The sequence below is a fragment of the Undibacterium sp. genome (assembly GCF_030683615.1).
Taxonomy (GTDB): Bacteria; Pseudomonadota; Gammaproteobacteria; order Burkholderiales; family Burkholderiaceae_D; genus Undibacterium; species Undibacterium umbellatum.
Map to the genome: position 1 here is coordinate 1 of NZ_JAUXQE010000025.1, position 41,728 is coordinate 41,728.

A 41,728-nucleotide genomic window follows, 5' to 3' on the forward strand; every position below is an offset into this window, starting at 1 on the left:
CGCCTGGTCGCCAATCAGGCGTATCGGTTTTTCATCGAGCTTGGCGGTATGGATGTAATCAAAAATGATTTCAGTATTAAAACGTTCTGCGTGTTGCAAAAACCGCTGCATCAGTTCAGGGCCTTGTACGCCCATAGGGTCGGCGGGCCAGTTTTCGACGTCAGTCGTGGTCATCAACTGGCCGCCTTGTTCTACACCCGTGATCAGCACAGGGTTCAAATTGGCGCGGGCAGCATACACAGCAGCAGAATAGCCTGCAGGGCCAGAGCCAAGAATTAAGACGCGAGCATGTTTGGGTGTGGACATAGCAGACCTGATAAAAAGTTGAAGGAGTAGCTGAGTTGCTGGCAATAGATGGCGTTTTTCATGCAAATTTCAAGTTTTTTGCTGATTTTGCATCGTTATCCTGAGATAAGCCTAAATTATAGACTATCCTCACAGTGGTCGTCTTCCCGCCGTGGGCGCCAGGCTGGCATATCTGTTTCAACTGTTACAGCGCACATGTTTGGCGCATGCACGGCTTCATGCTATCTTGTCAGCTTTTGAAGGCTGTCCGAATGAGGTTGCTCTCTGTTTTATGACTACTGGTAACGAAGCTTATACTCGAAGCAAAAAAGCTGCTGCACCTGCAGCGCCGCCAAATCGCTTTTTGGTACTTTTGATGGAAGCGAAATGGATAGCGCTGGCCGCATTTTGCATTTGCCTGATACTGATCATGGCAAGTTACTCGACCCAAGACCCTGGCTGGTCAAGGTCGGTGGATATTCCGCGCATACAAAATGTAGCTGGCAAATTTGGTGCCTGGCTGTCCGATGTGCTGTTTTATGTATTTGGTATGTCTGCCTGGTGGTGGTGTGTATTTGCTTGCCGCCAGGTATGGATATCCTATAGCAATCTGTCGCAGAGGGTGAAGCTCAACCCTGAACCTGAAGAGGATGTAGGCTTCCCTGAAATTCTGGTCCGTAATGTCGGCTTTGGTTTGTTATTGGCAGGCAGCATGGGGCTGGAATATTTGCGCATGCATAGTCTCAAAGTGGCCTTGCCGCTGGGGCCAGGTGGGGTGCTGGGCGAGCTGATTGGCAATGCCGGTTTTGCCGCGCTGGGATTTACTGGTGCGACGCTGGCCTTGTTGTTGATGATAGCTCTGGGTATTAGCCTCTACTTCCACGTATCCTGGCTAACTATCGTTGAACGTATAGGGACAGGCATCGAATTGCTGTTTGTCTTTGTACAAAACAAGCATGAAGATGCCGAAGACAGGCGCGCGGGCCAGACCGCAGCCGTCAAGCGTGAAGAAGTCGTGGTACAGGAAAGAGCCAAGATAGTAGAGGCCGCACCTATCCGCATAGAACCGCAAGTAGTCGCCGTTCAGCGCTCTGAGCGCGTCGAAAAAGAAAAACAAGTATCTTTATTCAATGAGCTGCCAGATACCAATTTGCCGCCTTTGTCTTTGCTGGATGAGTCACCACCAGTCCAAGAAACTGTCAGCGTGCAAACCCTGGAATTCACCAGCCGCCTGATCGAGAAGAAACTCTCAGACTTTGGTGTCGATGCCAAGGTGGTGGCGGCCTATCCTGGTCCTGTCGTTACTCGTTATGAAATTGAGCCGGCTACCGGCGTCAAGGGTAGTCAGATCGTCAATCTGGCACGTGACCTGGCGCGTTCTTTGTCATTAACATCGATACGTGTGGTCGAGACCATACCCGGCAAGAATTTCATGGGCCTGGAATTGCCCAACCCCAAACGCCAGATCGTGCGCCTGACCGAGATTTTGGGGTCCAAGGTCTATAACGACAGCGCATCGAGCCTGACTGTGGCATTGGGCAAGGATATTGGCGGTCTTCCTATCTGTGCAGATTTGGCCAAGATGCCGCATTTGCTGGTGGCAGGTACGACAGGTTCCGGTAAATCTGTGGGTATCAATGCCACTATCTTGTCGCTACTGTATAAGTCAGATCCGAATGATGTGCGCATGATACTCATCGATCCAAAAATGCTGGAAATGTCAGTCTATGAAGGCATACCGCATTTGCTGGCACCAGTAGTCACTGACATGCGCCAGGCAGGCCACGCCCTGAACTGGGCGGTGGCAGAGATGGAGCGTCGTTACAAGCTGATGTCCAAGCTGGGTGTGCGTAATCTGGCTGGCTATAACACCAAGATTGCCGAGGCAACCCGCAAGGAAGTGCATATCCCCAATCCATTCAGTCTGACACCAGATGCGCCAGAGCCACTTGAAAAATTGCCAACCATCGTCATTATTATTGATGAGTTGGCTGATCTGATGATGGTAGTCGGTAAAAAGGTAGAGGAACTAATCGCCCGTATCGCGCAAAAAGCCCGTGCCGCAGGCTTGCATCTGATACTGGCGACGCAAAGACCATCAGTAGATGTGATCACCGGTCTGATCAAGGCGAATATCCCTACCCGTATCGCTTTCCAGGTTAGCAGCAAGATAGACTCGCGCACCATTCTTGATCAGATGGGGGCTGAAGCCTTGCTGGGTATGGGCGATATGCTCTACATGCCACCAGGCACAGGCTTGCCTATCCGCGTCCATGGTGCTTTTGTATCTGACGAAGAAGTGCATCGCGTGGTTGAATATTTGAAATCTCAAGGTGAACCAAATTACATAGAAGGCATACTGGAGGGTGGCACTTTGGAAGAAGGTGGTGAAGCGAGTGGAGAGAATGCAGGCGCAGGGGGTGGTGAAGCAGATGCGCTCTACGATCAGGCAGTTGCCATCGTACTCAAGAACCGCCGCGCCTCGATCTCGCTGGTTCAACGACATTTACGTATCGGTTACAATCGCGCCGCCCGTTTGCTGGAACAAATGGAACAAAGCGGTGTCGTATCTACCATGCAGTCTAATGGTAACCGCGAAATCCTGGTCCCAGCCGGGAACACAGCAACAGAGTAGCAATAGAACAGGACAATCAGTGAAGAAACAAACTACCATGATGGCAAAGATAGCAGCTGGCGTCATCGCGCTGGCCCTGATGCCAGCGCTGGCATCAGCATCTGCAGTTGATCAATTCAAGTCTTTTGTCACTAATAATAAAAGTGCTAGGGGGGAATTTACTCAGCAACAAGTAAAAATGGTCGATGGCAATCCCAAGATCAGCAAAACTACCAGTGGCAATTTTATCTTCTCCCGGCCAGGCAAGTTTATCTGGGCGTATACCAAGCCTTATGAGCAAATCTTGCAAGCCGATGGTGATAAATTGTACATCTACGACAAAGACTTAAACCAGGTCACCGTCAAGGCGCTGGGCAATGCGCTTGGCTCAAGTCCGGCGGCTATCTTGTTTGGTAGTGCTGGCACGGCAGATCTGGATAAAAATTTCAGCTTCAAGGAAGTCGGTGCCAAACAAGGCATGGAATGGCTGGAAGCCACTCCCAAAGCCAAAGATACGCAGTTTGAACGCATCGGTATAGGCATGAAAGATGGTGTGCCTGTGGCGCTGGAATTGCGTGATAATTTTGGTCAATTTTCCATATTGACGTTGAAAAATCTGGAAAAAAACCCCAGTCTGAAACCAGATGAATTCAAGTTTATTGTACCCGCTGGTGCTGATGTATTTCGCCAATAGATGAGTATGTTGCACAATAATACGCGCAAAAAGCCTGCACCACTGGCAGAGCGCATGCGCCCGGCCACGCTGGATGATGTCATAGGCCAGCAGCATATCCTGGGCGAGGGCAAGCCTTTGCGCGTGGCATTTCAATCAGGTGAACCACACTCCATGATATTGTGGGGGCCGCCAGGCGTGGGCAAGACTACGCTGGCGCGTCTGATGGCTGATGCTTTTCTATGTGAATTCATCGCCTTGTCGGCAGTTTTGTCTGGTATCAAGGACATACGCGAAGCAGTAGAGCGCGCGCAGATATTGCAGGCAACTTCGCATCGCAGAACCATCCTGTTCGTTGATGAAGTCCATCGTTTCAACAAGAGCCAGCAAGATGCCTTCTTGCCGCATGTGGAAAGTGGCTTGTTCACCTTCATCGGTGCAACGACGGAAAATCCATCGTTTGAAGTCAATAGCGCCTTGCTTTCGCGTGCTTCAGTATATGTCTTGAAGTCACTGACCGATGAAGATCTGACGGCCATGGTGGTACGCGCCTGCGAGTGTGAACTGGATGGCTTGAAATTGACGGCCGAAGCAATGGCCAGCCTGGTGTCCAGTGCCGACGGTGATGGTCGCAAATTGCTGAATAATCTCGATATCGTTGCCCATGCGGCGGTCGCCAAGCATCTTGATACTGTAGACCAGGGTTTGCTCGGTGAATGCCTGGGCGATGCCTTGCGTCGCTTCGATAAAGGCGGCGATGCCTTCTATGACCAGATTTCTGCCCTGCATAAATCAGTGCGCGGCTCCAATCCTGATGCAGCCCTGTACTGGCTGGTGCGTATGCTGGATGGCGGTGCCGACCCACGCTATATGGCCAGACGCATCGTGCGCATGGCCTCGGAAGACATCGGCCTGGCTGATCCACGCGCTTTGCGTATTTGCCTCGATGCGGCAGAAACCTACGAAAGACTGGGTTCACCCGAAGGCGAACTGGCCCTGGCAGAAGCGGTAATCTATCTGGCTTGTGCTGCCAAATCGAATGCAGTCTATAAAGCCTACAATGCCGTGCGCGCCATGGTTGCCAAAGACAAGTCACGTGTCGTGCCAGAACATTTACGCAATGCCCCGACCAAGCTCATGAAGGAACTGGGCTATGGCAAATTGTACCGCTATGCCCATGATGAGCCAGATGCCTATGCAGCAGGTGAGACCTATCTGCCAGAAGGATTGGAAAACGAATCCTGGTATCACCCTGTACCACGTGGGCTGGAAATCAAGATAGCAGAAAAACTCGCCTATTTACGTAGTCTGGATGATCAAGCTAATAAGTAGTGCCTCAGCAAACCAAATATCTTATCAAGGATAATCATGCATAAACCCTTTACCGCAAGCATATTGCTATTGTCCCTGGTTGGCAGTGCCTATGCCCAGTCAGAAGAGCAGCGCAGTACCCTGGCTGACCAGAAAGAAGTCGCGGTCACGATCTACAATGAAAACCTTGCACTGATCAAGGATCAGCGCAAGCTGCCTTTGAAGCGCGGAACAAGCGCGCTGGCTTTCCGTGATGTCAGTGCCAAAATGCGTGCTGAAACTGCTTTGCTGCGCAGCCTGTCAGCCCCAGGCAGTTTGTCAGTTGTGGAGCAAAATTTTAATTTTGATTTGCTGACTCCGCAAAAACTGCTGGAAAAATATGTAGGCCGCAATGTCAGCATCGTCCGCACCAACCCGGCAACTGGTGTAGAGACCACAGAATCTGCACAAGTCTTGTCAGCCAACAATGGCGTGGTGTTGAAGATAGGCGACCGCATAGAAACCGGTATGCCAGGCCGCATCATTTATCCAGATGTACCAGCAAATTTGCGTGATCGCCCGACTCTGGTCATGGCACTCGATAACAACGGTGCACAGCAACAGGATGTAGAACTCAGCTACCTGACTGGCGGTTTGTCCTGGAAGGCAGATTATGTCGTCGAACTGAATGCTGCTGATGACAAGCTTGATATTTCAGGCTGGGTCACGCTGGGCAATACTAGTGGCACGACATACCGCAATGCCAAGTTGCAACTGGTGGCGGGTGACGTCAATCAGGTGACGCAAAGAATAGAAGTTGCTGGAAGTGCTATCAAAATGGATGCCCCTAAAGCCATGATGGCCAAAAGAGCCATGGCAGAAGAATCTTTGTTTGAGTACCATCTCTACACGCTGGACAGACCAACCACTATTGCAGAGAATCAGACCAAACAAGTAGCCTTGCTGAGTGCTTCTGGCGTACCCGCCCGCAAGGAGTTGCTGCTGGCAGGTAGTGACTATTACTACCAAAGCAGTTACGGTGATCTTGGTCAAAAAATGAAGATAGGTGTCTTTGTCGAATTCGACAATAAAGAAGCTTCTCAATTGGGCATGCCTTTACCCAAAGGTGTAGTGCGAGTTTACAAAAAAGATGGCGCAGGCAATGCCCAGTTCATTGGTGAAGACAGTGTTGATCACACACCAAAGAATGAAAAAGTTCGCCTCAAACTGGGCGAAGCTTTTGATGTGACGGCAGACAAGAAGCAGACAGACTTCAAAAAACTAGCAGGAACAGGCAAATACAATTATGTATTTGAGAGTGCCTATGAGCTGGTATTGAAGAATGCAAAGAAAGAAGCCGTCGTCGTTACCGTGCAAGAACCCATGCCGGGTGACTGGCAAGTCTTGAACAGCAGCCACCCTTATACCAAGAGCGCCAGCAATACTGCGGTATGGAAAATCAGCGTACCTGCAGAGGGTAATACCAAGCTGACTTACCGTAGCTTGGTCAGGTATTGATGTAAAGGTACGATGTAAGAACGGCATTTCTCCTTATCTGAAAATAGGGGAAATGGCCATCCCTTGATACAATAATCAATTAGCTTAGTTCACTGCACTTAAAATCATGATAGATATTCAACTTTTGCGCAAAGATGTAGCCAATGTGGCAGCGCGCCTGGCTACCCGAAAGTTCCAGCTGGATGTAGAGACATTTAATGCCCTCGAAGCCGAACGCAAGCAAATCCAGTCCCGTACTGAAGAGCTGCAAGGCAAAAAAAATACCATCTCCAAACAGATCGGTAATCTGAGAAGCAAAGGTGAAGATACTTCCGCATTGATGGCTGAAGCCGCCAGCATTCCAGAAGAGTTGAAAGCATCAGAAGCGCATTTGAGTGATTTGCAAGTACGCATGAGTGCATTCTTGCAAACCATCCCAAATCTGCCTCATGAATCCGTTGCTGTCGGTGAGGATGAAACGGGTAATGTGGAAGTGCGCAAAGTTGGTACGCCACGCGCTTTTGATTTTGAAGTCAAAGACCATGTGGACATCGGTTCTGCCCTGGGTCTGGATTTTGAAACTGCAGTCAAACTGACAGGTTCCCGTTTTTCAGTCATGAAGGGTGGCATGGCGCGCTTGCATCGTGCACTGGCCCAGTTCATGCTCGACATGCAAACGCTGGAGCATGGCTATACCGAAATGTATACACCTTACATGGTGAATGCTGATTCCATGCGCGGCACGGGTCAGTTGCCCAAATTTGAAGAAGACTTGTTCGCAGTGAAAAAAGGCGGACAAGAAGGCACAGGCGAGACCTTTTACCTGATCCCGACTTCAGAAGTCACATTGACGAACACGGTACGCGACGAGATACTGGCTGCAGATGTCTTGCCTATCAAAATGACGGCACACACACCATGCTTCCGTTCTGAAGCGGGTAGCGCAGGCCGCGATACCCGCGGCATGATACGTCAGCATCAATTCGACAAAGTCGAAATGGTACAAATCGTACACCCAGAAAAGTCCATGGAAGCCCTGGATGAAATGGTGAGCCATGCTGAAGCTGTTTTGACCAAGCTGGAGCTGCCTTACCGCGTCATGAGCCTGTGTACTGGTGATATGGGCTTTGGTGCCTGCAAGACTTTCGATCTGGAAGTGTGGCTACCAGCGCAGAATACTTACCGCGAGATTTCTTCCATCTCGAATATGTTCGACTTCCAGGCGCGCCGCATGCAAGCCCGCTTCCGCAACGCCCAGGGTAAGCCTGAGCTGGTGCATACCCTGAACGGTTCTGCGCTGGCGGTTGGCCGTACTCTGGTGGCGGTGCTGGAAAACTATCAGCAGGCTGATGGCTCTGTCGTCATTCCTACAGCTTTGCGCCCATATATGGGTGGTTTGGAAAAACTGGCACCAGCAGCTTAAGCAGTCTTTATTTCAATAAAAAACGCTTCACTAAATAAAGTGAAGCGTTTTTTTTGTTTGCGTGACTGGTTTACCCAACCAGCAAATCCATCTCAGAGCGGCGGTCAACAAACAAGCTATTGCCATGAATTTTCTTTGCCTGCTTCTTGGCATCTGAAGCAGCGATAGAAATCTGGTGGTGGGAGTAATAACGATTTGCTCTGGATTTCACCACGCCCAAAGACAAGCTGACGAGTGGATAAAAAACTTTTTTCCCCTGCCTGTCTTCACTCAGGTAGCCACCGCGGTCCCGGTCTTCATTACTGTAAAAATCATAGATGGCAGCAGCAAAGCTTGCCAGTATCGCCTGACAGCGTACTTCCCAATCCGCACTACGAAACAGGATGATGAAATCATCGCCGCCAATGTGTCCAATAAAATCCAGTTGCGGATCAGAATGTCTTTTTAGGACTTCACTGGTCATTTGTATGATGTCATCACCCCGGCGATAACCGTAGACATCATTAAATGGCTTGAAATGATCAAGGTCGCAATAGCATGCGCAGAAAGTCTGGTCCTTTTGCAGTAATACGTCGATGTGTTCATTGATAGGTACATTGCCTGGTAATTGCGTCAATGGATTGGCATAACGCGCCGCATTGATTTGCATTTGCGTGATCTCGCGCATCAAATCCGGCCCGCTGCCCATACCTATATAGCGCCCCTGGTCGGTGATGATAATGCCATTGATCAAATGTTCAGGATTAGCTTCCACGATAATATGGCTGACATCCTGCATGCTGGTATTTTTATCGACGATAACAGGATGCGCTTCCATGAAAACCGTACACGGTTTCTTGCCATATAACTCGCGCTGATAGGGGCGGGCAAAGCGATCTATCATATGATAACGGTTGATCAGTCCAACTGGAACACCATCGTCTACCACTGGAATGATTTGCAATTTGGGATGCTGCAAAAAGATATCATCGACCTGGTTGTTCAGCATGCGTGAAGAAATAGTTGGTGGTGTCTTTAATATTTTTTCTACCGTAGCAGTTTGCTCAAAACTGCCAAATGCGCGCCGCGCAGCCTGATACGGGTTCGCCGTCAATACCCGCGCCACTTCGGCCGACACTGCACGCGCCGGAGTAGGGTGGGGGCGGGCAATATGGTAACCTTGCCCGCAAGCGACACCCAGGTCACGCACAGCCAGTAACTCGGCATGCGTTTCTATGCCTTCTGCAACTACCCGCGTTCCCGATTTTTCAGCAATGCTTTGGATAGAGCGCACGAACTGTGCCTTGACCGGATCATGATCTATGCCCTGAATAAAATGCATGTCGATCTTGACGTAGTCAGGTTTTAACTCCGACCACAGGCGCAGGCTGGAAAATCCTTCGCCCAGGTCATCAATCGCAATCTCAAAACCCATCTCGCGATAATGTATGACTGCTTCACACAGCAAGGCATAGTCATGCGTGGGTTGGTACTCGGTCAACTCGATGATGACACGTTCAGGATTTATGCCCAACTCATGAATATAATCCAGTGTTTCACCGTAGCGTACATCTCTTTGCAGCAAGCATTCTGGACTGACATTCAAAAACAACTTGCCTGGCAATTTTTGCGCGGCAAATTGCTCCAGCACGATACGGCGGCACAGGTGCTCTACAGTTACCGTCAAGTTATTATCCCATGCTGCTTTGAACAAATTGACAGGCGAGTGTAAGGGGCTATCCGATGGGCCGCGTATCAGACCCTCATAGCCGAGAATATCGCCATTTTGCATTTGCACTATGGGTTGGAAGCGCGCGGTCAGTAGCCTTTGCTCAATGATGCGCTCTAACTGCGCCAGCATCAAAGATGCTGATAGTGCGCCAAATTGATCAATGTCCTGCCCTGATACCAGGTTTTGTTGAGACAAATAATCCATAGTATCCCCCACTAAACTACTTTCCATTGAAGCCAAGTCCTGAATTGATACGAGTAAGCGCCACTGCAGACGCAAGTCGCCTAACTTATTGCATTGCACCAGAATATAGTCTTGCTTTATGACATCTTCATGTCGTCTTGCTTTGCGGCAATTCAAAACTGATAGACGTGCCAAAACACTCATTTTGATTTGGGCAGTTTTTTTGCTATAATCTAAGGCTTCGTTTAATAGCGAACAACCAAAGCCGGAGAGGTGGCAGAGTGGTTGAATGTACCTGACTCGAAATCAGGCGTAGGGTCAAACCTATCGGGGGTTCGAATCCCCCCCTCTCCGCCAAGACAAGTTTTAAGAAGTCCAAGAACGTGCAGAAAGCCCGCCATTCTCCTAGTGAGAACGCGGGTTTTTTGTTTTATAATCCCCTTTAACGTCCAGTGATATCCTGTTGCTTTGTGGGTAATTTCAGGGTGCAAGTCGGATCGCTCAAGGGGAATACTCGCGCTCGCCAAGCCGCTGACAGATGTTGAGCCTAAAAACGCCAAGGCCAGGGACAAGCCCTATAAGCTGGCAGGTGGCGGCAGGCTGTTTTTGCTGATCAACACGGCATTGAGAACCGGAACCCGGCCGCAGACCACAAAGACGTGCTTAAACCCTCCATCTCAGGTCACTTCCCTACCATCGCCCGCAAAGTACTCCCGCCGTTTCTCGCCGCCATACGTAAAAACAATGCGCGCCTTTACATGTCAACCCGTGTCGCCATTCGCTTAATGCTCTTGATCTTCGTCAGAAGCAGCGAGCTACGCACTGCGCCCTGGAGCGAGATCAATTTAAATACCGGCGAATGGATCACCCCCTGGCAACGCATGAAGCGCGGCAAGCTCGCGGTTGCGCCTGATACCACTGATCACCACGTCTGCCTACCGCGTCAAGGCCTGGAGCTGCTACGCGAGCTAAGGACCTACACAGGTGGCAGCCCCTACCTTTTCCCCAGTCAACGCGACCACCACAAACCCATGGGCGGCGACGCTATCCGCATGGCACTTAACCGCATGGGCTATGAAGGTAAGATGACCACGCATGGTTTTAGAGCCTTAGCCATGACTACCTTGAAAGAAAGCCTGGGCTATCTTCATGAAGTCGTGTATAGACAGCTCGCCCACGCACAGAAAGACAAAATCGCCAGTGCCTACGACAGAGCGCAATTTTTAGAAGAGCGCAAAAAGATGATGCAGCGCTGGGCAGATTATTTAGACGGGGTAGAGGGGGGAGCCGTGATTGCTGGGCGGTTTGGGCAGTCAGCCGCGTAGATGCGAATCAGCAAAGAATCAGCAGCACACAAGTTTAACCATGCTTACCGCGACGGCGGGAAAACAAGCATTGCCCCTTTTTGCTGGCTGGCATGGTTTCCATTTTTAAAGGGCTAAGGGGAAATGAATTGGGATTTCTATTTCAATTAAAAGCTTGGTTATCTTTAGAGGAAGCCGCCAAACATCTAACAATCGTTTTTGGTGAAAATGTTACCGAAATCGACGTTTTGAGGTTAGGCCTAGATGGGCACTTGAAACTTTCAGTCAACATTGCAAATGGCACAACAGTCCGAAAAGGAACAGTCGTTGATTTTGAAAATGCAATCTGGGGTGAGTTTCCAATAGAAATGACCGCAGCACTTAAGAACATTCCTGTTGAAGCGATAGGAAAACCTATAACTTACATGAAAAGCCTCAATATTGATGGCGAGCGATTCTTGAATTTAAGTGACGAAATAGTGACCATTTCAGGCATATGGGATCTTCCCTTGATCGGAGGTGAGAGACTAGACTTGGAGCACAGAATTTACATGAGCACAGATGGTATCGAAATCACGAGTATGAATATCGATGGCGCTTTCATCTCTAATGGCGACACAATAATGTGTCAACTAATGGAAAGCTTCGACCACAACGAATACCAACGTGGCTCAACTGCCCAGCTAAAATTAATTGAGCAAAAAATAATCGAAGAGAATGTCGACGAAACGAAAGCAAATGACATGAGGCTCGCGTATCAAACATCGCGAACGGAGTATCTAGAGAAAAGAAAGAAATATAAGCAAGAGGATGACTACTATCCTCGTGGCGGACTTCCAGAAGATTGCATTTTTGTTGTACGAACCGAAGCACTCGCAGAACTTGAGAACAGCATCAGGAAAAACGAACACTCAAAAACACTGGATGAGAACACTAAGCCTTTAGGTGCTCGAGAACGCAACAATCTATTGAAGGTCATTGCAGCGCTTTGCAAAGAGCAAAATTTAAGTTTAGATATGCCATACAAAGCGGCAACCATTGTAGAGAACCAAATTAAATCAATCGGTCACTCGCTAGGAATCGACACGATTGCATTGATACTCAGTGAAGCACAAAAAATCACGAAAGCGGCAAAAAAATCCTAATTAGGTAAGCTATTTCCTAGTTAGGATTAGCATTCTTTATTCACCGAATAGTCGCATTTAATCTCTCTATACACCGCATTAACTCAGCGGGGACAACGTAGAAAGAAACAGTATGACTATGCAAACCATCATCCGCCTACCGCAAGTAAAACAGCGCACAGGCTCATCATGCAGCATCATCTATTCCCTGATAAAAGACGGGCAGTTCAAACCACCGATCAACCTGGGCGCACGCGCCGTGGGTTGGCTGGAAAGCGATGTTTCGGGATTTATCGAAGCACGCGTCAAAGCATCGCGCAAGGCATAAGGGGAGCAACATGGACAAAAAAAATACCCCCAGCTTACGCAAAGAGGCATTGGAAAAGATTCGTGACAAGCATAGCGGCACTGACACAGATACGCTGCCATCGCCTGCTAGTCGCCATGCAAACCCTTGGTGGCGTCTCTACCATCGAGGCAAACATGCATCTCGACATTCTCCACCCACCAGCGCGCAAATTGAATTTGATTGAGCGAGGGCATATCGTCGATTTGGTGTGGGTGTATGAAGAAAGCGCCTGCGGCAAAGTGCATCGCGTGGGAAAGTACATCTACGGCGGCAAAGCGTCTTACTCTTTGTTTGATACGCCGGATGATGAGGTGGTAGCATGAAGCCCACGTTCATCAGCGAGCTGGAATTGCTCTTAACGCGCTTTTCGTACCTAGGCATAGACGCTGGCATCGCCAGCATGGGATTGATCGAGCTATGGGGTGTCTATTGCTACCTGCGGCGACATGCTGATGGCTAGATCATGAGCCGATCTAAAGACCGCGTATAAAAAGCGACAAAGGAAGCGAGGGGCGATGGCACATTTCTTCCTTTGCCGCTTGATGTGCTGAAAAGCCAGGCACTTGCAACGCGATTGATCGTGTTAAGCAGCGCCCATGCTAGTACGCCCGTCGCTTCAAGATTGAGAATCTTCCTTGTTCTGCCTGGTTTTTGCGCCGCCGGCTATTTTGCAGTAGCGATGGACCGCATTTATTAATCAACTGCAAGAGGAATAGACGCACTCACATGACTGCAAGTAGATACGCACTCTCTACGTGGAACTACTTAGCGGGTATTCTTGCTTGTACAAATAACATACAATTACGCGACATTTGGCAGAAATTCTTTTCGACCCCTCTTCGTATAATCGCTTCTTGAAATAGTACTCATCTGTTGAGCATTTTTTTTGCGTAATAGTTGAGCACCCGATACGAGCGAATCAAGGTGTTTCTCTTTGCAGCGGCCTGCATTTATTTGCCGTGGCAAGAACGCAGTACATTTTTTTTGTACTGGGAAAAATTAAAAATTAATCTTGTTTGAATGCTTTGCATTCAAAGCGCCCTTTTTGGGGAATCTACATATCACCTTTGCTTTAGCGAAGGGATGGCTTTTTGTGACCATGATTATGGCGCACATTTTTTGAATCGACATTTTTAATGAATCCTCACGCAGTACCCTCTATTACGCCTTATAGCTTGCTAGTTTCATTGAGACAGCATCGCAGACTCATAGTGAGTTTGATCCAGCGAGAAGTGTTGATCCGTTATCAGGGCTCATTGTTGGGACTGTTGTGGTCTTTCTTTAATCCCGTGCTGATGCTGGCCGTGTATACCTTTGTATTTAGCGTGGTGTTCAAGGCGCGCTGGACAGGTGGATCTGACTCCAAGACTGAGTTTGCCCTGGTTTTGTTTGCTGGCCTGATGGTGTTTGGCTTGTTTTCTGAATGCGTCAACCGTTCGCCATCTCTGGTCGTCAGTAACGTCAATTACGTCAAGAAAGTCATCTTCCCGCTGGAGATTTTGCCTGTGGTTGCCATGGGGGCAGCCTGTTTTCATTTATTGATCAGCTTGACTGTCTGGTTGATTTTTTACTCGATATTTTTTGGCATTCCGCCTGCGACCATTTTCTATTTGCCAGCAGTGTTGTTGCCTTTGGTGCTCTTGAGTTTGGGCTTGAGTTGGTTGCTGGCTTCGCTAGGAGTATTTATTCGTGATATCCATCAGGTTGTTGGTGTTGCTGTCTCAGTGCTGACTTTTTTGTCGCCCGTGTTTTATCCGATAGTCGCCTTGCCTGAAGATTTTCGTGCGGTGGTGCAGTTGAGTCCTTTGACGCAGGTGATAGAGCAAAGTCGTGATGCCATGATTTGGGGTAAACACCTGGATTGGCAAAGCTGGCTGATTTATCTCTTCATTTCTGGTCTGATTGCCTGGTTGGGATTTGCCTGGTTTCAAAAAACGCGTAAGGGGTTTGCTGATGTTCTCTAAATTTGCTATCAAGGTAGAGCAACTGAGCAAGTGCTATCACCTTTACGACAAGCCGCAGGACAGGCTCAAGCAAATGCTGCTGTCACGCGCCAAAACTTATTACCGAGAATTCTGGGCCTTGCGCGACGTGTCCTTCGAGATTGCGCCAGGTGAAACAGTGGGCATCATAGGCCGTAATGGCAGTGGCAAGTCCAGCCTCTTGCAAATGATATGCGGCACCTTGTCGCCGACCTCGGGCACAGTCACCACGCATGGCAGGGTCGCGGCCTTGCTGGAGCTGGGAGCAGGATTTAATACCGAATTTACCGGGCGTGAAAACGTTTTATTGAACGCAGCTATCCTCGGGTTTCCGCAAGAGCAGATGCTGGGTCGCATGGATGAAATTCTGGCGTTTTCCGAGTTAGGTGATTTCCTGGATCAGCCAGTCAAGACCTATTCCAGCGGCATGTACGCACGCCTGGCTTTTTCAATTGCCATTCACGTCGATCCGGAAATCCTGATCGTTGATGAAGCTTTGGCAGTTGGTGATGCTCGCTTTGTAGCCAAGTGCATGCGCCGTATCAAGGATATACAAAAGACCGGGGCCAGCATTCTGTTTGTCAGTCACGACGTCAGTTCGGTGCGCACCCTGTGCGACCGTGCCATCTGGCTGGACAAGGGCTGCATGCTGGAGCAGGGGGATGTCTTTCCTGTTACCGGGCGCTATATGGAAATGATGTTCCAGGATGATGATGCGGCCACTAACGAAGATGAGAAAGTGCAGGCAGTTGCCAGCATCTCCATGTCTGGCGGAGATTTGCCTGGTATCAGAGGGAGTTTGCATAGTGCAGAAGAAGTCGCTCTGGATAGTCGTCCCACGACTCACTGGGGATCACACAAGGGCTTGATACTTTCGGCGTCTGTGCTAGATACAAACGGCGCACGCAGGGATGTACATGAATGGGGTAGTGAACTGGATGTCAAAATCAGTTTGCGCATACCAGCAAACATCTCGCGAGAACATTTAAGTATTGCCGTATCCATCAAGGATTTAAAAGGCAGTGATCTTATCGTATCGACGACGCATGATTTTGCAGCGATGCGCTTGCCCGATGCTGAACAATTTGAAGTCAGCTTCAAGCTTACCAATCCCTTGGTCACTGGTAAGTATCTGCTGGTGGCAGCGGTAGAAAACCGTCTGCACAGGGATATTCATTATTACGAATACATAGAGGGTGCGCATTATTTCTCTTCTCTGGCCGATCAGCGTTTCTTTGGTTTGTTCCAGCCGCCGATTGAGCAAGAGGTAGTTGTGCCAACCGTGAGTGCCAGGCAACAAGTATTGGCAGCCTAGTCGAAATCAAAGTAGCAGTACACATCAGTGATAGATAGTAAAAACATGCAAACAGAAATTAATTCCCGTGCGTATTGGGATACGCGATTTGGCAATGATTGGTTGGCCTGCAAGGGCGACCAGCAATCGCGCTTCTTTGCCAGAGTGGCCATTCAACATCTGCCGTCCTGGTTACTGGATCAAATCCGCCAGCAAGATTTGAATCTGGCAGATTGGGGCTGCGCCCAAGGCGATGGCACGGATGTCTGGGCCAGCTATGTGGCTTGTGAAAAAATCACTGGCGTGGATTTTTCTGCTTCAGCGATTCAACAAGCCAGCACGCGTTACCCAGGTTTGCATTTCGTGAATAGCAACTGGCTGGAGCAAGCCGCGACTGGGCAGGATAATTTTGATCTGGTATTTTCTTCGAATACGTTGGAGCATTTTCATCAACCCTACCAGGTTTTGCACACCATCAGTCAACGTGCCAGGAAAGCAGTTGTACTGGCTTTGCCTTATCGCGAACTGCAACGCGATAGCGAGCATTTTTATTCTTTTCTTCCTGAAAACATACCGCTGCAACTGGAAAATGGTTTTAGCCTGATCTGGGCCAAGGTGGTCGATTGTCGCAATCTGGAAAATAGTTTGTGGCAAGGTGACCAGGTCATCCTGATGTATGCAGATACTGCCTGGACTAAAAAACTTGGCCTGCGCTTAAGTCAGGTACACGTGGCGCAACAGGATACACATTCTGAACTGAGTCAATTGCAAGAGGCACTAAGTAAAAATCAGTTGCTCTTGCAGCAGTTACAGCAAACGCAAGAAAAGCAGATCCTGGAAAACTCCCATCAGCAACAAATGCTAGGCCAGCATGAGCAATTCAGTCAGCAACAGCAACAAGCTCTTGCCAGATTGGTGGAGAAGTGCGAAAAAATCCAGCAGGATATGGATGCGCGCAATCAGGAAATTGCCATTCTCAATGAGAATTTGCAAAGCTGCGAACACGAATTGCAAGCGCAGATGAGCAAAGAGTCTGAAGCACAAACTGAAATTGCGATACGTGATGCGAAGTTGCAGCAGCTCAATGCCAGCCATCAGCAATTGTCAGAAAACCTGCATCAAAAAGAGCAAGACTATGCAAAATTATTGCAGCAACTTGATGTGCGCGATGCGCAAATGGCCAGGCTGAATCTGGATGTGCACGGCAAGGAAGAAGCCATCAAATCCTTGAAGCAGTCTTATTCCTGGATACTGACGCGGCCTTTGCGTTTCACTAAACAGTTTGTGCAAAGTCCCGGGCGTGCCTCGTATGACCTGGCAAAGTTTGTATTCTGGCGTTTGCCAGCAAAAATGCGCTGGGCGCTGCATGGCCCCAGGCATGACTTTGTACGCTGGGTGCGTACTGCGCCAGCAAGCAATGGTGCCGCGCCTCAGGCATTTGTTGCTGGGCTGCCTGCAGCCACGCCGGCTGCGGGCAATGCCGTCGTAACGAAATCAACAAACAAGGATTTGAGCTGGCCCGAGTTTCAGCAACAAGTGTTGTCACATCGCGCTGATTACAAAGGCATCTTCGTGCAAGAACTGGTTATCGACTGGAATGTGCCGCTGTATCAACGTCCACAGCATATAGCCGCTGCCTTTGGCCGCCTTGGTTACCTGGTGATTTATCGCACCGACAACTGGGCTGGAGATGATGTGCAGGGTTGCAGGGAAGTGGTGAAAAATGTCTGGATCACCAATCGTCATGAAGTCAATCAATTGCAGGATGTGACGCGCTCCCTGTATTCGACTGCATATGCGAACACCCCCGAACTGCTGCTGGAAAATGGCAAGCGTGGCACCCTGGTCTATGAATACATAGATCACATTGATCCGCAAATCAGTGGCGATGCAGAAAATGTGCGGCGCTTGTTGGCGCTGAAAGATTTTGCTTTCAATGGCGGTGCCGATTATGTCGTGGCATCCGCCAGGAAACTGGAAGCTGAAGCCATTGCTGCCGTCGGTGCAGACAAGGTCATCCTCGCGCAAAACGGTGTGGATACCATGCACTATCGCCACCCCAAGCATTTGAGCACGCCATTGCCACAAAATTTGAAAAGCTTCCGCAGCAAGTACAGCAAAGTGGTTGGTTATTTTGGCGCGCTGGCCCCCTGGCTCTGGTATGAGGCGGTGGCCGATCTGGTCACTAGTCGCCCTGATCTTGGCTTTGTATTTATCGGACCTGATTATTACGGTGGTTCAGAGAAATTGCTTAAAGCCGACAATCTTTTGTATATGGGCACGGTTGATTACCAGATATTGCCAGCCTATGCGCGCCAGTTTGATGTCTGCTTTATCCCGTTCGCACCAGGTGAAATTGCCCGTACGACTTCACCACTCAAATTGTTTGAATACTTTGCCCTGGAAAAACCTGTCGTCGTTACCAGGGACATGGAAGAGTGCGTCGCTTTTGAAGAAGTATTTTCCGGCAATAGCGTGGAAGCACTCAGCGATGCGCTGGATGCGGCCTTTGCGGTAAAAGACGACCCTGTATTTACCCAGCGCCTGGCGCAATTGGCAGACGCCAATGATTGGGATTGCCGTGCCAGAGCCATGGAGAAAGCCTTTGAAAAGGCTTGATAGTCATTGAATATCATTTTCAGAAATTTCTGAATCAGAAAGAAAACATCATCATGAAAAAAATACTGTGTGTCGTCGGTACACGTCCTGAAGCCATCAAAATGGCTCCGGTAATATTGGCCTTGCAACAGCAGCCATGGGCGCAAGTGCGGGTATTGGCAACTGCCCAGCACCGCCAGATGCTGGATCAGGTATTGGCTTTCTTTGATATTGAAGCCGACATCGATTTGAACATGATGCGTCCGAATCAATCGCTGACCACGCTGACTGGCCGCATGTTGCTCGACCTGGATGAAGTCCTGCTGGCAGAAAAACCGGATGTAGTTCTGGTGCAGGGTGATACAACGACAGTGATGACGGTCTCGCTGGCTTGCTTCTATCACAGAATAGCCATAGGCCATGTGGAAGCTGGTTTGCGTACCTGGGACAGGGATAATCCATTTCCTGAAGAAATCAATCGCGTACTGACAGGCCGCCTCGCTCATTGGCATTTCGCACCTACCGAAAGCTCACGTCAAAATCTCTTGAAAGAAGGTGTGTCGGATGCAGACATTATCGTCACCGGCAATACTGTCATCGATGCACTCTTGATGACGGCTGAACGCGAACTGGACCTGGGCATAGACCTGGATGCCAGCAAGCGCCTGGTATTGGTGACTTCTCACCGGCGTGAAAATTTTGGTGAGCCTTTCGCGCATATCTGCCGCGCCATTCTGAAACTGGCGACAGATAACCCGGATGTGCAATTCCTATATCCTGTTCATCCAAATCCAAATGTTAAGGAAGTTGCCCATGCTACGCTGGGCAAGTGCGCCAATATACATTTATGTGAGCCACTGGACTATGCGCCATTTGTCGCTGCCATGAAACGCGCTTACCTGATCATCAGTGATTCTGGTGGAGTACAGGAAGAAGCACCCGCTCTGGCAAAACCTGTTTTGGTCTTGCGTGAAGAAACTGAGCGACCAGAGGCGGTAGAGCAGGGGGTAGTGAAACTGGTTGGTGCCAATTTTGAAAATATCGTCGCTGAAGCGCAAATCCTGCTGGACGATGAAGTAGCCTATCGTGCCATGGCCAGAGGGGTATCGCCTTATGGTGATGGCCTGGCTGCAGGACGTATCGTGCAAGTGTTGCAGCAACATTTTTCTGGTCATAAGTCGCCTGTACTTCAGGGGGTAGAAGTTGAGCTTGAGATTGAGCCTGCATGATGCGCCTCGTCTATTTCTCGCCAGTGCCCTGGCATAGCTTTGCACAAAGACCGCATCAGTTTGTACAGTGGTTTCATCAGCAATTTAAAGCCAGGGTGTTGTGGGTAGATCCTTATCCTACGCGCTTGCCAGGTATAGCTGATGTGCAACGCATTCTTGCAGCGAAAATGGCACAAAAGCCGCGCTCTTGTTCAACTGTGAAAACACAGGAAAATCCGCTCAAGGCAGACTGGCTGAAACTGGTGGAAGTGGCGGCACTGCCCATAGAACCATTGCCCGCATCAGGTTATTTGCATCAATGGATGTGGCGCAAGACCATGGCAGAGATAGACAGTTTCGTCGCTGGTGGCAGGGCGCAGATTGTGGTGGGCAAACCTTCCAAGCTGGCCTTGCAAGCCATGGCACGACATCCTGAATTGCCTTCCCTTTACGATGCCATGGATGATTTTCCTGCATTCTATGAGGGGATTTCCAGCAAGGCCATGGAATTTACTGAACGGCATCTCGCTGGCAGGGTGAATAAAATTGTCGTTTCCTCCAGTGCCGTATCGCGTTTTTCTGCACATGACGACAAACTCAGTTTGATTTTGAATGCCTGTGACAGTGATAATTTGCCGCCTGCATTGCCAAGATCCATACAGGCCCCTGTGTATGGCTATGTTGGCACCATAGGCCACTGGTTTGACTGGGAAGCAGTGGTGAGCCTAGCGTCCTCATTGAGCATCAGCGATCCGCAGGCCCGTGTCCGCTTGATAGGTCCTGTGTTCACGCCACCGCCATGCGCATTGCCTGACAATGTGCAAATCCTGCCGGCTTGCAGCCATGCGGAGGCAATGCGCGCGATGCAAAAATTTTCTGTAGGATTGATTCCGTTCAAGCGCAAACTGCTGACGGCATCGGTGGACCCTATTAAATACTATGAATACCGTTCTTTGGGGATACCGGTTTTGTCTTCCAACTTTGGGGAAATGTCCTTGCGGGCAGAAGAAGAGGGTGTGTTTTTGTATGATGAGTGCAGGGATTTTTCCAGCTTGCTAAAAAATTGCTTGCTACATCGCAGCAGCGCTGAGAGTTTGGCGCAGTTCAGGGTCAATAACTCCTGGCAAGCCCGGTTTGCTAGTTTGATCCCCCTGTTTGATGCCGGTATTGATCAAAGAGGGCGGAGAAGATCAACTGCCAAGCTTGAGCATTTTTCCTGGCAGGGGGCTTGAATCTGGCAGTGCTCTATAGTCTAGCGCTCAAAGCGTGTTTTCAAGCGCAGGAACCACGATTCATAATAGCGGTAACTGATGCTGGCCAGGATGATGGTGATGAGCATGGTGAGCAGGAAAACTGCGATGCCAGGGTCACCAATCTGGAATGTCTTGAAAAGCTTGCTGACAAAATTTTTGCACAGCATGTGCAACATGTACATGCCATAACTGATAGCTCCCAGGTAGGCAAGTGGTTTGAAGCTGAGTATGGGTGCCAAAGGATGCTGCGTCTGTATGACACAAGCGCCAACCACGGCAGCAAACAGTATGGATGAAACAAAGCCTGGTAATGCATTGCTGATTAAAGACAGTAAAAGCGCAATAAATATCAATGGAGCAGACCATGTCTGGCCAAGTATGCGGTAAAGCGAAGTAAATACGGTTTCGTTATTCAAACCTATCGCCAGCAAGGCGCCAAGTACAATAGGCAGTTGAATCACATCAAGGCTGTGTTGCCCCAGCAATTGACTAGCGATGCAGGCAATAATGACGATAGCGAGAATGACGCTGGCTCGCTTGGCTGATCCAGCTACCAAAAGCAAGGGTGGCCACACCAGGTAAAATTGCTCTTCTGCAGCCAGCGACCAGGCAAAGTAAAAAATCACCCGCCCATCCAGGGCTACAAATAAATTTGACGTGTAGGTGGCAAAGTAAATCAGGTTCTGGAAAAAAGCCTGGCCCACAGCGGTATGACGTTCAAGCAAAAAAACCAGGCCTATGTATAGCAACAACGTGCCGTAATACAGCGGGAAGATGCGCAAGGAACGGCGCAGGTAAAATGCCTTGAGGTCTAGCTTGCCATTGCGTTCACGTTCTCTAAGCAATAAGCTCGTGATCAAAAAACCGCTGATGGCGAAGAACAATTGCACTCCTTGCGCACCGAGACCCGCCAGGATTGCATGGACGCCAGCCGGGGCAGTGTGATGCCAGATGACAGCAATGATGCTGATGGCACGCAGACCATCGAGGGATTCAAATCTCTTGTTGGCGACATAGTCGGAAAACGGCTTAAGCATCCATGCTCCGGGTTTTCTGGCGGATAGAATTATTGAATCGCATATGCTGATTAATGGGATTTGCTGTTTTCTTGAATCTGCCTAAAAAATTTCCGATACTCCGCTACCTGCAGACAGGCAAGGCAGAGGTACACACCCATTATAGGGGAAATGCACGCCTCAAGCCTGCCAGAACAGTCTGGGACTAGCCAGGAATTGATTGAAAGGTTTGCAAAGTTCGCTCAATTTGGCATAAATAAGAATGGTTCTCTTTACCATTTTTGGTATGGCGATTGCCCAGGACTTGATGTTTCATGAATTGCACAGTTTTTACATTGATCATCTTCAATGGTTAAACGGCCGATTGCACAAGAAATGGCTTGTAGCTATCCGGCGGATGATCTGACAAAGTATGCCTTTGTGCGTGGCATGAGTTCGCAGACAGGTTTTTCTGGTGTGAACGAGCCACGTGTTTTTTGCGAAGACTGTTTGAATCGCTAAAATAACTTCCCCGGCGTGTGCCGGGGATGGAATGGGTGAAGCTGGTGTAAATCAGGAAGAGACTCAGGTTTCGGACCACATACGCAAGAGGTTGTGGTACTGGCCAGTGAGACTTAGCACTTCATGGCTATCGCCAAGCTGGCTGCGCAGGCGGGTAATGTTTTGGTCCATTTCAAAGAGCATGGTACGGCGTGCATCATCGCGTATCATGCTTTGTGTCCACAAGAAAGAACAAACACGCTCGCCACGTGTGACTGGCAGAACCTGGTGCAGGCTGGTGGATGGGTAAAGTATCAGGTCACCGGCTGGCAATTTAACTTCATGCGTGCCGTAGGTGTCGACTACTTCCAGTTCGCCACCGTCATAGTCTTCCGGGTCACACAGGAACAAAGTGGATGATACATCGGTGCGCAGGCTGTAGTTGGCGTTGGCGACATTGCGTACCGCACCATCAACATGCAGGCCATAGTGTTCGCCGCCAGCATAGGAATTGAACAGTGGCGGGACTATGCGCAATGGCAGGGCGGCAGCAAAAAAAATGGGGTTGTTTTTCAATGCAGCCAGAACGATGTGACCCAGTTCTTGTGCTAGTGCAGAATGTTCAGGCAGTTGACGGTTGCGTTTAACCTGGGCACCTTGCGCACCCACTGTTTGTTTGCCATCCACCCAGTTTGCTGCGTCCAGCCGTTGGCGAATTGCGCTGACTTGCTCACGGCTGAGCACGCCAGGTATATGTAGCATCATTGCTATTGCTCCAGAAAAAAAGCCCCTCAAGAGAGTGAGGGGCCGATATTACTTTAGAATTTTACATTTGCTGTCAGGCTCACCGCTCTTGGTGTACCAGGGGTATAACGATAACCGCTCTTATTGATGGCCGCAACGTAGACTTTGTCGGTCAGGTTGTTGACGTTCAATTGCAGGTCTACGTTCTTGGTGACAGCATAGCTGGCCATCGCATCAACTACCCAATAGGCTTCTGTCTTTGCTGGTGTACCAACTGCGCCATCCGTGCCGCGCAACAGTGCATCAACGAAGCGTGCTCCACCGCCGAGTTTGATGCCCATAGGCAACTGGTAGGAAGTCCATGCCGTCAAGCTTTGTTTTGGCGTGTAGCTCAGGTTGTTGATACCGCTGGCAGTGACCAGAGGGCCACTTTCAACGCTGGTGTCCATGCGGGTATAGCCTGCACTGACCAGCCAGTTACGGTTGATCGCGCCTGTCACACCCAGTTCCAGACCTTGTACGCGCTTTTTACCAGTTTGGTAGTACATCAAGTCAGCCAGGTTTTGCACCACTTCATTGGATACTTCTGTGCGATAAATCGCTGCAGTGAAGGACAGTTTTTGATCCAGCAAATCCCATTTGGTACCAATTTCCATATTCTTGGTTTCTTGCGGGTCAAACTTTGGATTGGCAGCGCTGCTGGCAGCTGAGCTCAAAGCAAAGTTGGAGCCGCCCGGAGGTTGCTTGGAAGTGGAGTACGATGCATAGACACTGCTGTCTTTAGTTGGTTTATACAATGCACCCAGTTTGAAATTAACCAGGTTGCCAGCCATGTTCAGATTGGTTGGGATAGGCGTGCCCACCGGCAAGGTTGGATTGGCGCTTGCTGTTGACAGGCTGGCCGCAGAATAGTCAGTTGTGTAGTGATCAATACGGACACCCGCGTTCGCTTGCCATTCAGGGCTGAACTTGATTGTGTCAAACACATAGGCACTGACAGTATTGGTACTGCCACGGGTGAACACCGCATTGCGTACAGGTGCCAGGCCAGTGATAGCGTCGTTTGGATTTGGGTTGTAAAAATTGGCTGCTGGCAAAGTACCCAAGCCATTGTTGCCCCAGGTATTTTGTTTTTCGTTCGTGACTTCTATACCGCCTACCAGGCTATGCTTTAAGCCGCCTAAATCCAGGTCTGCAACCAGATTGGTCTGGTTGGTCAGGATTTCATTTTCCTGATCTTTCAGGGTACGGATGCTACGAGCCAGTGTCCATGTCGAGATATCGGTGGCTGACGGTGTCAGCAAATTGGCGGTGGAGCCCATGAAAGCTGTCAACAGGTAATTCTGGCTGGTCTTGCCATAGCGGGCAGTATTGATCAGCTTGACTTTGTTGTTGAAATCATGTTCTACACGAGCAGTCAGCATGTCAGCAGTAACTTTGTCAAAGTCGCTACGGGAACCATAGAAGTTCTCTGGATTGACTTTTGGTGCCGTGGCCAGGAATGGGCGTTTCGGATCCGGGCTGCTAAAGCCTGGCAAACCTATTGTTGGTACACCGCCATCAGGCACATTGTCTTGCTGTACATGCAGGTAATTCAGATAGAAACGGGTAGGGGATTTCAAGCCAAATGCAATCGCAGGAGCGACACCCCAGCGCTTGTTTTTGACTTCATTGCGGCCAACAACGCCACTATCCTGGTCAAACACATTCAAACGGAAGGCAGAACCTTGTTCAGCACTGATGACTTTGTTCCAGTCAAGTGCTACGCGTTTCTGGCTGCCGCTACCGACTGTGATGTTGCCGAATGTTGCATCATCAAGATTCGCTTGTTTGCTGACCAGGTTGACCGAGCCAGTAGGGGAACCACGACCACCATCAGTACCGGCCGGGCCTTTGAGAACATCGATTTGTTCAATATTGAACAAATCACGTGAAATCGAACCCAGATCGCGGACGCCATCAACATAAATGCTGCTGGAAGCATCGAAACCGCGCATATAGATAGTGTCACCAGTGTTGGTATTGCCATTTTCACCCAGGAAGAACGCGCCTACGCCAGGCGTATTACGCAAGGCTTCAGTCAACGTCAGTGCACCTTGTTGGTCTATCAGCTCGCGCTTGATGACGGTGATAGTTTGAGTTGTGTCAACCAGAGGCTGGGTGTACTTTGCAGACGACGCTTTGTCAGCTTTGAAGTCATTCTCTGTTTTTGCTGTTACTTTGACTTCTGGCAAGGCCGGGTCGGCAGCGTGGGCAGCGATAGGCAGCAAAAACGCGGCCGCTGCGACAGTCATTGTATGGTTGAAACGTGAATTGCTGAGCGAAGTGAACAGGGCGTGCTTGTGCTTGCGACTCTTGATGTGGGCCATGATATTTCCTGGGGGGAAAATAAGATTAAAAATAAATACCGCTGGCTTTTCTTGAAGAATGGCTGAGGTGGGAATGTAAAAAAATCAGTGTGCAATTGTAACTAAATGGAATAGAAAAGTAAATGATAATCGTTCCTATTTGTATCCATGTTGCAATTTCATTGGTGATTTGACTTCAAATTTGTTATTCTGAAACAAACGCTTGGTAGTCTTTGCTTACGTATGTTTTCAAAGTTCGACCAATATTTGGGTTCAGGAGTTAAAGTTTTACTTGTCTTAGTTTGTGGTGGTAAATGCAAGTTTCAATTGCTTGATCTTTTTTTTATCCTGGCAGTCAACAATAATTGTGCTGCCGCGTTGATTGCTTATCTTACTTTTTTCGGAGTTCATCATGCGCAAGCTTACTATCCTGACCACATTTGCTCTTGTTGGCGTGTTGGCAGGATGTGCGACTCAGCGTTATCCAGCGCATACGCAAAATCAATATCCTGCACAATATCCGTCGCAGTACCAGCCACAGTATCCTCAGTCACAACCTTATGCTAATCAGTATCAAAATAGTTATGTGGATACTGCAACTATTGTTGGTATGCGTGAAGTGAATGTTGGTAGCGGCGGTTCTTCTGGTGGTGGTGCAGTGGTTGGTGCTTTGCTTGGTGGCGTGCTTGGACATCAGGTTGGCAAAGGCACAGGGCGTGATCTGGCTACCATAGGTGGTGCGATTGCTGGCGGCGTGATTGGCAATGAAATGGAGCGTGGTTCCTCCCCAAGGAATAAACTGGAATTGACTATACGCCTGCATAACGGCGACCAGCGTGCTGTGCTGGTCGAACCGAATAATTATTACCGTGTCGGTGACAGGGTCAGGGTCACGGTCCAGAATGGTCAGCTTGCCATTGTGCCTTGATGACTTGCTGATTTTTGCGATGTGGTCTTGATCTGCATCTGGGCTTTAAGATAAAAATCCACATACTTCATTACGTGTGGATTTTTTTTTCAGATTTCTTTAGATTTACTATAAGGCTTAGTGGCGCTCCCATAAGTCAACCGCCGGGACTCACGCTACAATGCAGCTTAATACTACATAAGCTGAAGTGGAAATCTGAACTATGTCCAAACCAATGTTAAGCGCCAAAGAAGCGCTAGACTTTTTGTTGTCAGCAGTGCGCCCCATTGAAGGTGTGGAAACGCTGGCGACAATCGCCTCCAATCGCCGCATCCTCGCTGCGGACCAGTCATCCTTATTGAACGTGCCGCCTGTGGACAATACTCAGATGGATGGCTATGCCGTGCGCGCCAGCGATTGCAACAGTGGTGAGAGCCGCCTGCGTATTTCACAAAGAATACCTGCTGGCCATGTCGCCCAGGCCTTAGAGCCAGGTACGGCGGCACGCATCTTCACTGGCGCCATGATACCCCAGGGGGCAGATGCCGTTGTCATGCAAGAGCAATGTCAAGCTGACGGTGATTTTGTGCTTATCAAACATCAACCAAGGACTGGTGAATGGGTGCGCAGGCAGGGAGAAGATATCCAGACAGGTGCCACTATCCTGAAAGCGGGAACGCGTTTGAGAGCGCAAGAACTGGGTTTGGCTGCCTCGGTAGGTTTAGCGCTATTACCGGTATTACGCTTGCCCAGGGTCGCGGTGTTTTTTACTGGCGACGAATTGACCATGCCGGGGGAGCCTTTGAAGCCGGGTGCAATTTATAACTCCAACCGCTTTACGCTGACTGGTTTATTGCAAGACCTGGGTTGCCTGGTCACAGATTATGGCATCGTGCCAGACAAGCTGGACGCCACGCGTGACACTTTGCGCCGTGCCAGCCATGATCATGATCTCATTATTACCTCGGGCGGTGTTTCTGTTGGTGAAGAAGACCATATACGACCAGCCGTTGAGGCTGAGGGTAGCCTGAATATGTGGCAGATAGCCATGAAGCCAGGCAAGCCCTTGGCTTTTGGGGAAGTAGGCAAGGCGTTTTTCATGGGGCTGCCGGGTAATCCGGTGTCCAGCTTCGTGACTTTCTTGCTGTTCGTCCGCCCATTCATCCTGCGCATGCAGGGCGTGGAAAAAGTTGAACCTGCTGCTTACCATGTGCGTGCTGATTTTGACTGGCTGAAACCAGATCGACGCAATGAATTTTTGCGGGGCCGCCTGAATGTCGATGGTGGACTGGATTTGTTCGCTAATCAAAGTTCGGGTGTATTGACCTCCACAGTCTGGGGTGATGGCCTGATCGATCTTGCGCCAGGTCAGAGCATACGCAAGGGTGAGCTGGTACGATATATCCCATTTAGCAGCCTGATGTAATCTGTCAGGTTCTGCCTTCCCATATTTCTAGTGTTTCAGATGATGAATATACAATTACGTTTTTTTGCCAGTGTCCGTGAAAAACTGGGCATGTCTGAGCAAAAGGTAGCCTTGCCCGCAGATATCAACACCGTAGGCGAAGTCAGATCCTGGCTGGTCGCACGTGGTGATGTCTGGGCTGACGTGCTGGCACCGGGGCGCGCTTTGCGCATGGCATATAACCAGCAAATGTGTGAACCTGATACGAAAATCAGTGAAGGTGCAGAAGTCGCTTTCTTCCCTCCGGTTACCGGGGGGTGAGGCATGACTGGCATGACTATCCGCGTGCAGACTGTTGACTTTGATCTGAGTGCAGAATTGGAACAACTGCGCCAGGGCAATCCTGGTATAGGTGCCGTGGTCAGCTTTGTAGGCCTGGTGCGCGATATCAATGATGGGCAAAATATCAGTGCCATGGAGTTGGAACATTATCCTGGCATGACAGAAAAGGCGCTGGAACAGATAGTTGTGCAGGCGCAGGCGCGCTGGGATCTCATCAATACCCTAGTCATACACAGGGTAGGGCCTTTGCAGCCGCTGGACCAGATTGTACTGGTGGCTGTGGCGACACGTCATCGAGGTGATGCCTTTGCTGCCTGCGAATTCATCATGGATTATTTAAAGACCCAGGCACCTTTCTGGAAAAAAGAACAAACGCCTGAGGGTTCTCGTTGGGTAGATGCGCGTGAAACCGATGACCTGGCACTGCAAAAGTGGAACATGCCGGCCCAAGGAGGGGATCCTGCATGAGCTGGCTTGGTGCGCTGGCCGTTGGTACAGGCGCAGCATTTGGTGCTTGGCTGCGCTGGGCTTTGGGATTGTGGCTGAACGGTGTTTTGCCCTTGTTCCCGATCGGGACTCTGGTAGCGAATCTGGGTGGTGGTTACGTCATTGGTTTTGCGGTTGCTTTTTTTTCTGCCAATCCACACCTTTCACCTGAATGGCGGCTGTTTTTGATTACAGGTTTCCTTGGTGGCCTGACGACATTTTCTACTTTTTCTGCAGAAGCTATGGGCCTTTTACATCGCGGTGATTACGGCTGGGCCATGCTGCATAGCGGCGCGCATTTGCTGGGCTCCATTCTCTGTTGCTTTGCGGGTTTTGCCACCTATAAAGCGCTTCTTCATTAAATGGCGCGGTGTGCTCAGCGCCAGGTTTCATGTATCTGTAGTTGACTGGGCAGCATATTGATGTATTGCACGATGCGTGGTTTCTTGCCACGATTGGGGCGGCTGCCATGGGGCAGGGCCTGATGCCAGATGACCAGGTCGCCAGCCTTGCCACCTACAGGCATTGAACCCAGTGCATGCAAGTCTTGCTCTCTGGGGTAAGCACTCTCTGGCAATTCATCCATCCATTTACCCAGCCTTTGATGAAAACCGGGAACCAGCGTGAGTGCGCCTTGCTCTGGTGGTGTGTCGGTCAGGTAAAGTACGCCCTGCGTAGCAAGTGGCACAGGTTGCTGCAAACTCACATCCCAATGCAGGTCCGGGCCTTGAAAGACGTGACCTGGTTTCTCAGGAACGTTGAAGCTGCAGCGGTCTGTGGTGGCCCATAAATCTGCAGTCCCCCACAATTGTGCAAAAGCCTTGTGAATGCGCAGCGAACGACGGTTTTTTTCAAAAACGGGTGACTGGAACAATTGCACCATGATGTTGGCGTGCCCCCTGTGGTACCAAGATGCTTCATTCTCTTCGCTTGCACCCAGTGCATCCCAGATAGTCCGGGCTGCCATCGCACAATCCGCAGCGGGCACTGCTTCATGCAGTATGACGTAGCCATGCTCTGTCCAGTGCTGCAAATCTTCCTGACTGAATACGTCAGGCATGTTGGTGACCTGTTCAAATAAGCTTGAGACATCGTCAGGGAGTGGGCTGCCGAAATACAAATTTTGCAAACGGGCGATGGTGTTACTGGATGGCCTGCCTGCCGTCTGGATAATCCAGGCCTCGAACTCCTGAAAGCCTGGTCGGTTTTGCGACAGATACTGTGAGGTTTGTTCCAAACCCAAGCCCAAGACATGCAGGAGCAGACGATCCCTGTGAAATTCTGGATTATTTCCTGTACCTTTGCCGTTCAAGGCAGCCATCGTGCGTGACCAATAACTGTACAGTCCCGGAGCACCCAATTGTTCAGGTTCATTCGAATTAGTGCGGGGATCTGATAAGGGCATGATTGAACGATGAATGTGAAAACAGCATCATAAAAAATAAAAGTCTATTCCGCAATACACAATCAGATGTTGCAATATTGCCTATTGCTTCTCTATGTACATGAGTATAATCCCTGTTAGCTACCTACACTATTTCATCTATTTCTTATTCATATGAGCGCAGATACTACTTCTTTGTTCCCTGTCATAGAACCTTACCGTACTGGCATGCTGCCAGTCGATGATATGCATACCTTGTATTGGGAGGAAAGTGGTAATCCCAATGGCCAGCCTGTGATTTTCCTGCATGGCGGGCCTGGCGGGGGCACTGCGCCAAATCATCGCCGATTCTTTGATCCTGCGCATTATCGTATCGTGCTGTTTGATCAGCGTGGTGCGGGTAAGTCTCTGCCGCTAGGAGAATACCGCAATAACACCACAGCCTTGTTGGTGGACGATATAGAAAAAATCCGCGTCATGCTGGGCATAGAGCAATGGCTGGTCTTTGGTGGTTCCTGGGGGTCTACACTGGCGCTGGCCTATGGCGAGGCGTATCCTGAGCGTTGCCTGGGTTTTGTCCTCAGGGGAATTTTTCTTTGTACCAAGGCTGAGGTGGAATGGTTTGTGAATGGCATGAAATGGTTCTTCCCAGAGGTGCATCAACGATTTGCAGAAGGCGTGCCAGCAGAAGAGCGCCACGACTTGCTGCAAGCCTATGCCAAACGCCTGTTCAGTGAAGACCCTGCGATTTACACCGAGGCGGCGCGTAACTGGAGTCGCTATGAAGGTTCTTGCATCTTCTTGCTGCCCCAGCCAGATACCATTGCCGATTTTGAGTCAGATGCCGTAGCCATAGGTCTGGGCAGGCTGGAAGCGCATTACATGATCAATGGTGCTTTCATGCGTGAAGACCAGTTGATAGAGGATATAGGCCGTATCCGCCATTTGCCTGCTGTCATCGTGCAAGGTCGTTATGATGTGGTTTGCCCGCCAGTGACGGCGCAAAGATTGCACCAAGCCTGGCCAGAAGCGCGTTTGCAGATGATTGCTGACGCAGGGCATGCAGGCGGTGAGCCTGGTATTGCAGCAGCACTGGTAGAGGCAACTAATCAATTTAAAAAGTCTGGCAAATTCGATTAAGACTTTGCCGTCTTTATATCTGTTTTGATTTGGCCTAGTTCAGCATTCCCGCCGGAGGTGCTTCAGGAGCACTTCCCATCATTTCCAGGGTGAAACCCCAATCTGCTTTTTCCACAGCATCCTGGAACAATTTGCAAAAGCCGTGCAGCAAACGCTTGCCCATGGCAATTTCAAAATTTTTGCCGCCAGCAACTGTAAATTCCATCCTGAATGGCAGCTTTGCGTGGACGTGAAATTGTATGTTCTCTGGTAGCATCGCCTCTTTGCCGAGCGGCCAGCTTTCAACATCGTCTTCCAGTGGGGCATTGAAGTGGCCACTGTCCTTCATTTCAGCCACCGAGGCTTCATGTTCCATTTGCACCAGTTCTGAACTTGCGTGCGCAGCACTGGGTTTGCTCATCTTGACCTGCTTGCCCATGGCTTCCAGCAAACCTGGCCAGAATTTCATGGTTGTCCTGCGGGTAAACAAGAGGTCTATTTCTTGCCTGGCAGCTTTATCTTTTTCTGCAAACGACAATTTGAGCAATAGTCTATCCTGATCAGGAAGATAAGTAATTTGTATCTGATGTAAATCCATGTGGTCTTTGATATAAAACAAACTTCGTGAAATGCACTGCGAGTTTAGCTTTGCCCATTCTTGAAATTGGACTGGCTGCCCCAAATTGTATGCTAACTACTTCTTCAGGAGAGAGTCATGCGGCACGACAAATTAACTACCAAGCTACAAGAAGCGCTCGCAGACGCGCAAAGTCAGGCAGTCGGCAATGATAACCAATACATAGAGCCTGTGCACGTCTTGTTGGCATTAATCAACCAGGATGATGGCAGCAGCCGTTCATTATTGCAAAGGGCAGGCGTGAACGTTGCCGCCCTGAGCAATGCCTTGAAAGCGGCTCTCGAACGTTTGCCCAAGGTCAGTGGTACGGATGGACAAGTACAGGCCGGTCGCGAGCTGGTCGGCCTTCTGAACCTAGCCGACAAAGAATCGCAAAAGCGCGGTGATCAGTTCCTTGCCAGCGAAATGATCTTGTTGGCACTGACAGACGACAAATCCGAGGCTGGCAAGCTGGCGCGCGAAAATGGTCTGACACGCAAGTCACTGGAAGCTGCCATCGCTGCAGTGCGAGGTGGTGGCAATGTTGATAGCCAGGATGCCGAAGGGCAACGCGAGGCTTTAAAGAAGTACACAATGGATCTGACTGAGCGTGCCCGTCTGGGTAAGCTTGACCCTGTCATAGGCCGCGATGATGAAATTCGTCGCGCTATCCAGGTCTTGCAGCGTCGCAGCAAAAACAATCCTGTGTTGATCGGTGAGCCTGGTGTAGGTAAAACCGCCATCGTTGAAGGACTGGCACAACGTATCGTCAATGGTGAAGTGCCGGACAGCCTGAAATCCAAACGCGTCTTGTCTCTGGACATGGCTGCCTTATTGGCTGGTGCCAAATACCGTGGTGAATTTGAAGAGCGCCTGAAAGCCGTGCTCAAGGAAATTGCCATGGATGAAGGCCAGACTATCGTCTTTATCGATGAGTTGCACACCATGGTTGGCGCAGGCAAGGCTGAGGGTGCTATGGATGCTGGCAATATGCTCAAGCCAGCATTGGCACGCGGTGAATTGCACTGTGTAGGCGCAACCACGCTTGATGAATATCGCAAATACATAGAAAAAGATGCAGCGCTGGAGCGCCGTTTCCAGAAAATTATTGTTGATGAGCCTAGTGTCGAGGCAACCATAGCGATCCTGCGTGGTTTGCAAGAGAAATACGAAGTCCATCATGGCGTTGATATTACCGATCCGGCGATTGTTGCAGCGGCAGAATTGTCACACCGCTACATCACTGACCGTTTCTTGCCTGACAAGGCAATCGACCTGATTGATGAGGCTGCGGCCAAAATCAAGATAGAGATAGACTCCAAGCCAGAAGTCATGGATAAGCTGGATCGTCGCCTGATACAGTTGAAGATAGAAAAAGAAGCCGTCAAACGTGAGAAAGATGAGGGCTCCAAAAAGCGCCTGATCTTGATAGAAGAAGAGATTGGCAAACTCTCTCTCGAATATGCTGATCTCGAAGAAGTCTGGAAAGCAGAAAAAGCCTTGGTGCAGGGAAGTACCCATATCAAGGAAGAAATAGAAAAAATCCGTCTGCAAATGGATGAAGCCAAGCGCCGTGGCGACTGGCAAACCATGTCTGAATTGCAGTACGGTCAATTGCCTGAGCTGGAAGCACAACTCAAGCAGGCAGATACTCAGGCGGATAAAAACCAGCAAGACGGCAGCAAGATGAAGCTCTTGCGTACCCAGGTAGGTGCAGAAGAAATTGCGGAGATTGTGTCTCGTGCAACTGGCATCCCAGTGTCGCGCATGATGCAGGGTGAGCGCGAGAAATTATTGCATATGGAAGATGCATTGCATCAACGCGTCGTTGGCCAGCATGAAGCAATTACTGCAGTGTCGGATGCAATCCGCCGTTCACGTTCTGGCCTTGGTGATCCTGGTCGTCCGTATGGTTCCTTCCTGTTCCTTGGGCCTACCGGTGTTGGTAAAACCGAGTTGTGCAAGGCACTGGCGAATTTCATGTTTGATACAGAAGAGTCATTGATCCGTATCGACATGAGTGAGTTCATGGAGAAACATTCGGTGGCACGTCTGATAGGTGCGCCACCGGGCTATGTAGGCTATGAAGAGGGTGGCTATCTGACCGAGGCGGTTCGGCGTAAACCGTATAGCGTGATTTTGCTGGACGAGGTCGAAAAAGCCCATCATGATGTCTTCAATGTGCTGTTGCAGGTGTTGGATGATGGACGCATGACGGATGGACAAGGCAGAACGGTGGATTTCAAAAATACCGTGATCGTCATGACATCGAATCTGGGTTCGCATCAGATACAGGCCATGGAAGGTAGCGATCCTGAAGTCATCAAGATGGCCGTCATGGGTGAAGTCAAAACCCATTTCCGCCCTGAATTTATCAACCGTATTGATGAAATCGTGGTATTCCATGCACTGGATGCGAAAAACATAGGGGCGATTGCCAAGATACAGCTTAAGACCCTGGAGCAACGTTTGCGCCAGATGGACATGGGTTTGCAGGTCAGCGAAGACGCCCTGCAAAAAATTGCAGAAGCAGGTTTCGATCCTGTGTACGGTGCGAGGCCGTTAAAACGCGCTATTCAGCAAGAGATAGAAAATGTCTTGTCCAAACTGATATTGCAAGGTAAATTTGGGCCCAAGGATATTATTGCGATCGATGCCAAAGACCACGAACTGGTGTTTAGCAAAGCGGGAGAGCTGGCGTGAAATTAGTTGGAACCTGGGGATAGATTACCGGTCTAGACCTTCGTAGGAAAGCAAGTTGGGGCAGCGTGCAAATGCTGCCCTTTTTTTATCATTACTCATTTTTGTTTGAAAAAACTCGATGGTGATTCACCAAAAGTTTTCTTGAACATGGCAGAAAATGCCGACTGGCTGGCATAGCCCAACTCAGACGCTACTTGTGATAATGGCATGCCACTGGTGATCAATGGTGATGCCTTGGATAAACGCATTTGCTGACGCCAGGCAGTGAATGACATATCCAGCTCTTGCTCAAACAGGCGTGACAGGGTGCGTGAAGATGCCCCAACCTGTATCGCATAATCTTCCATGGTCATGCCGGATGCCGGGTCGGCCAGCAAAATTTCACACAGGTTTTTGAGTCGTTTATCTCTGGGCATAGGCAAGCGTATGGGTAAAGTTTTTGCAGCTTGCAGTTCATCCATGATGACAGCCGCGATATGAAACTCGCGCGTACTGGCTACTTCTATTACTTCCATGCTGGCGATCAATTCCCTGAGCAGTGGCGAGACTTCCAGTACCAGGCATTCTGTGCCGCGAAAGGGGGCAAAGTCAGCGTGTATGTTCAGCAGCCGCAGTTGTGAAGGCTCAATGATACGTACCTCATGCGCCACATTGGGCGGTATCCAGATTGCCCGTAAAGGCGGCACGAACCAGGTGTTGTTATTCGCCAGTATCTGCATCATGCCCTGCGGCGTATAAGTCAACTGCCCCCAGGTGTGGCTATGCATGCTGATGACTTCTTCCGTCGGCAGGTTTCTAGCTGCCAGCCGTACAGGGCGCTCAGGTGTGGGGCGCTTGTCTGGTGCCTGAGGGCGGGTATCGGTCAGGATTTCAATTGCCATGGTCATTCCTAATCTGTAAGACTTATTTTCCTGGTTGGCGGAAATGCGATAAATTTTGTCTATCTATCTTAAATCAGACTAGAGGATTTTGCATACACTGCTTGCTTGAAAGCTTGCTTTGACTTGCAAGTGCGTTTGGAAACAGGAGATGATTTTAATGACGACAGCAGCGACAACCCAGACAACGCCGGAGAATATGAAAAAGGATGTGATGGTGATCAGCCTGGTGGGCCTGGCGCACGGCATTTCCCACTTTTTCCATATGATACTGGCTCCTTTATTCCCATGGATTAAGGATGCCTTTAGCTTGTCATTTGCCGAACTGGGTTTGCTGATGACGGTATTTTTTGTGATCTCTGGCATAGGCCAGGCTTTATCCGGCTTTATCGTCGATAAGGTCGGTGCCAGGGCAGTTTTGTTTTTTGGCATATCTTGCCTGGGGTTTGCCGCATTGGTGTTGTCGATGTCGCAAAATTACAGCATGCTGTTGATGGGTTCCATGCTGGCTGGCGTGGGGAATAGTGTATTCCATCCTTCTGATTACACCTTGCTCAATAAGAAAGTATCCAGCCAACGTTTGGGTTACGCCTTTTCTGTGCATGGCATAACCGGCAATCTTGGATGGGCGGCGGCACCTGTTTTTCTGGTGACTATCGCCGGTCTGACAACTTGGCGCACCGCTTTGTTTTGTGCAGCCTTCTTGCCCTTTACCGTGTTGGCTATACTGTTTTTTTACCGCGACCTGTTGTATACCGAGATAGTCCAGCATAAAAGTGCAGCGCATGCTGCCAAAGCCGCCGAGGGTGCGATGGATTTCATGCGTATTCCTGCGGTGTGGATGTGCTTTGGCTTTTTCTTCATGACCGCCATGGCTTTGGGCGGCATACAAAGCTTTTCATCCGTCAGCTTGCGTCAGATGTATGACATGTCACTGGGTTCGGCCACCACTGCCTATACTTTGTACATGCTGGCTTCGGCTGCTGGCATGTTGTTGGGCGGTTTTCTGGCAGCGAAAACTACTCATCATGACAGGACGATTACGTTTGCATTCAGCTTTGCCGGAATTTTTTCACTAATTCTGGCGAGCGGCGCAGTCAATGCAGGCGTTGCTGTTCTGTTGATGGGGGTAATCGGTTTTGGTTCTGGGATTGCCGGGCCTTCGCGTGATTTGATGATACGTGCTGCTGCACCCAAAAATGCCACGGGTCGCGTGTATGGTATCGTTTATTCAGGGCTGGATTCCGGCCTGGCAGTGGCGCCGCTTATTTTTGGTGCCATCATGGATGCGCATCATCCTTCGTGGGTATTTATCTGTGTTGGTTTCTTCCAGGTGTTGGCAATATTGACGGCCATCAATGTTGGTAGCAAAACCAGGGCATTGGCGGTTTGAATATTGTTGATTAGCTGGTTAGAATGAGGGTTCATACGAACGAGGACAAATCATGAGCTTTGCTACCTGTGATATTTGTGATGCCAACGAAGACAAGATCGCCACGCATGAACTGGCCGTCATCCCGCCCATATTCATGCGCTATGGTACGGTTATCAAATTCAGCGGTCAGGCCGTAACGCTGAAAGTATTTGAAGACAATGTGCTGGTGAGGGAGACGCTGGAAAAGCCAGGCAATGGTCATGTCCTGGTGATTGATGGTGGCGGCAGCTTCCGTTGCGCGCTGGTGGGTGGCAACCTGGCTGCACTGGCAGAAAAAAATGGCTGGGTAGGTATTATTGTTCATGGTTGTATCCGTGATGTGGATGAAATCAATGCCTGCAATATTGGCGTACGCGCCATGGCACCCATGCCTTTGCGTGCAGCCAAGCATGGCGGTGGCATGCGAGATGCCCGTATCAATGTGGCGGGTGTCGCCATCAAACCTGGCGACTGGATTTATGCCGATGCAGACGGTGTACTGGTAGCCAGACAGGCACTGGTTTAAGCAGGATGGGACAGGCATAAAATAGACGCATACAGTCGATTAAAGCTGTATGCGTTTTGTTTTTCAGTGGTGAGAATTCCAGGCTGTGGTATAAAGCCTGACCTTATCATTCATTTTGTCTGCTTATGATTCTTCGTCTGTTGGCCTTTGTCCTTGCTTCAACCTTATCGATGAATGCACCTGCTCAAGTCCAGGATAAGCAGGTGACGACATCGGCCAAGCTGGCTGCTGAACCCTTCCAAGGTAAAAAAATCTTCCAGATGACGCCACAAGAGGTGGATCAGTATCTTGCATATCTATACGCCAATGTACCCGATTTGCGCCAGCGTATCGCCCTTGTCGCAAGGAAAAATATAGGCCAGCCCTACAAGCTGAACCTGCTGGGGGAATTCCCCTTTGAGTTGCATGACAACCTGCCGATGTATAGCCTCACTCATAGTGACTGCCTGGTGTTTGCCGAGCATACCTATGCCATGGCCTTAAGCCGCTCATGGGAAGAATTTTTCTGGGCCTTGCAGCGCATACGTTACAAGGATGGTTTGATCGGGGTGGCGACGCGCAATCACTACACCGAAGTGGACTGGAATATCAATAATGCCTGGTTGCTCAAGGATGTCAGCGCCGGGTTTGGTGCCGACAAGGTAGCGAGTTATGACATCGTTGTCGACAGGGCAAAATTCCTGCGTGAGCAACATCGCAAGGAAACCAGTCTCCCTGTGCAAACCAGCCGTGAAGCCTATGTCAGGGCTGACAAGGTTAATGCCATGCTGGATCAGTTACGCGATGGTGATTTCGTGAACGTGGTGTCAGACAAGGATGGTTTCCAGTCGATTACCCATGTCGGCCTGGTGGTGATTGATGCGAATGGCAAACGCAATTTTTTGAATTCTGCCGAACCTCAGGTAAGGGAAGAGAGCTTCGATACTTTTATCGCCCGTACCAATGAGAGAACCCGTACCAGCAAGCAAGCCAAGCCACGTCGCTTGCTGGGCTTTAAATTTTTGCGCTTGCGTGATGATATCGTCATCCCTGGTGCGGTCGGCCTGCCAAGGCCGGGGAAGTGATACTAGGGTTTGCGTAGCGCATTAAAACTGGCTGGCTCCCATTCGCGCATGGCCAATAATACTGCTGTGCCACGTCTTTTCTTGAGCGGACTGCTAAGGCTCTCTGTGTGCAGTTCTGCCAGTTTGTGCCTGAGTTGACGTATCTCAGCCTGAAATTTTTCTGCGGCTGCTTCCGTCAGCATACCGTGGATGAAGTGCTGTGATTCATATTCATGGCTGAATGGCGCGTCCAGAAAATCGATCATGCCAGTATCATGGAAATACTGGCGTATCGGCCCATGCGGCAACCAGTCAAAATCCCTGGCGATATTCAGCCGTATGCGGTTATTTGGCATCAGGCTGATCAGGCATAATTTATCCAGGTGCAAAAGTTTGCTCAGGCATTCTGTCTCACTGAGTTGATAAATTTGCAGAATTTCTTCAAATTTCCAGTGATTCAGGGCGCAGACTGCCACCAGCAGCAATTTTGTATCTGACACCAGTTCCTTTTCCTGCGCAGTGCTCAAACTATGTATGCGGGTGTTACTGGCACTTGCTTCCTGAGTGAGTTCCAGCAGGCTGTAACCTAGAAAGTGGCTGATTTGCGCCAGCCTTTCTATACTCATATTGGCACCATTCTCGGCACTCAGCAGGCGTTTGATGCTGGCTTCAGATAAATTGAGTGCCGTAGCCACATCCCTGTATGTTTTTCCCTGCAGCTTCAGTTGTTGTTTGATGCTGTTCAATAATTGCCGGATTTCAGTCATGGTTTTACGCATACAAGGTTGCAGGATTTAATACTTCGATTATTGCATGTCGCTACTTCATTCGTATTGGTTTCATTATTTGCCGCCTGTTGCCACAATTGCTCATCTGTTAAAACATGGGTGGAAATAATGAAAACTGGTTTACACTTAAAAGCACTGTTACCCACACTGATCTCAGTCCTGGTAGCATTGGCATTATTGCTGCACGGGCCTGTTGAACAATTAGCGCATTATCATGAGTTTGCTGATCAATCTGAGTGGTCAGGCATACCTCACGCTATTGATGTGTTGACTAATATTGGTTTTGCACTTGTGGCTGTACTGGGTAGCTGGTTCTTGCTGGAAAAATACCGCCAGGGCGACACTGGCGTCGCATTTCCTGCTTATTGCATCTTCACCCTCAGTCTGGCTGCTACTGCGGTTGGTTCCAGTTACTATCATCTGGCGCCAGATGATGCGCGCCTGTTCTGGGATAGATTACCTATTGCCTTCGCCTGTTGCAGCTTGTTGGCAGCAGTCAGAGCAGCCAGCCTGCCAGGCATGGATGCCAGGAAAGCCTTCATGGAACTGGTGCTGCTGCTGATAGCAGCCCTGACGTCGGTGATCTGGTGGCAGCAGACCGGGGACTTGCGTCCATACTTGTTGATACAGGGTTTGACTCTTGTATTGATCCCTTTATGGCAATGGATATGGAAAGCCGGGCTTGCAGACCGTCTAACATTTGGTACAGCCATGCTGTTATATGTAGCCGCAAAAATGACAGAGATGCTGGATGGGCAAATCTTGCTGCAACTCCATGTCATCAGTGGTCACAGCATCAAGCATTTGCTGGCAGCCCTGGCGGCCGGCCTGATTGTGTATCGCTGGCGCGCTCACAAAGAAACGCAAACAAAAGTCCATATGCAAAAGATTGTAGTCCACAGGCAAACTGCTTCATAATCAGCTTGTTGATAAATTAGCCTGGGTTTGAAGTGTTATGTGGATAGATAGCCACTGTCATCTGGATGCGAGTGAATTTGGCGGTGAATCGCTGGCCGTTGCGCAAGCTGCCGCGCAAGCGGGCGTGTCGGCGATCGTCGTGCCTGCCGTACACAAAAGCAATTTTGATACTGTCATCAAACTGGGCGAGCATAGGGCTGATTGTTTTTATGCCCTGGGCATACATCCCATGTATGTGCCGACTTCAAAAGAAGAAGACCTGCTGCTCTTGCGCGAAAAAGTAAGTGAGCTGATGGCTGGCGCAGATACGCAAAGAAAACTGGTGGCCATAGGTGAAATTGGCCTCGATTATTTTGTACCCGCCTTGACGCAAAGCCCTTTAAAGGAAAAGCAGGAATGCTTTTATGTGGAACAATTGAAGCTGGCCAGGGATTTTGACTTGCCTGTGCTGCTTCATGTCCGGCGTTCACAAGACATCATCCTCAAGCATTTACGTCGCATCAACGTCATGGGTGGTATTGCCCATGCCTTCAATGGCAGTCAGCAGCAAGCGCAAACATTTATCGACATGGGTTTTAAACTGGGTTTTGGCGGTGCCATGACTTTTCCGCGCGCTTTGCAAATACGTCGTCTGGCAACAGAACTACCTTTGTCCGCCATCGTGCTGGAAACCGATTCGCCAGATATTCCACCCAGCTGGCTACCTGAGGGGGTTAATACTCCAGCACAGTTGCCACGTATAGGGGCCGTGCTGGCAGGCTTGCGTAATCTGAGTCTGGCTGAAGTGGCGGAAGCAACTACAGTCAATGCCATGCACATCATGCCACGCATGCAAAGGGCTTGATCTGTGCGAGCGGCGTTGTTGGGCTTTGTATTTGGTGTAGCCATCTTGCAGCAACAGGCTGAGCTATTTAGCTACAACTGGCTTTCATTGATGATGGGTTTGTCGCTGCTTGGCATCCTGCTGTTACTCAAATTCAAACCGATGCCATGGCTGCATTTGCCTGCACGTTTTATTCTCACTGCCTTACTGGGGTTTGTCTGGGCCAGTGGCTATGCGTATTTTTATTTAAGCGAAGAGTTGCCCAGGAAATGGGAAAATCAGGATGTCGTGTTAACCGGCACCATCGACAGTCTGCCTTTTCGTTCTGAGCGGGGGCAGAGATTTAATTTTGCGGTGGAGCAGGTGCGCGCAGACGGTGCCGGTGATTTGACTCTTCTCGCACCGTGGCCATCGAGAGTTGCCTTGTCCTGGTATGGTCCTGATTGGGGTGGTGATTCTGGTGGTATGCAGAAGGTCCCCTCCGTACAGCCTGGAGAACGCTGGCAATTCCGCGTACGCTTGAAGCGGCCACATGGCAATGCCAATGAATTCGGTTTTGATTACGAGGCTTGGTTACTGGAGCAGGGCATCCGCGCCACTGGCAGTGTCCGTCCCGATAAATACGCACAAGACGCCGTGCAATATAACCGCAAGCTGGTGGATTTTGTCTGGAGCCCAGGCAATCTTATTGCATCCATTCGCTACAAATTGCGTGCACGCATACATGCCGCTTTACCATCTCAACCCTATGCGGGTGTGCTGGTCGCTTTGGTGGTAGGCGATCAGCGCGAGATATCTCAAGCTGACTGGACGGTATTTAACCGGGTGGGGATCGGTCACCTGATCAGTATTTCCGGCTCACGCCAAAGTTTTCACTTGCATCGGCGAGTCTAAAGTTATCGAGAAATGGACAACTCAGCCGCACTCACGTAAAGATTCGATTGACGTGAATGCCAAATCAGTGAAAAGTGAACGGTTATTCGTTAATCCGGGTGGGAAG

At 49.7% G+C, this 41,728-nt stretch carries 37 protein-coding genes and 1 tRNA gene; 29 read left to right on the forward strand and 9 right to left on the reverse strand.

Annotated elements, in window-relative coordinates; translation table 11 throughout:
- Nucleotides 1-306, reverse strand: a 306-nt coding sequence (locus tag Q8K39_RS13750; RefSeq protein ID WP_305261015.1) for an FAD-dependent oxidoreductase, incomplete at its 3' end; no start/stop codon positions are given.
- 271 nt (nt 307-577) lie between these two features.
- Between Q8K39_RS13750 and Q8K39_RS13755 the strand changes: the two genes are divergently transcribed.
- The 5 genes from Q8K39_RS13755 (at nt 578) to serS (ending at nt 7,782) form a co-directional block, all read left to right on the forward strand.
- Complete coding sequence (locus Q8K39_RS13755; protein WP_305261016.1) at nt 578-2,920, forward strand: DNA translocase FtsK; 2,343 nt, start codon at nt 578-580, stop codon at nt 2,918-2,920.
- Nucleotides 2,871-3,593: an outer membrane lipoprotein chaperone LolA gene (gene lolA, locus Q8K39_RS13760; protein ID WP_186954562.1), complete on the forward strand. Its 723-nt coding sequence runs from the start codon at nt 2,871-2,873 to the stop codon at nt 3,591-3,593. Before Q8K39_RS13755 ends, lolA begins: the two co-directional genes overlap by 50 nt.
- Nucleotides 3,594-3,599: 6 nt before the next feature.
- The gene (locus Q8K39_RS13765) at nt 3,600-4,904 is read left to right on the forward strand and encodes a replication-associated recombination protein A (RefSeq protein WP_305261020.1); all 1,305 of its coding nucleotides are present in this window, start codon (nt 3,600-3,602) and stop codon (nt 4,902-4,904) included.
- Between the two features lie 36 nt (nt 4,905-4,940).
- Nucleotides 4,941-6,380 carry a DUF4139 domain-containing protein gene (locus Q8K39_RS13770; RefSeq protein ID WP_186954564.1) on the forward strand — a complete coding sequence of 480 codons (1,440 nt, stop codon included), beginning with the start codon at nt 4,941-4,943 and terminating at the stop codon, nt 6,378-6,380.
- Nucleotides 6,381-6,486: 106 nt separating this feature from the next.
- On the forward strand, nt 6,487-7,782 hold the full coding sequence (gene serS / locus Q8K39_RS13775; RefSeq protein WP_186954565.1) for a serine--tRNA ligase: 1,296 nt from the start codon (nt 6,487-6,489) through the stop codon (nt 7,780-7,782).
- Nucleotides 7,783-7,852: 70 nt separating this feature from the next.
- Here the strand turns inward: serS and Q8K39_RS13780 are convergent, their stop codons facing one another.
- Nucleotides 7,853-9,622: a GGDEF domain-containing protein gene (locus tag Q8K39_RS13780; RefSeq protein WP_305261064.1), complete on the reverse strand. Its 1,770-nt coding sequence runs from the start codon at nt 9,620-9,622 to the stop codon at nt 7,853-7,855.
- A gap of 321 nt (nt 9,623-9,943) precedes the next feature.
- Here Q8K39_RS13780 and Q8K39_RS13785 point away from each other — a divergent pair.
- The 11 genes from Q8K39_RS13785 to Q8K39_RS13835 all read left to right on the forward strand — a co-directional run bounded on the left by Q8K39_RS13785 (nt 9,944) and on the right by Q8K39_RS13835 (nt 20,767).
- Nucleotides 9,944-10,033, forward strand: a tRNA-Ser gene (locus Q8K39_RS13785).
- 302 nt (nt 10,034-10,335) lie between these two features.
- Complete coding sequence (locus Q8K39_RS13790) at nt 10,336-11,001, forward strand: site-specific integrase (protein ID WP_305261023.1); 666 nt, start codon at nt 10,336-10,338, stop codon at nt 10,999-11,001.
- Nucleotides 11,002-11,093: 92 nt separating this feature from the next.
- Nucleotides 11,094-12,125, forward strand: a complete 1,032-nt coding sequence (locus Q8K39_RS13795) for a hypothetical protein (RefSeq protein WP_305261025.1) — start codon at nt 11,094-11,096, stop codon at nt 12,123-12,125.
- A 112-nt stretch (nt 12,126-12,237) separates the two neighbouring features.
- On the forward strand, nt 12,238-12,432 hold the full coding sequence (locus tag Q8K39_RS13800; RefSeq protein WP_305261027.1) for an AlpA family transcriptional regulator: 195 nt from the start codon (nt 12,238-12,240) through the stop codon (nt 12,430-12,432).
- A 62-nt stretch (nt 12,433-12,494) separates the two neighbouring features.
- Entirely contained in the window at nt 12,495-12,776 is a 282-nt protein-coding gene (locus Q8K39_RS13805; RefSeq protein ID WP_305261029.1) for a helix-turn-helix domain-containing protein, read from the forward strand.
- On the forward strand, nt 12,773-12,913 hold the full coding sequence (locus Q8K39_RS13810) for a hypothetical protein (protein WP_305261030.1): 141 nt from the start codon (nt 12,773-12,775) through the stop codon (nt 12,911-12,913). The genes Q8K39_RS13805 and Q8K39_RS13810 overlap by 4 nt, the downstream gene beginning before the upstream one ends.
- A 676-nt stretch (nt 12,914-13,589) precedes the next feature.
- Entirely contained in the window at nt 13,590-14,417 is an 828-nt protein-coding gene (locus Q8K39_RS13815; protein WP_305261031.1) for an ABC transporter permease, read from the forward strand.
- Nucleotides 14,407-15,750, forward strand: coding sequence for an ABC transporter ATP-binding protein (locus Q8K39_RS13820; RefSeq protein WP_305261033.1), 1,344 nt, complete (start codon nt 14,407-14,409; stop codon nt 15,748-15,750). Before Q8K39_RS13815 ends, Q8K39_RS13820 begins: the two co-directional genes overlap by 11 nt.
- Before the next feature lie 45 nt (nt 15,751-15,795).
- On the forward strand, nt 15,796-18,348 hold the full coding sequence (locus Q8K39_RS13825) for a methyltransferase domain-containing protein (RefSeq protein ID WP_305261035.1): 2,553 nt from the start codon (nt 15,796-15,798) through the stop codon (nt 18,346-18,348).
- Between the two features lie 53 nt (nt 18,349-18,401).
- A complete protein-coding gene (gene wecB / locus Q8K39_RS13830; protein WP_305261036.1) occupies nt 18,402-19,556 on the forward strand; it encodes a non-hydrolyzing UDP-N-acetylglucosamine 2-epimerase in 1,155 nt (384 codons plus the stop codon).
- Nucleotides 19,553-20,767 (forward strand): glycosyl transferase, encoded by a 1,215-nt coding sequence (locus tag Q8K39_RS13835; protein ID WP_305261038.1) that lies wholly within the window; start codon nt 19,553-19,555, stop codon nt 20,765-20,767. Before wecB ends, Q8K39_RS13835 begins: the two co-directional genes overlap by 4 nt.
- Before the next feature lie 20 nt (nt 20,768-20,787).
- Here the strand turns inward: Q8K39_RS13835 and Q8K39_RS13840 are convergent, their stop codons facing one another.
- The 3 genes from Q8K39_RS13840 to Q8K39_RS13850 all read right to left on the reverse strand — a co-directional run bounded on the left by Q8K39_RS13840 (nt 20,788) and on the right by Q8K39_RS13850 (nt 25,397).
- On the reverse strand, nt 20,788-21,825 hold the full coding sequence (locus Q8K39_RS13840; protein ID WP_305261040.1) for an acyltransferase: 1,038 nt from the start codon (nt 21,823-21,825) through the stop codon (nt 20,788-20,790).
- Between the two features lie 543 nt (nt 21,826-22,368).
- Entirely contained in the window at nt 22,369-23,049 is a 681-nt protein-coding gene (locus Q8K39_RS13845; protein ID WP_186954578.1) for a Fe2+-dependent dioxygenase, read from the reverse strand.
- A gap of 53 nt (nt 23,050-23,102) precedes the next feature.
- Complete coding sequence (locus tag Q8K39_RS13850) at nt 23,103-25,397, reverse strand: catecholate siderophore receptor Fiu (protein WP_186954579.1); 2,295 nt, start codon at nt 25,395-25,397, stop codon at nt 23,103-23,105.
- Between the two features lie 391 nt (nt 25,398-25,788).
- Between Q8K39_RS13850 and Q8K39_RS13855 the strand changes: the two genes are divergently transcribed.
- From Q8K39_RS13855 to crcB, 5 genes are all read left to right on the forward strand, one after another.
- Nucleotides 25,789-26,304, forward strand: coding sequence for a glycine zipper 2TM domain-containing protein (locus Q8K39_RS13855; RefSeq protein WP_186954580.1), 516 nt, complete (start codon nt 25,789-25,791; stop codon nt 26,302-26,304).
- A gap of 202 nt (nt 26,305-26,506) precedes the next feature.
- Nucleotides 26,507-27,709, forward strand: coding sequence for a gephyrin-like molybdotransferase Glp (gene glp / locus Q8K39_RS13860; protein ID WP_305261044.1), 1,203 nt, complete (start codon nt 26,507-26,509; stop codon nt 27,707-27,709).
- Between the two features lie 42 nt (nt 27,710-27,751).
- On the forward strand, nt 27,752-28,009 hold the full coding sequence (gene moaD / locus Q8K39_RS13865) for a molybdopterin converting factor subunit 1 (protein WP_186954581.1): 258 nt from the start codon (nt 27,752-27,754) through the stop codon (nt 28,007-28,009).
- 12 nt (nt 28,010-28,021) lie between these two features.
- Entirely contained in the window at nt 28,022-28,498 is a 477-nt protein-coding gene (gene moaE / locus Q8K39_RS13870; protein ID WP_305261066.1) for a molybdopterin synthase catalytic subunit MoaE, read from the forward strand.
- The gene (gene crcB, locus Q8K39_RS13875) at nt 28,495-28,878 is read left to right on the forward strand and encodes a fluoride efflux transporter CrcB (protein WP_305261046.1); all 384 of its coding nucleotides are present in this window, start codon (nt 28,495-28,497) and stop codon (nt 28,876-28,878) included. The genes moaE and crcB overlap by 4 nt, the downstream gene beginning before the upstream one ends.
- Nucleotides 28,879-28,892: 14 nt before the next feature.
- Here the strand turns inward: crcB and Q8K39_RS13880 are convergent, their stop codons facing one another.
- Nucleotides 28,893-29,921, reverse strand: coding sequence for a phytanoyl-CoA dioxygenase family protein (locus Q8K39_RS13880; RefSeq protein ID WP_305261047.1), 1,029 nt, complete (start codon nt 29,919-29,921; stop codon nt 28,893-28,895).
- 153 nt (nt 29,922-30,074) lie between these two features.
- Here Q8K39_RS13880 and pip point away from each other — a divergent pair, with 153 nt between their 5' ends.
- A complete protein-coding gene (gene pip, locus Q8K39_RS13885) occupies nt 30,075-31,040 on the forward strand; it encodes a prolyl aminopeptidase (protein WP_305261048.1) in 966 nt (321 codons plus the stop codon).
- Nucleotides 31,041-31,074: 34 nt separating this feature from the next.
- Here the strand turns inward: pip and Q8K39_RS13890 are convergent, their stop codons facing one another.
- Nucleotides 31,075-31,617 carry a hypothetical protein gene (locus tag Q8K39_RS13890; RefSeq protein ID WP_305261050.1) on the reverse strand — a complete coding sequence of 181 codons (543 nt, stop codon included), beginning with the start codon at nt 31,615-31,617 and terminating at the stop codon, nt 31,075-31,077.
- 117 nt (nt 31,618-31,734) lie between these two features.
- Between Q8K39_RS13890 and clpB the strand changes: the two genes are divergently transcribed.
- Nucleotides 31,735-34,338: an ATP-dependent chaperone ClpB gene (clpB, locus tag Q8K39_RS13895; RefSeq protein WP_186954585.1), complete on the forward strand. Its 2,604-nt coding sequence runs from the start codon at nt 31,735-31,737 to the stop codon at nt 34,336-34,338.
- A 95-nt stretch (nt 34,339-34,433) separates the two neighbouring features.
- Here clpB and Q8K39_RS13900 read toward each other — a convergent pair whose 3' ends face one another.
- A complete protein-coding gene (locus Q8K39_RS13900) occupies nt 34,434-35,219 on the reverse strand; it encodes a helix-turn-helix domain-containing protein (protein WP_186954586.1) in 786 nt (261 codons plus the stop codon).
- Between the two features lie 157 nt (nt 35,220-35,376).
- On the opposite strand from Q8K39_RS13900, the gene Q8K39_RS13905 reads away from it, so the two are divergent.
- The 3 genes from Q8K39_RS13905 (at nt 35,377) to Q8K39_RS13915 (ending at nt 38,220) form a co-directional block, all read left to right on the forward strand.
- On the forward strand, nt 35,377-36,609 hold the full coding sequence (locus Q8K39_RS13905; protein WP_305261055.1) for an MFS transporter: 1,233 nt from the start codon (nt 35,377-35,379) through the stop codon (nt 36,607-36,609).
- 52 nt (nt 36,610-36,661) lie between these two features.
- Nucleotides 36,662-37,156, forward strand: coding sequence for a ribonuclease E activity regulator RraA (gene rraA / locus Q8K39_RS13910; protein ID WP_186954587.1), 495 nt, complete (start codon nt 36,662-36,664; stop codon nt 37,154-37,156).
- Nucleotides 37,157-37,281: 125 nt separating this feature from the next.
- A complete protein-coding gene (locus Q8K39_RS13915; RefSeq protein WP_305261057.1) occupies nt 37,282-38,220 on the forward strand; it encodes an N-acetylmuramoyl-L-alanine amidase-like domain-containing protein in 939 nt (312 codons plus the stop codon).
- A gap of 2 nt (nt 38,221-38,222) precedes the next feature.
- Here Q8K39_RS13915 and Q8K39_RS13920 read toward each other — a convergent pair whose 3' ends face one another.
- Nucleotides 38,223-38,966 carry a helix-turn-helix domain-containing protein gene (locus Q8K39_RS13920; RefSeq protein WP_305261068.1) on the reverse strand — a complete coding sequence of 248 codons (744 nt, stop codon included), beginning with the start codon at nt 38,964-38,966 and terminating at the stop codon, nt 38,223-38,225.
- Between the two features lie 129 nt (nt 38,967-39,095).
- On the opposite strand from Q8K39_RS13920, the gene Q8K39_RS13925 reads away from it, so the two are divergent.
- The 3 genes from Q8K39_RS13925 to Q8K39_RS13935 are packed head-to-tail and all read left to right on the forward strand — an operon-like array spanning nt 39,096 to nt 41,622.
- A complete protein-coding gene (locus tag Q8K39_RS13925; protein ID WP_305261059.1) occupies nt 39,096-39,905 on the forward strand; it encodes a hypothetical protein in 810 nt (269 codons plus the stop codon).
- Between the two features lie 37 nt (nt 39,906-39,942).
- Nucleotides 39,943-40,749 carry a TatD family hydrolase gene (locus Q8K39_RS13930; protein ID WP_305261060.1) on the forward strand — a complete coding sequence of 269 codons (807 nt, stop codon included), beginning with the start codon at nt 39,943-39,945 and terminating at the stop codon, nt 40,747-40,749.
- A 3-nt stretch (nt 40,750-40,752) separates the two neighbouring features.
- The gene (locus Q8K39_RS13935; protein WP_305261062.1) at nt 40,753-41,622 is read left to right on the forward strand and encodes a ComEC/Rec2 family competence protein; all 870 of its coding nucleotides are present in this window, start codon (nt 40,753-40,755) and stop codon (nt 41,620-41,622) included.
- The last annotated feature ends 106 nt before the right edge of the window (nt 41,623-41,728 follow it).

Bases quoted from the DNA above. Each gene is read 5' to 3' on its own strand.
- Q8K39_RS13800 (WP_305261027.1), top strand. From the start codon at position 12,238: ATGACTATGCAAACCATCATCCGCCTACCGCAAGTAAAACAGCGCACA.
- Q8K39_RS13920 (WP_305261068.1), bottom strand. From the start codon at position 38,966: ATGACTGAAATCCGGCAATTATTGAACAGCATCAAACAACAACTGAAG.
- glp (WP_305261044.1), top strand. From the start codon at position 26,507: ATGTCCAAACCAATGTTAAGCGCCAAAGAAGCGCTAGACTTTTTGTTG.
- Q8K39_RS13820 (WP_305261033.1), top strand. From the start codon at position 14,407: ATGTTCTCTAAATTTGCTATCAAGGTAGAGCAACTGAGCAAGTGCTAT.
- Q8K39_RS13855 (WP_186954580.1), top strand. From the start codon at position 25,789: ATGCGCAAGCTTACTATCCTGACCACATTTGCTCTTGTTGGCGTGTTG.
- moaE (WP_305261066.1), top strand. From the start codon at position 28,022: ATGACTATCCGCGTGCAGACTGTTGACTTTGATCTGAGTGCAGAATTG.
- Q8K39_RS13765 (WP_305261020.1), top strand. From the start codon at position 3,600: ATGTTGCACAATAATACGCGCAAAAAGCCTGCACCACTGGCAGAGCGC.
- moaD (WP_186954581.1), top strand. From the start codon at position 27,752: ATGAATATACAATTACGTTTTTTTGCCAGTGTCCGTGAAAAACTGGGC.
- Q8K39_RS13835 (WP_305261038.1), top strand. From the start codon at position 19,553: ATGATGCGCCTCGTCTATTTCTCGCCAGTGCCCTGGCATAGCTTTGCA.
- pip (WP_305261048.1), top strand. From the start codon at position 30,075: ATGAGCGCAGATACTACTTCTTTGTTCCCTGTCATAGAACCTTACCGT.
- Q8K39_RS13850 (WP_186954579.1), bottom strand. From the start codon at position 25,397: ATGGCCCACATCAAGAGTCGCAAGCACAAGCACGCCCTGTTCACTTCG.
- Q8K39_RS13915 (WP_305261057.1), top strand. From the start codon at position 37,282: ATGATTCTTCGTCTGTTGGCCTTTGTCCTTGCTTCAACCTTATCGATG.
- wecB (WP_305261036.1), top strand. From the start codon at position 18,402: ATGAAAAAAATACTGTGTGTCGTCGGTACACGTCCTGAAGCCATCAAA.
- Q8K39_RS13810 (WP_305261030.1), top strand. From the start codon at position 12,773: ATGAAGCCCACGTTCATCAGCGAGCTGGAATTGCTCTTAACGCGCTTT.
- Q8K39_RS13795 (WP_305261025.1), top strand. From the start codon at position 11,094: ATGGTTTCCATTTTTAAAGGGCTAAGGGGAAATGAATTGGGATTTCTA.
- Q8K39_RS13815 (WP_305261031.1), top strand. From the start codon at position 13,590: ATGAATCCTCACGCAGTACCCTCTATTACGCCTTATAGCTTGCTAGTT.
- Q8K39_RS13780 (WP_305261064.1), bottom strand. From the start codon at position 9,622: ATGCTGGCGCAGTTAGAGCGCATCATTGAGCAAAGGCTACTGACCGCG.
- clpB (WP_186954585.1), top strand. From the start codon at position 31,735: ATGCGGCACGACAAATTAACTACCAAGCTACAAGAAGCGCTCGCAGAC.
- Q8K39_RS13770 (WP_186954564.1), top strand. From the start codon at position 4,941: ATGCATAAACCCTTTACCGCAAGCATATTGCTATTGTCCCTGGTTGGC.
- Q8K39_RS13755 (WP_305261016.1), top strand. From the start codon at position 578: ATGACTACTGGTAACGAAGCTTATACTCGAAGCAAAAAAGCTGCTGCA.
- Q8K39_RS13840 (WP_305261040.1), bottom strand. From the start codon at position 21,825: ATGCTTAAGCCGTTTTCCGACTATGTCGCCAACAAGAGATTTGAATCC.
- Q8K39_RS13930 (WP_305261060.1), top strand. From the start codon at position 39,943: ATGTGGATAGATAGCCACTGTCATCTGGATGCGAGTGAATTTGGCGGT.
- lolA (WP_186954562.1), top strand. From the start codon at position 2,871: ATGGTAACCGCGAAATCCTGGTCCCAGCCGGGAACACAGCAACAGAGT.
- serS (WP_186954565.1), top strand. From the start codon at position 6,487: ATGATAGATATTCAACTTTTGCGCAAAGATGTAGCCAATGTGGCAGCG.
- rraA (WP_186954587.1), top strand. From the start codon at position 36,662: ATGAGCTTTGCTACCTGTGATATTTGTGATGCCAACGAAGACAAGATC.
- Q8K39_RS13890 (WP_305261050.1), bottom strand. From the start codon at position 31,617: ATGGATTTACATCAGATACAAATTACTTATCTTCCTGATCAGGATAGA.
- crcB (WP_305261046.1), top strand. From the start codon at position 28,495: ATGAGCTGGCTTGGTGCGCTGGCCGTTGGTACAGGCGCAGCATTTGGT.
- Q8K39_RS13825 (WP_305261035.1), top strand. From the start codon at position 15,796: ATGCAAACAGAAATTAATTCCCGTGCGTATTGGGATACGCGATTTGGC.
- Q8K39_RS13900 (WP_186954586.1), bottom strand. From the start codon at position 35,219: ATGGCAATTGAAATCCTGACCGATACCCGCCCTCAGGCACCAGACAAG.
- Q8K39_RS13845 (WP_186954578.1), bottom strand. From the start codon at position 23,049: ATGATGCTACATATACCTGGCGTGCTCAGCCGTGAGCAAGTCAGCGCA.
- Q8K39_RS13905 (WP_305261055.1), top strand. From the start codon at position 35,377: ATGACGACAGCAGCGACAACCCAGACAACGCCGGAGAATATGAAAAAG.
- Q8K39_RS13880 (WP_305261047.1), bottom strand. From the start codon at position 29,921: ATGCCCTTATCAGATCCCCGCACTAATTCGAATGAACCTGAACAATTG.
- Q8K39_RS13925 (WP_305261059.1), top strand. From the start codon at position 39,096: ATGAAAACTGGTTTACACTTAAAAGCACTGTTACCCACACTGATCTCA.